Annotated in this window: 34 protein-coding genes (1 of these 34 running past the window's edge); 13 read left to right on the top strand and 21 right to left on the bottom strand. The window is 65.7% G+C overall.

The window, feature by feature from the left end; genetic code table 11:
* Positions 1-7,550, top strand: partial view of an Ig-like domain-containing protein gene (locus KF791_15360; GenBank protein ID MBX3733953.1) — the 3' portion only. It extends 5,815 nt beyond the left edge of the window; only the last 7,550 of its 13,365 coding nucleotides appear in the window; its start codon lies off the left edge, out of view; it ends in the stop codon at positions 7,548-7,550.
* Positions 7,551-7,627: 77 nt separating this feature from the next.
* Entirely contained in the window at positions 7,628-22,240 is a 14,613-nt protein-coding gene (locus tag KF791_15355; protein MBX3733952.1) for a carboxypeptidase regulatory-like domain-containing protein, read from the top strand.
* A gap of 25 nt (positions 22,241-22,265) precedes the next feature.
* Here the strand turns inward: KF791_15355 and KF791_15350 are convergent, their stop codons facing one another.
* Genes KF791_15350 through KF791_15335 form a run of 4 tightly spaced genes read right to left on the bottom strand, consistent with a single transcriptional unit; the run spans position 22,266 to position 28,899 of the window.
* Complete coding sequence (locus KF791_15350; protein ID MBX3733951.1) at positions 22,266-23,522, bottom strand: beta-ketoacyl-[acyl-carrier-protein] synthase family protein; 1,257 nt, start codon at positions 23,520-23,522, stop codon at positions 22,266-22,268.
* Positions 23,523-23,552: 30 nt separating this feature from the next.
* Entirely contained in the window at positions 23,553-24,470 is a 918-nt protein-coding gene (locus KF791_15345; protein ID MBX3733950.1) for a hypothetical protein, read from the bottom strand.
* Positions 24,467-25,837, bottom strand: coding sequence for a PQQ-binding-like beta-propeller repeat protein (locus KF791_15340; protein ID MBX3733949.1), 1,371 nt, complete (start codon positions 25,835-25,837; stop codon positions 24,467-24,469). Before KF791_15340 ends, KF791_15345 begins: the two co-directional genes overlap by 4 nt.
* On the bottom strand, positions 25,834-28,899 hold the full coding sequence (locus KF791_15335; protein ID MBX3733948.1) for a dehydrogenase: 3,066 nt from the start codon (positions 28,897-28,899) through the stop codon (positions 25,834-25,836). Before KF791_15335 ends, KF791_15340 begins: the two co-directional genes overlap by 4 nt.
* Before the next feature lie 314 nt (positions 28,900-29,213).
* Between KF791_15335 and KF791_15330 the strand changes: the two genes are divergently transcribed.
* Complete coding sequence (locus KF791_15330; protein MBX3733947.1) at positions 29,214-30,395, top strand: aldo/keto reductase; 1,182 nt, start codon at positions 29,214-29,216, stop codon at positions 30,393-30,395.
* 4 nt (positions 30,396-30,399) lie between these two features.
* Positions 30,400-31,146, top strand: coding sequence for a hypothetical protein (locus KF791_15325; protein ID MBX3733946.1), 747 nt, complete (start codon positions 30,400-30,402; stop codon positions 31,144-31,146).
* 15 nt (positions 31,147-31,161) lie between these two features.
* Here KF791_15325 and KF791_15320 read toward each other — a convergent pair whose 3' ends face one another.
* Positions 31,162-32,013: a DUF3472 domain-containing protein gene (locus KF791_15320; GenBank protein ID MBX3733945.1), complete on the bottom strand. Its 852-nt coding sequence runs from the start codon at positions 32,011-32,013 to the stop codon at positions 31,162-31,164.
* A 111-nt stretch (positions 32,014-32,124) separates the two neighbouring features.
* On the opposite strand from KF791_15320, the gene KF791_15315 reads away from it, so the two are divergent.
* The gene (locus KF791_15315) at positions 32,125-32,511 is read left to right on the top strand and encodes a hypothetical protein (protein MBX3733944.1); all 387 of its coding nucleotides are present in this window, start codon (positions 32,125-32,127) and stop codon (positions 32,509-32,511) included.
* 98 nt (positions 32,512-32,609) lie between these two features.
* Here KF791_15315 and KF791_15310 read toward each other — a convergent pair whose 3' ends face one another.
* The 6 genes from KF791_15310 to KF791_15285 form a co-directional block, all read right to left on the bottom strand.
* A complete protein-coding gene (locus tag KF791_15310; protein ID MBX3733943.1) occupies positions 32,610-33,992 on the bottom strand; it encodes an FAD-binding protein in 1,383 nt (460 codons plus the stop codon).
* A 208-nt stretch (positions 33,993-34,200) separates the two neighbouring features.
* Positions 34,201-35,073 carry an aminodeoxychorismate lyase gene (pabC, locus tag KF791_15305; protein ID MBX3733942.1) on the bottom strand — a complete coding sequence of 291 codons (873 nt, stop codon included), beginning with the start codon at positions 35,071-35,073 and terminating at the stop codon, positions 34,201-34,203.
* Complete coding sequence (locus KF791_15300; GenBank protein ID MBX3733941.1) at positions 35,070-36,527, bottom strand: anthranilate synthase component I family protein; 1,458 nt, start codon at positions 36,525-36,527, stop codon at positions 35,070-35,072. The genes pabC and KF791_15300 overlap by 4 nt, the downstream gene beginning before the upstream one ends.
* A gap of 66 nt (positions 36,528-36,593) precedes the next feature.
* A complete protein-coding gene (locus KF791_15295; GenBank protein ID MBX3733940.1) occupies positions 36,594-37,940 on the bottom strand; it encodes an aspartate aminotransferase family protein in 1,347 nt (448 codons plus the stop codon).
* Positions 37,941-38,048: 108 nt separating this feature from the next.
* Positions 38,049-38,783 carry an SIS domain-containing protein gene (locus KF791_15290; GenBank protein MBX3733939.1) on the bottom strand — a complete coding sequence of 245 codons (735 nt, stop codon included), beginning with the start codon at positions 38,781-38,783 and terminating at the stop codon, positions 38,049-38,051.
* A 24-nt stretch (positions 38,784-38,807) separates the two neighbouring features.
* Positions 38,808-39,737, bottom strand: a complete 930-nt coding sequence (locus KF791_15285; protein MBX3733938.1) for an FKBP-type peptidyl-prolyl cis-trans isomerase — start codon at positions 39,735-39,737, stop codon at positions 38,808-38,810.
* Between the two features lie 299 nt (positions 39,738-40,036).
* Here KF791_15285 and KF791_15280 point away from each other — a divergent pair, with 299 nt between their 5' ends.
* From KF791_15280 to rpmB, 6 genes are all read left to right on the top strand, one after another.
* Positions 40,037-40,624 (top strand): RNA polymerase sigma factor, encoded by a 588-nt coding sequence (locus KF791_15280; GenBank protein MBX3733937.1) that lies wholly within the window; start codon positions 40,037-40,039, stop codon positions 40,622-40,624.
* Complete coding sequence (locus KF791_15275; GenBank protein MBX3733936.1) at positions 40,621-40,923, top strand: hypothetical protein; 303 nt, start codon at positions 40,621-40,623, stop codon at positions 40,921-40,923. The genes KF791_15280 and KF791_15275 overlap by 4 nt, the downstream gene beginning before the upstream one ends.
* Positions 40,920-41,351, top strand: coding sequence for a hypothetical protein (locus KF791_15270; protein ID MBX3733935.1), 432 nt, complete (start codon positions 40,920-40,922; stop codon positions 41,349-41,351). The genes KF791_15275 and KF791_15270 overlap by 4 nt, the downstream gene beginning before the upstream one ends.
* Positions 41,352-41,636: 285 nt before the next feature.
* The gene (locus KF791_15265; protein MBX3733934.1) at positions 41,637-45,503 is read left to right on the top strand and encodes a lamin tail domain-containing protein; all 3,867 of its coding nucleotides are present in this window, start codon (positions 41,637-41,639) and stop codon (positions 45,501-45,503) included.
* 271 nt (positions 45,504-45,774) lie between these two features.
* Entirely contained in the window at positions 45,775-46,512 is a 738-nt protein-coding gene (locus KF791_15260) for a YggS family pyridoxal phosphate-dependent enzyme (GenBank protein ID MBX3733933.1), read from the top strand.
* 114 nt (positions 46,513-46,626) lie between these two features.
* Complete coding sequence (gene rpmB, locus KF791_15255; GenBank protein ID MBX3733932.1) at positions 46,627-46,887, top strand: 50S ribosomal protein L28; 261 nt, start codon at positions 46,627-46,629, stop codon at positions 46,885-46,887.
* A gap of 115 nt (positions 46,888-47,002) precedes the next feature.
* Here the strand turns inward: rpmB and smpB are convergent, their stop codons facing one another.
* Positions 47,003-47,446, bottom strand: coding sequence for an SsrA-binding protein SmpB (gene smpB / locus KF791_15250; GenBank protein MBX3733931.1), 444 nt, complete (start codon positions 47,444-47,446; stop codon positions 47,003-47,005).
* A 79-nt stretch (positions 47,447-47,525) separates the two neighbouring features.
* Entirely contained in the window at positions 47,526-47,795 is a 270-nt protein-coding gene (locus tag KF791_15245; GenBank protein ID MBX3733930.1) for a DNA-directed RNA polymerase subunit omega, read from the bottom strand.
* A gap of 115 nt (positions 47,796-47,910) precedes the next feature.
* On the opposite strand from KF791_15245, the gene KF791_15240 reads away from it, so the two are divergent.
* Positions 47,911-48,435 (top strand): DUF4149 domain-containing protein, encoded by a 525-nt coding sequence (locus KF791_15240; GenBank protein ID MBX3733929.1) that lies wholly within the window; start codon positions 47,911-47,913, stop codon positions 48,433-48,435.
* 42 nt (positions 48,436-48,477) lie between these two features.
* On the opposite strand, the gene rsfS is transcribed toward KF791_15240, so the two are convergent.
* The 7 genes from rsfS to raiA all read right to left on the bottom strand — a co-directional run bounded on the left by rsfS (position 48,478) and on the right by raiA (position 55,957).
* Positions 48,478-48,849, bottom strand: coding sequence for a ribosome silencing factor (gene rsfS, locus KF791_15235; protein MBX3733928.1), 372 nt, complete (start codon positions 48,847-48,849; stop codon positions 48,478-48,480).
* 92 nt (positions 48,850-48,941) lie between these two features.
* On the bottom strand, positions 48,942-50,450 hold the full coding sequence (locus KF791_15230; protein MBX3733927.1) for an arylsulfatase: 1,509 nt from the start codon (positions 50,448-50,450) through the stop codon (positions 48,942-48,944).
* 4 nt (positions 50,451-50,454) lie between these two features.
* Positions 50,455-51,072 (bottom strand): hypothetical protein, encoded by a 618-nt coding sequence (locus tag KF791_15225; protein MBX3733926.1) that lies wholly within the window; start codon positions 51,070-51,072, stop codon positions 50,455-50,457.
* Positions 51,073-51,601: 529 nt separating this feature from the next.
* The gene (locus KF791_15220) at positions 51,602-53,545 is read right to left on the bottom strand and encodes an Hsp70 family protein (GenBank protein MBX3733925.1); all 1,944 of its coding nucleotides are present in this window, start codon (positions 53,543-53,545) and stop codon (positions 51,602-51,604) included.
* Between the two features lie 76 nt (positions 53,546-53,621).
* Entirely contained in the window at positions 53,622-54,335 is a 714-nt protein-coding gene (locus KF791_15215; protein MBX3733924.1) for an SDR family NAD(P)-dependent oxidoreductase, read from the bottom strand.
* Positions 54,332-55,591, bottom strand: coding sequence for an amidohydrolase family protein (locus KF791_15210; GenBank protein MBX3733923.1), 1,260 nt, complete (start codon positions 55,589-55,591; stop codon positions 54,332-54,334). The genes KF791_15215 and KF791_15210 overlap by 4 nt, the downstream gene beginning before the upstream one ends.
* 9 nt (positions 55,592-55,600) lie before the next feature.
* On the bottom strand, positions 55,601-55,957 hold the full coding sequence (raiA, locus tag KF791_15205; protein ID MBX3733922.1) for a ribosome-associated translation inhibitor RaiA: 357 nt from the start codon (positions 55,955-55,957) through the stop codon (positions 55,601-55,603).
* 191 nt (positions 55,958-56,148) lie between these two features.
* Here raiA and KF791_15200 point away from each other — a divergent pair, with 191 nt between their 5' ends.
* Positions 56,149-57,153: a MoxR family ATPase gene (locus KF791_15200; protein MBX3733921.1), complete on the top strand. Its 1,005-nt coding sequence runs from the start codon at positions 56,149-56,151 to the stop codon at positions 57,151-57,153.
* 74 nt (positions 57,154-57,227) lie between these two features.
* Here the strand turns inward: KF791_15200 and KF791_15195 are convergent.
* Positions 57,228-57,671: hypothetical protein (locus tag KF791_15195; protein MBX3733920.1), on the bottom strand; the 444-nt coding region annotated here is incomplete at its 5' end.

Raw genomic sequence — 57,671 nt, 5'->3', positions numbered from 1 at the left:
GTGGTCAGATGCGAAACGACCTCGGCGCTCTCGGGGAACGCCTGCCGCCTTCCTACCGCACCCTGGCCATCAACCTGCCCATCGAGGATCCGCAGGACTCGGTGTTTCCATTTAACGATCTGGCCTATCCCCGCTGGGTCACGGTCTTCCCGTCGCTGGTGATCCTGTCCAACGACGTCCCGATCCAGCCGACGGTGGCCATCGTCTCGCTGCAACCGGATTCGGACGGCATCCAGAAGCTGGCCATTCTCGACATTTCGCTGCCCCAGTCCCCACGTCTGATCAGCAAGGTTCCGGTCCCCCCGGAGGCGTTGGGCGGCAGCGTTCAATCTGTCAGACTCCGCAGCGATGGCCTGCTTGAGGTCGCAGGAGACCAGCATCTGGTCCTGCTGGACCCGCTGAAGTTGGCGGTGACGAACATACCTCTGGGACAGGCACACCCTGCGGTAGCGGGCTTCATCCCGTCCGCGGGCGCCAGCACCCGAAGCCTTGGCTCGACACCGGTCGGCTACCGGTCCGTCGCCGATGGGGGCCGCGGGGTCCTGGTGCAGACCGGACCAGAACTGCGGTTCGTGAGCTTCCCTATTCAGCCTCAGGTCGTGTCGCCAGCCGGATTCATTGGGAAAACTGACGAGGAACTCGCCGCCCTGATGCAGGGGGCACGGATCACCCCGGTGCTCCCACCGGCCCGGGCCCGCGCGTTCAAGTCCGCCGGAATTGCCTCGGACCTCGATCCGCCCCGCCCGGCAGCCCATTTCCACGTTTGGATGGAGGCTCCGGGAGCCACCGGCGAGCGAATCGAGCTGGGGCTGGAGTCCATCAACCACGCCGGGAGGCCGCTGGGCAACTTAGGGGACGGGTTCGCGCCTGTCCGCGCCATTTCAGAATTCGCCCAGGAGGGCATCGGACAGAAACCGCGTCCCGACTGCGGCGCGCCGATTCGCTCGCTGACCGCTTGGCGGTTAAGCGATGATCCCCTGAGTCCCTTCTACAACCAGTATCTTTCCCGCCCGTTTGCAATGCTGGCCAACGAGACGTTGTCCGTGGAGGAGCAGGCGCGTCTTCAGCAGATCCTGGACCGGGAGATCTTGCACAGCGGTGCGGGCCTCCGTGCGTTCATTGACCCGAGTGAGGCCGAGAATCCGGTCGTCGGGCTGTTCGCCGCCCGGGTGGATTCGGGACGTCGCCGGCTGGCCCCGGTTGCCTCGCATCAGGCGCTGACACTGTTCCACCCCTATCTCATGGGAAACAACCCGCCGCCCGCGGGCGCCTACGTCACGATTCCAGGGACCTTCGGGTCAATTGGCGCCCACAGTGGTGAGTTTCGGACCGAGGCAACGGACCTCGAACTGCCAAGCCCCAGAATGCCGATCACCATCGAGCGCAGCATCGGAAACCAGGATTCGTACGAGGGGCCATTCGGAGTCGGCTGGGACTTCAATTACAACCAGAGAATCACGGAATTGAGCCCTCTGACCATTCCGGTCGGACTGCAGATTCCGCTGATTGTCCGCGCGTCGCGAGACTCAAGCGAGATTGCCGGTAGTCAGGATGTGCTCTTCCAAACAGGCCGAGGTCGTGTACTCCACTTCCGCTGGGTCAGCACCAACATGCCTCCGGAGTATTCCCAAGATCCATTGGTCTCCGACTACGGATACCTGGACACCGTTTCTGACTACTACCTGCCCGCAGAGGGGCAGGGGCTCTTCAACCTGCTGGTCAAGTTTCGTGACGGCCGTTTCGAACGGCTCTCTCATGACGGCGTCCGCCATCGCTATGGTCCCGACGGCCGATTGGAGATGGTGATCGATCGCTTCCCACTCAATCGTCACGTCCTGGAATATGACTCAAATGGGTGGCTGGTCCGGATTGATGACCGATCCGTTCGCGAGCCGCGCTATGTCGAGTTTGGCTACTACCGAAGCCTCGCGGATCCCGGCTTCCAGGAAGGGCTTGATGAGAGGACTGACAACGCGTACTTGCAGGGCAAGGTGCGGCGATTGCGGGATTACGCCGCCCGTGAGGTCCTCTATGGATACAGTGACGACGGCTTTCTCCTCCAGCGCGAGGGCATACGGGTCAACGGCGAGAACTCCGGCTTTTCTGGCCGGCCACTGATTCAATATAATTATGCCAACTGCAGAATCGTCGGCGTCTCAACGGGCAGGGAGGGGACGCCACTCTTTAATGCAGATGTCTCAATTGGACCGGCAGGGAAGGCGGTGGCACGAGCGGGGACCGGGACTAGTCCGATGGTCATTTCAATCCCTGACGACAATTCAGCCGCAACGATGGAAGGCCAGAAGTCCACCGGTACGGAGGCCGATGGCCGCAGCACGGAGGTCACATTCAACTCATTCGGACAACCCACATCGTATCGGGTCGTTGGAGGCCAAGGAGAGGAATCGGAGTCTAAGCCGGAATACAATCCAATGGGACTGCTGGTGAAGATTCAGTATCCTGAAGGAAGGGTGGAGACGCGAACCTATGACGAGGGGAATCCGATCTTCCGCTCGCGTGGAAATCTACTCAGGGTCACAGTCGATCCTGGCCCGCGTGGAGGAGAAGGATATACGGAAACGCAAGAGTTTGATCCCAGATATAATTTGCCATCCGGAGAACACCTGGATGCGAATGGATTTGCTCATGTGTTTTCTCTCAATGATGACGGCCGAGTCATTGCCTCAATCCGGCATGGCCCGTCCGAAACAGAGACCTTCACATACAATTCCAGGGGACAGCTGACGTCAAACACGGACGTCCGTGGAGTGAGAAGTGGAGCAGTCTATGACGAGGCGACCGGTTTTACGCGACGAACAACAGTCGGGGACCATGCCACGCGTTACGAATATGGAAATGATTCCGCGTCTCGCCTCGGACACCCAAGCGTTGTCACGCCTCCCGTGGGTTTCCCAACACACTTCCACTATAGTCCAGCGCTGCAGATTCTGGAGTCGGGGCGCGGGACATCGGTGATTCGTCACGGCTACGATGAGCGGGGCAATGAGATTCGAACCGAGGAGGAGCTTGGTGATGGGCAGGTCCTGGTGACGCGGCGAACATTTCACCCGCGTGGGTTCATGTTGGAGCAGACCAGCGACGGGGTGGATGTCAATGGTCAGTCCAGCTCGATCACGTGGCGGTATGCCCCCGACAAAAATTTCCGGGTGGCCACGGTTCATCATCCGGGGGGTGCTGTTCAGTCATTCGAGTACGACCAGCATGATCAGGTGACCAAAATGACATTGGGGACCTATGTCGAGGTGTATCGACGGGATCGCCATGGCAATGTCATTGAGACGTGGGAAGGGGGCGAAATCGTGACCACGTTCAGCTATGACGGAATGGATCGGGTCACGAGCGTTGTGAGCAGAACCGGAGCGGCTGAGGAGGCCTCATTGACGGAGTATTTTCCTGGGGGGCAGGTGAGGAAGATGACCACTGTTGATCCCAAGTTTGGGGTTGTTGCCGAGCAGGCAATTCCATCCATAGATGCCCTGGGGAGACCGAAGCAAGCATTGGTCCAAGGGGGCGTAATTTCACCGCGGAGCGAGTATAACTATGCTCCCCTTCGATCCACGGTGGTAGGTCCACGAATGACGGTTCAGGCTCAATGGAATGACTCCGGGGATATGGTCAAGACGGAGAGCCCGATCGCGTCGGCGGAGATGTACCCCGATTCGGGAGGTCGCTTGGAGCGTGTGGATCATCTGGAGGATGGTGTCACCTACCGAGTCTCAACGTCATTCAACGGCCTGGACCAGGTCGAAACGGAGAGCGATCTGGAGGGCTTGTTGGTCCGCTACATTCCAAGGGCCGATGGACGGAATGCCTCCGTGATCAATGCACGGAATCACGCAAACACCTTTAATTACACGGTTCTCGGGGAGCCCCTGCAACGCCGTCGGAGTGATGGTTTGGAGTTCCGGTACCGATATGACAGCCAGCGGGAGGTCATTTATACCGGGGATCCCTCGTCGGGATTTGCCTATGCGTATGACGATGAGTTTCGCCTGACGGAACAACGGCAGAGGAATGGAGATGTGGTTTCTCAAAGCGACTTTGACCCCCGTCAAATGCCAAGGAAAACAAGCCTCCCTGGTGGGGGCACTGTCGAGACCGACTATGATCTCAAGCGGCGTCCAATCCGGAGGGCGACCGCCTTCCAGGGGACCCGGTTCGACGAGGAGTACCAGTACGATGCTCTCGACCGGATTCGGTCCAGTTTCTACGGCCAGGATGGCGGTGCCCAAAACGTGCACACAAGCACCTATGATCGATCAGGAGTCCTCCTGATCTCACGATGGCAGGAGGCCGGTGGCGATTTTGCAATTCATTGCAACTACAATGAGGATGGCTCCCGCCGGTCAGTCATCTACCCCTCTGGCCACGAGGTGACTGAGGACCGTGACGTCTCCGGAAGGTTGATTGGCGTGTCTGATAATTCGGGCAACATTCTGTCCGTAAATTCATGGCGGGGTTTGAATCAACCAGCGGAGGTCTTCATCGGCTCCGGAATCCGCCAGGTCAATCAGTTCGATGCCCGTGGACGGATGACGGCCAGTCGGTTTACCCGGAGGGACGACGGCGTCGTGCTCGCACACCTGAGGTGGGAGTACAACGCAGTCAATAATCCGGTTGCCCAGCAGTTTCTCCACCGGGGCGGCAGGGCCGACCGTTTCAGCTATGACGAGGGAGAACGACTTCAAAGCGCGGCGATTGGCGTCATCCCCGGCGAAGGCGAGGATGCTCAGGGCGGACTTTATGAGCGGGAGTACCGATACGATCCTGCCGGATTGGATCTGCTCTTGTCTTCCGCTGCAACTGGGGCCGTGAGTGAGCCCCCCGGGTTTGCGACGAACTGGAGTGGCCATGGACAGTTTCTTGAGCCAATGCGTGTCGATGGATTTGATCGCGGTCCGGCCGACCCTCTGGGGCGCGTCGCCCGTGCGGAACTGCTGATTCGCGAATCGGGTGCGGGGAGCGGGTCGCGGGCTCCTGCGTCGTTGGTTCACAATGGACGGGGTGATTTGGTCCGGATCGACTTCGGCGACGGGCGGATGGTTGAGTATGAGTATCAGGCCGAGGGATTGCGGTATCTGCGCCGGGTGACACGTGACGGATTGCTGCTCGAACTCCGGCATTTCGTCTATGACGACCGGAATCGTCTGCTTGAAGAGTACGACCGCAGCGAAGGTGAGGCGGCGTTGGTGGGCCGCTATTATTACGGAAATGGCGATGCTCCCGTCGCCGCGGATATTCGCGAGGGTCAGAATGGTCCCTTGCTCCGTTACTACTACCTCAGGGACGTTGCCGACTCGGTGATCGCAGTTGCCGATGCCGAAGGCCGGGTTCTCGAGAGGGTTTGGTACGATCCATTCGGTCAACCGGTCCTCGAAGGGGCCGACGCGGTTGCTCCGTCCATTGTCAGCATCGCATCTGAGGATAGCGGCGCCCTGCGAGTTGTCCTGTCCGAGCCGGTCATGGCTCCCATTGCGGATCCCGGAGAAGGCACCGGAATCGTTCCGATTCCGCTCCTGGATGGGAACAACGTGCTGAGTGTGTCGATTGATTCGACCCCGATTCCCGGTACGACAGAAGTCTTATTGGAGGCTACGGGATCGTTCCCATATTCCGTGCTCCGATTTACGCCGTCCGAGCCACTTCCGGTGACTCCCACTGGCGTGCTCGGTTGGTGGCCAGGGGACGCGGAGGTTTCGGAGGTCATTTCGGGGCATCGCGGAATTTTGCGCGGAGGAGCGACGGCAGCCCCCGGCTTAAATCAGCAGTCCTTTGTGTTTCGCGGAGACGGCGCGCATGCGGAAATCACTAATGCCGCGGCCTTCAATCTGGGCGGCGGCGACTTCACCCTGTCGGTCTGGTCGCGGTTCCACAAACTGGCAGGAGACCAGGTCTTGGTGGAAAAATGGACACAGGCGACACGGGCGGGTTGGTCACTGTTTAAGACGGCTGACCATCGCCTTCGCTTGGTGCTCGGCAACGGCTCCGGCAATGAGATTTCGGTGGAATCGAGTCCAATGGATTTTGCCACCAATGTCTGGATACAGGTAGGAGCGCGCCGGCAGGGTGAGCAGTTCGCCCTGTTCACCAATGGTGTCGTCGTGGCGGCTCGCGACGCGGGCATTTCGCTGTCCTCGACGGCAACGTTGAAATTTGGAAGCCGGGAGGGGACGGGTGCCTACCTCGTCGCCGACCTTGACGAAGTGGTACTCCACGGGCGTGCCCTGTCGGATCAGGAGATCACCGCCATCGCCGGCGGTGTAACCCTTCCCGGACCGGTAACGGTGGCTATCACCGGCGGCGTGCTTGCAGACGAGTGGGGTAATCGAAATGACCCGGCTGTAGTCTCATTCTTGCCGGTGGGCACTCCGGGAATCCCATACTACAGGTCGATTCCGGAACCGCATACAGCACCCCCGCAGTTGGCGCAAAGTTCGGTGGAATCTCCGTTCCTGTTTCATGGACAGTATTTCGACTATGGGACGGGATTGATCTATCTCCGTGCGCGATACTATGATCCTTTAAGCGGAATGTTCCTGGAGCCTGACCCACTAGGCTATGAGGACAGCGTTAATTTGTATGCCGGTATGCGGAACAATCCGGTGGGGATTCGTGACCCGAGCGGGCTTAGTGGAGGTGTTCTCGGAGTGGTTAGAAATTTGCTTCGCGGTGGAAATCAGGTGGCAAAGGTCGCCCCTGAGGTTTCGACGTTTGTCCCGAAAAGCAACCCGGAGGGGTTGGGTAGTGTCATCCTGAGCAATCTAGGAAGATCCGATCCATTGGATACAATCTTTAAGTCGACATTGGCGAGCATCATCAGGCGGACGAAACTGGAAAGTGGATTCCTGGGGATCGTGAAGCCAATGGCCAAGAATCTGGACATGTCGCTCAAGGATGCCTACATCGCAATTGCTCAATCCGATGACTTTGCAAGAGCCATTGAGAAATATAATCGGTATGCTGAAAAATGGGGTCTGACGAAGTCAGTCGACCAGCAAACGGTCATTGAACAGCTTAAGCATAATACATTTTTTGCCAGGACCGATAATTCAGTGGGGGCACTCTGGGACCACTCGGAGCTTGGCAAAATTGGGAAGTATTGGATGCAGGGGAATCCTCACGCGGGATTTGGGATTCCCGCGTTCGCGACCGGACGACAGACCGCGATCCACGAGATGTTACACATGGGAGCGTCCATTGGTGGCCAGGTGACTCAGTTGCGGGCGGCGAAGGCAAGCAGCAGGTGGAGTTTGGTCGGGAATTGGCGGCATTCGCGTTTGATGAATGCTCATGAAAACGCGGTACAGTTGTCCTCCACACCGGGAACCTACCTTGCCATGACGGGACTCAAGCTTGGAGCTGGCGGCATCGGCGCTGTGCTCTTGTATAATGCTCCCGATCAATATGGGCGGTTAATGAGGTGGCGTGAAGCCTATGAGGACATTGATCGGGCAGATTCCGATGCGAGATACCTTTATGGGATGGATAAGGCTCGGAAGCGGAAGCGCGAAATGGAATTGAGGCGATGATGCGCAACGCGTTCAAGGCTTTAGGATCGGGAACCGCGGGGAGAGGCCCTGGTGGCCGGTCGTGTGGCTTTGCTCGTTTGACGACTCTGGCGAAGTCGGTTTTTGTATGGGGCGCGATTTTTGTTCTGGCGGGCGACTGGTTGTGCCTTCGAGCCGAGCCGCTGACCACCCTCACCTATCGCATCAACGGCACCGGCTTGCAGGTGACACCCGCGGCGGTGGCGGTGCCGAAGGGGATTGCGGGGTCGGTGTCGGTCACGTTGACGGGGGGTGAGGCGACGCAAGCTTTGGCGGATGGGGCTTATGTGGAGGCGTATCTTCGAGGGCCCGGGTTCCCCGAGCCGCGCCGGATTGTCAGCGCGGTGAACCAGCCGATGCTGTTTCCACCCCTGAATCTCGTGGGGGACTACCAGCTGGATTCGATCCGGCTGGTCGAAGCGACCACCGGCCGGACCCGCATGGAGGGATCGCCGGCCATCGTGCCGGTGCGCGTGTTTGACGAAATCCTGGTGTCGCGGGTGACGTCGCGTCCGTTGACCTATGAGGAGATCCAGGAGAAGGGGATCTTCATTGATGAATCCAATTTCCGGGTGGTGGAGTTCGAGGCCGCATTTGTGCTCGATGGAAGGACCATCCCCATCACGTTCCCGGTGGTGTCGCCGCGGTTCGTGGACTCGGTGGAGCTGATCCCGGCGGCGGAACTGGAGGAGAAGCTGGCGGAGGCGGCCGTGCTCAACAGCCAGATCGCCGCCACAACCCAGTTGCCGCCCGAGTTCGAGGTGTCCCAGCTGAACATCCAGGTCCAGGGCATCAATTTCCAGGTGGTGGATCCCGGCGAGGATGAACCCCTCGGACTCAACATCCCGCCCATCCCCGCATTGATGGTGATCCCCGGAAATATCGGCTACCTAAACCAGTTCTTCAGCGTCCAGATCTACACAGAGAACGCCGCGCCGCGGGGATCCGGCCTCAGCGTTCGGGAAATCCAGGCCACCCTGAAGCTGCCTCCCGGGCCGGACCGCGTCCCGGCCGCCAGCCACGCGGTGCCTGGGGATGATCCGCTCCGGTTCGCGCGGGTGGGTCCGGACAAGATCATCCAGCCGGTCCAGCAGATTGTTCAGCCGGGGCCTGATGGCGCGTTCGGCACCCCGGACGACGTCGCGCGCCTGGACCCGGGGCAGTCCGGGCAGGCCGAGTTCCTGGTCGAGGGCCTCCAGGAAGGATTGCATGTCATGGACCTGGACCTCGAGGCGACGATGGACGGGCTGGCGGCGGGTCCGGTGCGGGTGAAGGGAAAGGCGGCGGGATCCGTCCTGGTACGCAATCCGCGGTTCTCCATGGCGTTCTCGCATCCGCGCACCGTGCGGACCGGGGAACCGTACGACGCGAGCGTGACGCTGCTGAACACCGGCATCACACCGGCCAACCTGGTGCAGGTGACCCTGAACAAGAACTCGATCAGTGGGGCACGGCTGGAGGACGAAGCCCAGCAAACGGTCGAGCTGGGAACCATCCTCCCGGGTCAGTCGGTGACGGCGACCTTCCGCATGCGCTCCCTGCGGACGGGGGCGGTGAGCTTTTCCAACCTCACCACGAGCGATGACAGCGTCGTCGGGCGGTTTCGCCTGAGCCTGGGCGTGGATGAACGAGGGGTGGCCCTGTCGCCGGACACCATCGCGCTGCCGGAGGCGGTCAACGGATTGCCGCCGGAACTGCTGGCCGCGGCCAACCGCGTCCTCGGACAGGCCCTGAGTGTGGCGACCGCGGGACAGGTGCCGCCGGGCGTCCAGCGCGTGGGCCGCTCGGTGATCACCCGGCGGGTGCTGGATCTGGCGGAGGCGGGTCAGCGGTTGAGCTATGGCGACCCGGCCCGTCGGGTATTCGCCGACCTGCTCAGGGATTGGCAGGGTGGGCGGATCTTCAGTGACGGGTTTGATCAGATCCTGCGGGAGACTGGCGCCGGGCTGGAATGGCGGAATGCGCTGGTTGCCGCCATCGAGTCGGCAGACGCGCTGGACGCCAGCGCGAGACTGGTGGACCGCGCTGCGGACTACGCGGGGCTGGGGCAGGAGTTCGTGCTGGTCGCGGCCAGTGACGGACGCCTGCGGGTGCAGTTCGGTGATGGCAAGACCGGCGCCGAAGTGCCGGGGAGCACCCAGCCGGGCGCCCTGGTGTATTCCGGCGGCCGCGGCGCGTGGGGCAATCTCCGGCACGAAACCAATGGGACGGTGTTCTGGACCTTCACCAACGGCCCTCCGGTTGCGGAGATCTCGGTGCTGCTGGTCTCCACGAACGGGACAGCGAGGCAGCTACGCTGGACGATTCCCAATCCGCCGCGGGAGGCGACCTACAGCTACTCCATTGGTGGCGGGGTTGAGACGCTGGGTGTCGATCTGGTTTCCGATGGCACCGTGGATTCGACGATTCCCGCCGTCGCCACGGTGGTGCAGGAACTGCCGCCGGCCCTGATTGCCGTCGAGCAGGATCTCCGGGTGAATGCAGGGCGCCCCGGCAATCCCTGCATCGGACCGCCCTGGGCCAACTATGGCACCGTGGTGGCCGTGGTCTTTTCCAAGGCGATGACCCAGGAGACGGCGGGGGTGCCGGGCGCCTACACGGTGGATGGCGACAATGGAGCGAACTCGGTGCAGGTGCAGCCCGGCGGCCGCGTCGCTTACTTGAACCTGCGGAAGGGCATCAGCGGCATCCTGCCCCGCGCGTTGACCATCATCGGGGTTTCGGACGTGCGGACCAATCTGCTGGCCACCGTGACCACGCCCATACGGTCCGTGGTGCCGGGCACGGAGGTGCCGTTCACGGGCGGCGTGGCGATTCGGGGAAGGGCTCTCAAGGGTGATGGCGGTCCCGCGCCGGGCATCCCGGTGACCCTGACGATGTATGACCAGGCCAACGGGGCCAACGGATGTGAAACCTGGACCCGGCGCGTCAGCCAGGTGCTCTCGGATGAAGGTGGCAATTTCACCTTCGACTTCGTGATGGCCGGCATCCCGTATTCGATCTCCGCCACGGACACGAGCGGCCTCTCCGAAGAGGCGCTCACCCTCATCGCCGGCAACACGGCCGACGGGCAGGTGGAACGGGAGCGGATCCTGCAGTTGGCGACGAGTGCCGGGACGCGGAACACGTTGCTTGGGCTTTTCGCGGCGGGATCCCTGCCGGAAGCCATCGCCAAGGTTGAGGGACTGGACCGGGCGCTGGTCCGGGACACCGTGCAGATGGGCTCGTCGCGCGAGGGCCAGACGGTGCCGATCGCGCTGCGGTTCCGTGGCCGCGCCACCGTCCTGGGACAGATTGTGGCCGAGGATGGAACGACCCCGGTGCCGCGGGCGGCGGTCAACCTGTTTCCGGACGCCGGTTCCCGCGAACTGGGACGCGGGATCCTCGCGGACGGTGACGGACGCTTCGTGTTCTACGGGGTTCCGCTGGGCATTTACTCCGTCGAGGTGCAGACGTCCGATCGCCGTTCCCGCGTGGTGGCCGGGTTGCTAGAGATCCCGGGCGATGTGGCGGTGCTCACGATCGAACTTCCATCCTTTCAGACCCCGCTTGGAGCGCTGCGCGGCACGGTGTTCGAAGCCGACAATCTGACAGCGCATGGCGGAGCCCGAATTTTCGTCGGCCGTCTGGCCGGGCAGCAGGTCCAGGAGGTGGTCCGCATCGTCGAGGCTGATAGTGACGGCAACTGGCACGCGGACCAGATCCCGGCGCGTGCCTATGATGTGGTGGCCATCTCGCAGGATGGTCGTCGGAAGGGGGTGCGGGCGGGATACGTCGTGGCTGCGGATGCAGTCTCCGTGGCCAACATTTCGCTGGAGGCAACCACCCAGCTTTTTGGGCGGGTGCAGTTTGAGGATGGACGTCCGGCGCCCAATGCCCTCGTTGCCGGCGGACTGTCGCTGGTGCGGTCCGACATGTTTGGGAATTTTGCCTTGGAGGGCGTTCCGGTCGGCAACCGGCAGATCAGCGCGGGCGTGGAGCGCGATCCCGACGCCGGCATTGATTTCCCGAGGCTCGGTTCGGCCAACGTTCAGGTGGTGGCTGGCGCCAACAATTACGTGGTGGTCAAACTGCGCGCCGCCGGACGCATCTATGGCCGGGTGACGGACCTCAATGGGTCAGGTATCGGTGGCATCCGGGTGGCGATCCCGATGGAGGGAGGGTTTTATTGGACCGATGCCGACAGCCGGGGCAATTACGCATTCGAAAATCTGGGACTCGGTGGCTACACGCTTAGCGCACCGGCCAACGCCACCGCCCCGCAGTTGAACGTCAACCGGCTCAACGAGCAGATCCGTAGCGGGGATGAAGACGAGATCCTGGCGGCGTTTGAGGAGGCCATCCGGGTCTTCGTCGGTGCGGATGATCCGCTCATCACCGGGGAACAGCGGAACTTTCGTCCCATCACCTGGGGCTTCACCCGCACCGCGCTTCAGTTTGATGGGCAGTCCGTCGAGGCCAACATCCGGATGCTGCGCGAAGGCACGCTGGCCGGCCGTGTGCTGAACCACCAGGGCGTACCTATTGGCGCCCGCGTCCGGTTGAACGGCATCGGGCCGGCGCTGAACGGCGAACCCAAAATCACCATCCGTGGCGAACTCAATTCGGATCCGGCCACCGGACTGTTCATTTTCCCCGGCCAGTTACTCGCCGGTCCGTGGAGTGTTCAGGCCGCCTCGCCGTTTTATCCGGTTGTGCTCCAGGAAAATGGAATCACCACCGACCTGGACCTGAATGTGACCAACGTGATCCTCCAGTTTCCGCCAATCCGGGATACCAACGGACGGCTTGTCGGACGAGTGCTGAATCCGGACGGCACCCCCGTGGGGGATGGGGTGAGGGTCCGGATCAGCTTCGCCGCCGATTTCGAGATTCGGACCGACGACGACGGCACCTTCGACACCCAGATCGCGGTGCCGGCGGGCGGCTACCGGGCCGAGGCCATTGATGACGTCTCGGGGTTGCGAGGTGAGGCGTTCGTGCGGGTGGTTGCAGGGATCACCAACCAGTTGGATGTCCGTCTGTTGACCCGGGAGTCGGCCATCGAGGTCACGGTGGTGCGAGGCAACGGGCTTCCGGCGGCCGGCGCGCAGGTGGACATCGAGCATGGCACCTATCCGAGGGAGGCGCGGGTGACGCTCTTCGCCGATTCCGACGGTCGGGCCACTTTTCAAGGCCTCTGGGAGGGGCGGTATGCGGTCAGCGCTCACTATGCCGAGGCCTCGACACGGGTCGCCGCGCGTGGAGGGATCACCGTCGGTCCCGGGGAAACGGGACCTGTCATTCTCCGCCTCGGAGGGACGGGCATTCTCACCGGGCAGTTTGTGAAGCTCGATGCGGTGACGCCGGTGGAGGGTGCTCAGGTGTCGGTGGGCAGTCTCGGGTTTGCCACCACCGATGTTGACGGGCGGTTCCGCTTCGAAGGGGTTCCCCTGGGCACGCACACACTTCTGACGTCGGACCCTGTGTCCGGTGCCGCCGCCCGGGCCACGGCCACGCTGAGCTTCGCCGACCAGACGGTGGATGTTCGGATCATCGAGGGGGCGCGGGGCGAAGTGAACGGGTTCGTCCTCGACAGCTACGGTCAACGCTATGTGGCGGGGGCGACCGTGCGAATTTCCTACTCGGATGGCCTGACGCCGGCGCGCACCGTGACCACCGGTCCGGACGGTCGCTTCAGCATCCCGGGCTCCCCGATCGGAGCGTTTGCGCTTTCCGCACAGGATCTCCCGGTGGCGGCGGGCGGGCGGGGAACTTCGGGAAGCGCCTCGGGAGTCCTTTTGGCCACCACCCTGGTTGCCACGGTGGACGTCCAACTCCAGCGCCTGGGAGCGATTTCCATTCGTGTGGTGCGTGCCGACGGAGCGACACCCGCGGACAACGTGACGGTTTCGCTCGCGGGCCGGCAACGGGACACCGATGCCCTTGGGTTGGCCACCTTCGACAACCTGACCCTCGTCAGTCATCCGGTTACGGCCGTGTCCCGTCGGGGCGGAGAGGTGCGCAACGCGGTGCAGGGCCGCGTGACGATCTCGGAGCCGGGGACCAATGCACTGGTCACCCTCGTTCTTCCGGGCGTCGGAAGCGTTCGCGGGATCGTGGTGGGCAGCGATGGCAACACGCCGGTTCCGGGGGCCGAGGTCGTGATCACGTTCCGGTCGCCCTTGTTTGCCGGCCAGTCGGTGACGGCGGTGAGCGGTGCCGACGGGCGGTTCGAGTTTACGGATGTGCCGGTGGGCGACTACCGGGTGAGCGCCTCCAGCGTCTCATTGGCCGCCGCGATCAACGCGGCGATCGGAGTGGGTGGAGAGACCGACGACGTCACCCTCCGGTTGGGTGACAGCGGCGGCGTCATCGGGCGACTGATGCGGGCCGACGGGGTGACCCCGGTGCCGGGCGTGGATGTCTTGCTGCTCTACGCCTCCCAGAGTGCGAACCCAGGACGCGCTTTTGTTCGAAGCGACGTCGAGGGTCGGTTCCAGTTTTCAAACATTCCGGTCGGGAGTTTTGAGCTCGAATCCGTGGCGCCGTCCTTTGGGGGGGTGATCCGCACCGTGGACACACTGGAGGGTAATGGCCAGACGCTCGATTTGGGTGACCTGCGGTTTGACGAAGCGTTTCCCATGGTGATTGCGGTTGCGCCGGCGGATTCTGCCGAAGAGGTGGCGACCACCGCTTCGGTGGACCTCGAGTTCAGCGAGGCGCTGGCTGCGAGCACAATCAGCACCAACGGCGTGCTGTTGCGATGGGTCGCGACCGGACGCCGCGCGGACGTCCAGTTGGAACTTCTCGAAACCAATGGGGTTCCCCGGTTGCTCCGAATGACGCCGCTGGTGCCGCTGGTCAGCGAGCAGATTTATGAAATCGTCGTGCTGGCCGGCGACCTGCTCAACGCTGGTGGCGGAGTGACCGGGTCCGGTCCACGGGACCTCGTAGGCCGGGCGTTGACGGTCCCGTTTGTGTCCCGATTCCGGACCGCGGACAATGATCCGCCCGTGCTGCTGTCACTGTTCCCGACGAACGGGATGATCCAGATTGATCCGCGGGCCGTGCCCCGGCTGAGTTTCAATGAGACGCTCCGGCCGGCAGGCTTCAGCGTTCGACTTACCGGTCCGGACGGCGAGGTCGCGGGTCAGGCTGGGGTGGGGGTGGATGGTCGGGTGTTGAGCTTTGTCCCGGCCGACCTGCTCCGGGCGAACGCGAATTACACCCTGACGGTCGGCAACGTCTTTGACCTGGCCGGCAACCGGGCGGCGGGAGAGCCGTTTGTCGCCACGTTCGCGACTCTGGATACCGTGGGGCCGACGCTCTCCACGCTGCAGATTGCGGACAGCCGTGCGCCGGTGGCCGGCGCGGTGGTACCCGTCGAGGCCCTGTTCCAAGACCCCGAACCGGGAGCCCAGGTCCGGTTCACCCAGGATTTCCGGCCCATGGGAACTCGAGATGCCTTCCCCTTCCGGGTGGACGTGACCCTGCCCGCGACCGGTTCGACGACGATACGTGCCATCGCCACCGACGAGTTCGGCAACGACGGACCGCTGATCGAGCGGATCATCACCGTACAGGGGAACCAGCCGCCGACCCTGGTGTTCGAACGGATCACGCCGCTGGAGGGCCCGGTGCCGAGCGGGTCCTTCGTGGCGGTGGACGTTGTCGCGGCGGATGACTCCGGCATCGGGGAAGTCCGGGCGATCGTTGCCGGTTTGGGCACCGGAGAGTTGGCTTCGACGAATGCCCCGCGCCTCCGCGTGCAGGGGACGGTTGCCCCGGAGGCCGGGCCTGGATCGCAGGTGCAGGTTTTTGCGGAGGCCCTGGACGACCTCGGGGTGTCGAGTGGCCAGCAAGTGCTGACGCTGGAGGTCAGCGACGGCACCGCACCGACGGTGGTCGTGACGGCTCCCGAAACGGGGAGCGTGGTCAGGCCTGGGGAGACCATTCCGTTGACGCTCCGCCTCGATGACAATTTTGGGGTTACCCACGCGGAGGTGGCGGTGAGCGGCGCCTTTGTTTCGGCGGTGGAGACGACGTTGTCCGCGCCGCGAATGGAGGGCACTGAGGTGGTGCAAATCCCGGTGCCCACGCAGGCACCGACCAATGGGGCGGTGATCACCCTGGCGATCACCGTTCGCGATGCGGCGGGGAACCGTTCGAATCCGCTGCCGTTCGCGATGCGGATGGTGGACACCACGCCGCCGTCGGTGGTTTCCGTGACTCCTGCGGACGGTGCCACCGGTGTGGATCGTGAGCCCACGGTGCGCGTGGTGTTCTCCGAGCAGCTCGATGCCGCCACGATTATTCCGGAGCACTTTGTCCTTACTGAGATGGACAGTGGGCTACTGGTGACGCTGACGCTGGACCTGGATCCAGACCAAAGAACCGTGCGGGCCACACCCGAGGCGCCGCTCGACTTGAGCCGTGTCTACCGGTTCACGGTAAATCCCGGGGTCGCGGATCTCGCCGGAAACACACTCGCAGCGCCGGTGGTCACCGAATTCAGCACGGATGACTTCCGACTGCTCAGTCCCCGGGACGGGCAGCCAATGGTGGAGGGTCAGTTACTGACCCTCGCGGCGGACAGCGAGTCTCTGGTGTTCGCCGCGGTGCGATTCCGGCGGGATGGAGGGGAACTCGCGGTGGTCCGATCGGCGCCGTTCCAGTGGGCAACCGATGTGCCGCTGCTGGACGGGGCCGCCTCCGACGACGTGGAGTATGCCGCCGAGGCCCTCGACGCCGACGGCATCGTTCTGGCACGGACGCAATCGGTGGTTCGGGTGTTCCCGCTGGATGTCGACACCGATGGCGATGGGTTTACCAACCGTGAGGAATTGGAGCAGGGAACCGATCCCTTCTCCCCAAATTTCCCACCGGAAATCCAGTTCCCAGCCACTCTCGAGATCGTTCAAGGCGTCCTAACCCGCTTCGAAGTGACCGCGACCGATGCCGACGGGAATCTTCGCCGGGTCAGGCTCCGGGAATCGGCGGACGACACCAACATCCGCCTGTTCGACCGGTTGGAGTTTGCTGACAACGGCCTTCAGGTGCGCGAAAGCGCGGCCAATACCAACACCCTCAGCACGACCCTCCTGGTCCGTCACAACTTCACCCACGAGACGCAGCTCCTTTTGGAGGCCGCGGACAGTCAAGGGCTGACCACGAGGCACACGGTTCGGGTAACGACGCTGTCCGATCTCGATGGCGACGGAATCCCTGATCGTGACGATCCCGACATGGATGGCGACGGGTTCGAGGGGAACCTGGCACGGGGTGCGACGACTCGGGCTTCCTCGTCGGGTTTTGGCAGCGAGCCGTCCCTGGCCGTGGACGGGAACCGGAACCAGGATTGGTCCGGTGGAAGCATCTTCCACTCGGGTGTTGAACTGCACGCCTATTGGGAGGCGGATTTGGGAAGGGTTGTCCCGCTGGGTGCCATTGACATCTACCTTCGAGCGGACTGCTGCGAGAGTCGCAATCGCGTGGCGGTGCTGGTGGCCGGCGAACCTTTTGTGGATTTGGATTTCACGGAGGCGGAGCTTCCGGCGACCTACCGCAATGGGGCCGTCGAGGTTTACCGCACAACGGGCGAGTATGACTCCGGGGTGATTCGCGTCCCGACGTCGGCCTCCGGACGATATGTCCGGGTCGCACACCTCGCGTCCGACTTCCTGCATCTGGCGGAGGTCGAGGTATTTAGTCAGGAGTCGAACAACGCCGTCGAGTTGGCGAGGGGTACGGATCCATTCAATCCCGACACGGACGGGGATGGTATTCCGGACGGCGTGGAGGTTTCCGGTGCCAACGGCTTCATCACGGATCCGCTCAAGGCGGACACCAGCGGGGACGGCATTCCCGACGGGTTCGCCGTCGCCCTGGAATTGGATCCTACGGTCAACAGCGGCGCGGCCGGCGTGGTGGTGATTGACAACCGCACGGTGACCTTCAGCGGCCTGGCCCGGTTGCACACGTTGATCCTGACCAACGGTGCCGTATTGACCCACCGGAACGCGGATGTCGCCGCCGACTTGCTGGGTGAACCGAGGCTGGAGCTCGTGGTCACCCGCTTGGTGGTGGACGCGACCAGCCGGATTGATGTGTCCGGGAAGGGCTATCTGGGCGGCCGTTCCGGAGGGAATACGGGCAACGAGGGGCGCACCCAGGGGAACACGATCGCGGGCGGGAGTTCGCGACGGAACGGGGGCAGTTACGGAGGCCTCGGTGGGGTGGGCAGCGCCGAACCTGGGCTGGCCTTTGCGTTCGGCTCGTTCCGCGATCCGAATGAACTGGGGAGCGGAGGCGGATCCGACAGTGGTGCGGCGGGGAACGGAGGCGGGTTGGTGCGGATCACGGCCGAGAGTGTCGTGCTCGACGGGTTGATCGTTGCTGACGGTGGCGACGGCGCATCCCTGGGAGGCGGTGGCAGCGGAGGTGGCATCAAACTAGCGGCGGGCTCCCTGACGGGTCAGGGGCGGATTCAAGCCAACGGAGGTGCGGGAAATCCTCAACAATCGGGCGGCGGCGGTGGCGGCCGGATTGCCCTCACTTACGTGACGGCGTCGGCAACAATTCTTGCCGGTCTTCAGGCGGAGGGCAGTGCCGTCGGCCTGCGACCGGGAACGCCCGGGACCCTCCATGTGGCGCGCCCGGGCGAGCCCGGGGAATTGATTGTGGATGCAGGACGCGAGGAAAACCTCGCCGTCGCCACCCCGTTGCATTCGTTGGCGACGGGGAACAGTACGGGCCTCCATGACCACACGCTGGTGGACCGGAGGGCCCTGTTCGTTCCCGGTGCCCTGGCGGGCCTCGAACTTCAGTTGGGAACGGGTTCGGGCCTTCGTCATCGAATTCTCGGCAATGACCACGCCCGCATCTTCACTGATCCTGCGGACGGACCGCTGACCGCGTCGGCCACCGCCGGTGATCCGTATCGTGCGGAACTTTCCGTGGGCCGCCTGGTGATCCGCCGGGGTGCCACGGTGGAGATTGTTGATGCGGCCCGGGATCGGGCGGATCGGCGCGGAGTTCTTGCCGCTCGGGATCTCGAGCTCTCCGCACAGGCCCGATTGGTGCATCCCGTCGCAACGCCAACCTCCCGGCACGGTCTGGAACTCGCGATCGCGAATGCGTTGAGCGTGGACGCGACCAGCCGGATTGATGTCAGCGAACGCGGGTATCTTGGCGGACGCTCGGGGGGGAATTCCGGCAATACGGGACGGACCCTTGGCAACACGACCGAGGGAGGCAGCCTGCGTCGCAATGGAGGCAGCTACGGCGGGTTGGGCGGCGTCGGAAGCGCTGAGCCGTTTGCCAATGCGACTTATGGGCTGTTCCGGGATCCCAATGAGCCGGGCAGTGGAGGCGGATCGGATTCCGGGGCTGCAGGAAACGGCGGAGGCCTGGTGCGCATCACAGCGCGGAGCGTCGTCCTCGATGGGCAGATTCTTGCGCTGGGTGGCGATGGCAGCTCGCTGGGAGGCGGTGGCAGCGGCGGCGGCATCAAAATTACAACCGCAGTTCTGTCCGGAACCGGTCGGATCCGTGCCGACGGTGGTGAAGGCATCCCGGCCTATTCCGGCGGCGGCGGTGGTGGCCGGATCGCCCTCTCTTACGACGACGCCCCAGACTTCGATTTTGGTCGGTTGCAGGTCAATGGCGGCGGGGGACTGAATTCGGGCGCCCCGGGAACGATCCAGGTCCGCCGGGGCCAGGAGCCCGTCCAGTTGGTGGTGCGTGGGAATGGAAGGGAGACCCCGCTTCCCGAATTGGCAGGCGATGAACTGTTGGTGCTCGATGGCGCATGGGTGTCGGCCACGAACGTAACCGTCGCCAGTCTCACACTGACCAACGGTGCCGTCCTGACCCATCCCGGCGCGACCCTTGGCGGGGCGCCCCGGTTGGAGATCGTTGCCGATACGATGACTGTTTCCGTGAACAGCCGGATTGATGTCAGCGCGCGGGGATATCTTGGCGGACGTTCCGGAGAGAACTCCGGCAACACGGGACGGACCCTTGGCAACACGACCGACGGGGGAAGCCTGCGTCGCAGTGGAGGCAGCTACGGCGGGTTGGGCGGCGTCGGAAGCGCTGAGCCGTTTGTGAATGCGATTTATGGGCTGTACCGGGATCCCAATGAGCTGGGTAGCGGCGGCGGTTCGGACTCCGGAGCTGCGGGCAACGGCGGTGGACTGGTGCGCATTACCGCACGGAGCGTCGTTCTCGACGGGCATATTCTCGCGATGGGTGGTGCGGGCAGCTCGCTGGGAGCCGGTGGCAGCGGCGGCGGCATCAAACTCACGACCGGAGTTCTGTCTGGAAGTGGTCGGATTCGGGCCAACGGCGGCGAGGGGATCCCGGCCTATTCCGGCGGTGGCGGCGGCGGCCGGATTGCGGTGGTTTACGACAGTGCTCCGGATTTCGATTTTGGCGGACTTCAGGCCATCGGTGGCGGCGGGCTGAGCGAGGGGGGGGCGGGTACGATTCACGCAAGGCGTGCCAGTGAGCCGGCGCTCCTGGTCGTGCGCGGCGGTGGCCGGGAGACGCCCCTGCCGGAACTGGCAGGCAACGAGCATGTCGTCCTGGATGGCGCGCGCGTGTCGGCCACAAACATCAACGCAGGCCGTCTGGTGCTGACCAATGGCGCGGTGCTGACCCATCCGGGCGCCGGTCTTTTGGACGAGCCGCGCCTGGAGATTCGCACAAGGGATCTGACCATCTCGACGAACAGTCGGATTGATGCCAGCGCGCGCGGGTACCTTGGCGGTCGGTCCGGGGAGAACGCTGGCAACTTTGGCCGGACATTGGGCAACACGAACGAGGGAGGAAGTCAGCGCCGGAATGGGGGAAGCCATGGGGGCGTGGGCGGCTTTGGATCCGCGGAATCATGGGCCAATACTGCGTACGGGTCCTTCCGAAACCCCAACGAACTGGGCAGTGGCGGGGGTTCCGACAGTGGAGCTGCGGGAAATGGAGGGGGCCTGGTGCGAATCACCGCGGAGCATGTTGTGCTTGATGGCGAACTCGCCGCTGATGGTGGCAATGGCAGTTCCCTCGGAGGCGGAGGTGCCGGAGGTGGCGTCTATCTGGCGACGGGCATCCTGACCGGCCAGGGGCGGATCCGGGCCAACGGAGGCGAAGGCGCCGGGACCTTGGCGGGCGGGGGCGGGGGCGGGCGTATCGCCATCATTTCCACGCTTGCGCCGGAGTTTGCGACGGCAGGCCTCCAGGCTCTGGGCGGCCTGGTGGGATCCCAGCAGGGTACCCCGGGGACGGTCTATCTCCAGAACCCGGAGGATCCCCGGGGACGTTTGATCGTGGATGGCTTCGGACGGAATACTCCTGTGAGCTTCACGCCGCTCAGCTCCCTCGCGGGAGGGATCAGCACGGCCGTGGCCCCCGACCGTCTGACCGACGACCTTGCCCGACTTGTGCCGGGTTCTCTTGTCGGCCTTTCGCTCAAACCCAATGCCGCCCATGCCGCCGTCTTCAGAATTCTCGCCAACACGTCCTCGGAGATCGTGACCGATCCCCTTGATGGGGACCTGACCGCTGTGGCGACCAGCGGAAACTCCTATTCCGCGGAGCTGGCGGTGGGCCATCTCGCATTGAAGGGGGGAGCCCGGGTGGAATTGTTCGACGCGGACCAGGCGCGAGCGGACCGCCGCGGACGTCTGCACGTAATCACGGCTGAAATCGTCGGGGGCAGTGTGTTGAGTCATCCGCCGGCGACGGTTGAAAGCCAGTTTGGCCTCGAAGTGGTGGTGGACGACCGGTTGACCGTGGATGCGCAGAGCCGGATGGATGTCCATGCCCGCGGGTATCTCGGCGGGCGTTCCGGGGGCAATTCCGACAACAATGGTCGGACGTTGGGCAATGGGAGCGAGACCGGCAGCACCCGACGCAATGGTGGCAGCTACGGGGGCATTGGTGCGCTCGGCAACACGGAGGGCACTGTCAACGTGCTTTACGGTGAGGCCGATGATCCCAACGAGCCGGGAAGCGGCGGGGGCTCGGACAGCGGCGCGGCCGGTAATGGTGGAGGATTGGTCCGACTCCATGTCAGCAGCCTCGACCTTGACGGAGCGATTGAGGCGGGGGGAGGTGACGGGGCTTCCTTGGGCGGTGGGGGCAGCGGCGGAGGCGTCTGGATTGCCACCCGGACCTTGCGGGGAACGGGGACGGTTCGGGCCCGGGGCGGCAATGCCGGGGGATCTTCCGGGGGCGGCGGCGGCGGTCGGATCGCGGTCCGGTATGAGGAGGCCACTGATTTCAACCTGGCCAATCTTCAGGTCACCGGCGGCAATGGCTTTGGCTTTGGAGCCGACGGATCCCTCTTCCTCGTCCCGGTGTCCTTTGTGCCCCCGTCGCCGCTGTCCACCGGATTCGCGGATGACTTTGTGGGGGTCACGGCCATCCACCTGCGCGCCATCGGCGAACTCACGGGCACGACCCCGTTCTCGGTCGGAACGGATCGCGGAGAGGTGCTGGAGATCCTCTGGAGAGCACCAAACCCGCAACAGTACTTCCTGGAGTGGTGCCAGGACTTGGAGCAATGGATGCCGGTTCCGTCCACTGCCGAGTATTCACCCGGATCAACGGAGGTCCGGCAGTTTTTGAGGCTGGATGGCGGCCGTGGATTCTTCCGACTGCGCCGGGTGGGCGGCCAGGGCGTGGAAAAGTAGTCACCACCCGCTTGGGCTCGTCGGTTCAGGACGACGTCTGCTCGTCCGCGGCAGTGAAGACCAGGGTCGCGTTGGTGCCCCAAAACCCGGCGGCGTTGGTGAGCACGGCGGCCGGACGCGCCTCGCGTGGTAGGGGACCGATCAGGTCGAGATTCGCGGCCGGATCCCGGGGCTGTGAGTTCACGCTGGGGGGCAGGTGCCCCTCGCGCATGGCGAGGATCCCCACGGCGGCGCCCAACGCGGCTGCCGCCCCCATGCAATGGCCGGTCATCGGCTTGGTGGAGGAGCACGGTACCCCTTGGGGGAACACCCTCTGAATGGCACGCGCCTCTTCCCGATCATTCATCCGCGTTCCCGTGCCGTGGAGATGGACGTACCCGACGTGCTCAGGCCGGAGCCCGGCCATTTGCAGCGACGCCCGCATGTTGGATTCCGTACAGCCCGCCACGTCGTTGATGCCGGTGCGCTGAATCCGGTCCGCACCCAAAGCCCAACCCGCGAGGCGCGCCAGGGGCGGAACACCCCTCCCTCGAGCACTGGCCAGAGTCTCCAAAACCAGGAACCCTGCCCCTTCGCCCAGCACGGTTCCGTTTCGATCCGCGGCAAACGGCCGGCAGGCCCGGAGGGGATCGGGATCCGAGCCGAGAACACCGGCGGCTTCCATTTGAAACAGGACCGAAGGATCCAGCGGGGCCTCGCCACCCCCGACCACAACCGCATCCACAAGTCCCAAGAGCAGTTGCTGGGCGCCAAGCGCAATGGCGTGGGCCGAGGAGGCGCACGTGGCGGAGACGGTCCAGGAGGGTCCCCGGGCATCCAGGGCCTGGGCGATCGCCCCGCTGAGCCCGGCAATGGTTGTGTTTGGGGCGAGGCTGGGAGGAATTCGGCGCCGGTCCGGGAGATGCGTCGCGGCGGCACATTTTCCGACCGGCCCTCGTGAGGTGCCCGCGATGACCGCAAGGCGATCGGGGCGCAGACCGGATCCCGCCATCGCCGCCATGGCCCAGGCGTCATCGGCGGCCGCGAGCGACATCTGCACAGACCGGTCCATCGTGCGGACCCGGCGAAATCCAGCGCCGGAGAGCGCCACCGGTGGCGCCGGGCAGATTGCGATGGTCGCCGATCCCAGAACCTGTGAGACCGCCCGGGACACCCCCCGGAGGAGCGTCTCAAAAAAATCGCCGGGATGCCGTCCGGCCGCGCTGAAGACGCCCAAGCCGGTCACGACGATGGGTCGCTCGGCCAGCAGGTGTTGAATCGGACTTGGTGGGTGCTCCAACACGGGCAAGCGGGGATCCTGATCCGAATGACTTCAGGGTGTCCAGACCCCCTTGTTCAACGGATCGTATTGGCTTGGAAATCGTTCCAAGTGGGGCAGGAGTTCCCGGATCCATTGTTCGGCGGCCGGCCGGAACGCCTCGTCAGTTTCCGGATTTCCAGGAAGGGCCACGGGTGGTGCGATGTGAGTGACGAAGCGCCACGGGTCTTCTTGCAGGGTGAGGGCCGGAATCAACAAAGCCCCGGTGGCCTGAGCCAGCCGGAAGGCCCCCAGGGCCACGGTCAGCGTCCCCTGGCGCGTCGCCAGTCTCAGGGATCTGGGACTTCCGAGGTCGCAGGCCACCATCAAGCACTTCCCGGACTTGAGGAAGGCGACCGCCTGTCGCAGGTCGTCGGTGTGAAACGTGTGCGGGATTCCCCCGAGGTGGGTCACGCGGTCCTGGTCCTCGTCCCGCAACCGGATCAGCCCATTGCGGCTGGGATTGGTGATCAGGGTGGCCGCCGGAATTCCGTGGGCCCTCAGCAGGTACCGCATCAGGGACAGCGTGTTGAGATGCAGGGTCGCGAAGACCACCGGGGTGCCACCGTCGCGCGCCTTCAGGATCGGTTCCAGGCCTTCAATTCGCATGCGATCCCGCCATCGGTGGGATCGCAGCCGGTCCGGCCAGAACGTGGCCATTCGGAAGTAAAGATTTCCCACCAGACGCCGCCACTGCCACGGCCGTTCGGGGCATCCGGGTCGCAGCAGAGGGGCGATCCTGGCGGCATTGGTCCGGGGAATCCGCAGCGCCAGGATGAACGCTGCGGCGGCCACGAACGGCCAGAGGAGTCCCCGAAGGGGCGCCGGGGGCAGCAAGCGCTCCAGCCCCCGAAGCCCCCGGTACGCAATCAAGGTGGGCAGGGAGCACTTCGAAGCCGGGTTCGATGGGGTCACCGATGGGACGCGACTCATGAGCCCCCGCGTTTGCCAATGGCCATCAGATGATTCCGGGTACGGAAGTAGAGAACCCCATCCAGCAGCGCGGGGGTCGCCAGGCAGGTCTCTCCCAGCAGGTTTCTCGAAAGGACTGAAAACTCCGGGCGGACTGCCACAACAATCACGTCCCCGGTCTCCGAGGTGAAGTACAGGTTCCGGCCGTCGGAGACCGGAGACGCGGTGTAGCCCGGACCGGACAACAGGCGTTCGCTGTACTGAATCTCCCCGGTGCGGAGGTTGAAGCAGGTCAGCACTCCGGTGTCCGCACAGCCCCAAAGCCAATCGCCGACTGCGATTGGCGTCTGCATGTAGTTCCCCTGGCGTGGATGCACCCACGCAATCGCAGCATTGGTCTGGCCGGGCTCGGCCGGGGTGATGTCTCCGGAGGCCTCCGGACGGATGGCACGCATGGGGCGGAGAGCGCCGTGGGCGCTCGTGAAGATCATGAGGTCCCCCGCGAGAATGGGGGTGGGAACCGGAATGTCTCCGCCGCCATTCAGGTGCCACAGACGTCTTCCGGTCTGGAGGTCGTATCCCGCGGTCTCCCGCCAGCCGTTGACGGCCACCTGGGTTCGTCCGCCCGCCTCGATCACCGTGGGGGTGCTCCAGGTGGGCACATCCTGCCGGGGTGTCCGCCACAGCTCGCGTCCGGTGGCGATCTCATAGGCAGCCAGGAAGGCGTTGGTCTGCACATCGCACTGCACCAGCACCCGGTCTCCGTGGATGATCGGGGAACTGGCGAATCCCCACTGGGCACCCGGGTCGCGGAAGTAGCCGGCATCCATTGGCCCCAGATCCCTCTGCCAGATCCGTGAACCGTCCCGTCCCAGACAATTCAGGCCTTCCGAGCCCGCCAGGACCACGATGTGGGTGCCGTCCGTCGCCGGCGTGGAGTTGGCCGGACTTGCCTTCGGATGGCGACGCGACCGGGGCACTCCCTCGTGCAGTTGCGTGTCCCAGACGATGCGCCCGTCGTCGCGGTCAAGGGCGACGACGCGCCATTGATGCGGATCCCGCTCGTTGAGGGAGCCGATGTCACCGTAAAGGCCGACCTTCAGTGCCGCGGCAGATTCCGTCACCGCGGTCAGCACATAGATGCGGTTGTCCCAGATGACGGGTGAGGCGTGGGACAGCCCCGGAATCGGAGTTTTCCACAAGACGCCTTCGCCCTCGGGAACGTTCCAATGGACCAGTGCCGGGCGGGTGGAATCCACTCCCGAGGCTCCTGGACCCCGGAACTGGGGCCACTGCTCAGCGGTCAGTGCCGGTCCCAGCAGCGCGGACAACAGCCAGGCGGCAAGCTGGTGGAACGGTGGGGAACTCTGATGGACGAACCGATTCATGGCTCGAGGGGCAGGGCTACCTGTTGGGGGTGCATCAAGTAGGCGAGGAGGTTCCGCGCTTCTTCAGGTGGCAGGGATTCCAGCATGCCCTCCGGCATCATGGACTGGTCGGAGACCTCCATGGACAGGATCTCGGCGCGCTCCAGCACAACGGGTTCCGACGGTCCATGGAGGGTGATGGTCCGTTCCGTGGGCTGACGAAGGAGGCCGTTCAGGACGCGACCGTCGCGGAGGGTGACCACGGTCATTCGGTAATCCGCGGGAACCACGGCACTGGGGTCCACGAGATTCTCCAACAGGTAATCGAGCTGCGCCCTTCCGGAGCCGGTCAGGTCGGGCCCCACCTCCGAGCCTTCTCCGTACAGTCGGTGGCATGGGGCGCAGAGCTGGCGGAAGGTGCTCCGTCCGCGGGAAAGGTCGGCCGTGGCAAGATGCTCCGATCCGAAGGTGGTTCGCATCCGCTCGATGACCGTTCGACGGTCGGCATCTGAAACCCGCACGGTGCCCCAGATCTCCCCAAGCCGTTGCGTGATCGCGGGGTCCAGCAGGCTCTGGATTTGTCGGGCGAGAAATGGCGTGAGGTCCGCAGGTGGGACCTGTTCGGCGGCCACGGCATCCAGCAACGTCACCGCACCCGAGGGACGCGAGGCCAGGGCGGCGAGAAACGCCGATCGTTCCGCGGCGGAAGACCACCGGTAGCGCTCGATGGCGAGCCGGGCCGCGCCCGCATCGCCCTGTCCGATGAGCGCCACCACGGCAGGCGTGCGCAGGACCGCGTCGTTGGTGGCCCGCCGCAGCAGGGCATCCAGTCCTGGCGGGCGGTTCTCGATCAACGATTGCAGTGCGGCGATCCGCGCGGGGGACGCCTCGCCGTCCTGAAAGGCCAGTTCCCGCAAATCGTCCAGCGCGCGTCCGTCTCCGAACAACAGGCTGAGGTCACGCAACCGGTCATGATGGGCGGAATCGTCCAGCGCCGCGGCCTGCGCCGCGAATGCCGTCCACGACGCCGGAGGCGTCGCCCGGCGCCATCCGCGCAGTGACTGGGCCAGTCCCGAGGTGATGTCGGCGGCAGACCCCGCCGGTGCCCGTGCGCCCCGGTCCAGCAGCGCGGCGAGCGCTTCCGGCCGGCGCTCGATCTCTTCGCCTAGCCAGCGGGCCACGTTCCTGCGGATTCGTGGATACCGGCTGCCCATGGCCAGGTCCACCGCCAGGTCCGGGCGTGCCGCCACCAGGTCCTCGATCCCGTACCAGATCAGGAAGTCGAGGTTGTGATCGCCAAGGTTGCGTGGGTCCCGCACCAGGGCGTCGGCCAGCCGGGACCGGTCGTCCAACGGGAGATTGCGAAGCGACGAAGCCAGATAGATCCGGACGATGGATGAGGCGTCCTCCTCGGAAACCAGCCGGACGAAGGCCTCCGTCGACTGCCGCTGAATCGCCGCCGGGGCGGGGGAGGCACCGCGTGGCCACACCTCATCGGCGAGCAGCCGCACCGCCCAGCTCCGGACGTATTCGTCCGGGTCCCGAGTGCTTCCACCGAGCCGCTCCAGCAGCCATTCCGGACTCGTGCCGCCCACGGTGTGCAGTGCCCAAAGCACGCGCAGCCGCGCCGGCGCTGTCTTCTGGACGCCGAAGCGCTCGCGGAGCTCCGCGGAGAGACGTGGCGACGTTGTGGTCCAATTCCTGTCGGCCAGCACCCGGCGCGCCTGGCGGGCCAGCCATTCGTTGGAATCGGTGAGCAGCGCGACCAGTGTACCTTCGTCGAGCCGCGTGAGGTCCGCATGCACCGGCCGTTCCGGCTTCCCATGGGTCACCTTGTAGATCCGGCCGGAGTTGCGATGGATGCCGTCCTGATCGTGACATTCCCCCGTGTCGGACCAGTCCGAGATGAAGACGCCACCGTCGGGGCCGTACAGCAGATCAATGCCCCGAAACCACGGATCGCCCACGCGCAGGACGTCCGGCTCATGGCGTCCCACATATCCCGGACCCAGCCGCTCGAGCCGCTCCTCGTTCACCCGCCGCCCGTGGAGGTTGATCGTGAAGAGGCGGTCTCGATATCGGGTGGGCCAGTTTGCACCCAGGTAAATCATCAGGCCCGAGTGGGCGTGGCCGCCCCCAAGGGCGTCGCTGCCGGTGGCAAAGGCGCTCCCGTCCCGGGCCGCACGCGACTCCGTCCAGCCGGCCCCGGTGTCGAAATGAAAGTGGTCGGCATGCTGGGGAATCAGGTCGTAGCTGTGGGGATCCGGATCGTCGCCGTACATCCGTTCGAAGTGGGCTCCAGGGATCGCATGCCAGAGGTGCCCGATGACGGTATTGATGAAAAAGGGTTCCCCGACGTCGTTCCAGTCCAGACCCCAGGGGTTCGTCGTGCCCTGGGCGACCGCCTCGATCACCCGGCGTCCGGGATGGTACCGCCAGATACCGCCGGCCATGAGGACACGGTCCGCTTCGGGGGTCCCGGGCACCCCGGCTCGCGCCGTGCTGGAGATGCCCACCCGGCCCCAGAGCCAGCCGTCGGGGCCCCACTTGAGGCCGTTGGCAAACGTGTGCCGGCTGCCGTTCGTGGTGTGGAACCCGTCGAGCACCACTTCCGGTTCCCCGTCGGGCACGTCGTCACCATTCCGGTCCGGGATGAACAGGAGGTGTGGTGGTGCCATGACGAACACCCCACCCAGGCCGGGTTCTGCGCTGGTGACGATTTTCCCGGAGTCCCAGAAAACCGTCCGATGATCGAACCGGCCGTCGTGATTGGTATCGGAAAGAATCAGGATCCGGTCGCTGAGGTTGGTGGCGAATCCCACCCGCGCGTCGGCGTAGGTGTAGTTCTCGACCACCCAGAGCCGCCCCCGCGGATCCGTCGTCATCGCGATGGGCTGGCGGACGTCAGGTTCGGAGGCGAACACGGTCACCTCGAAACCCTCGGGCATCCGAAACGTCGCAGCCGCGGCCTCAGCCGCGATCGGAACATGGCCTGGCGGGTCCGTGTCGTAAGGCGCTGGAAACGACGCCGCCATGCCCGGGGCGACCAGCAGCCACGCAACCCATGCTCGCAGGTGGGACATGCCTGGCTTCTTAACGGCACCATCCCAAAAATGCGAGCAACCCTTGCTCTCGGATGGGGACTTCTCCCTTCTGAGCGATGGCACCGGCGGCGGGCCTGTTGTGTGACGGTTCTGGCGCACCCTTTGCGTGACCGGGGATCGGAGTGGCGGAGAGCCCACCTGCTGACGGCTCGTGAGCCGCCCGCGCTTCCCAATGGAAAGCAAATCCTCCACCTGGCGGCAGTTGGGGGCCCGCGGCCGCGCGCGGCTCCGCGATGATGGGTCGGCGAATTGCGGGCTGGATTGAGCCCCCCGTCCTGCCCTCACCCTTGCCCATGCGCTACCGCCGTTTCGGTCGGACCCGCCTGCAGATGCCCGTGTTCTCCTGCGGGGGGATGCGGTATCAGCAGTCCTGGTCGGATGTCTCCTGGGACCAGGTGGATCCGGTGGGACAGGCCAACCTGGAGGCGACGATCCATCGCGCGGTTGAGCTGGGCATCCATCACATCGAGACCGCGCGCGGCTACGGGTCGTCGGAGATGCAGCTCGGTCCGGTGCTCCGTCAGTTCCCACGCGACCGGTTGCTTGTGCAGACGAAGGTCATGCCCAAGCCGACCGCGGCCGAATTCCTGGCCACCTTCAACGAGTCCATGGGTCACCTCGGGCTGGACCACGTGGACCTCCTGTCCATCCACGGGATCAATCACCGGGGACACCTGGATGAGACGCTGCGCCGGGGCGGCTGCCTTGAGGTGTGCCGGCAGTTGCAGCGGGACGGACGTGTGAGGTTCGTGGGCTTCAGCACGCACGCCACACCGGACGTCATCTCTGCGGCGATTCGCAGCGACGAGTTCGACTACGTGAACCTCCACTGGTACTTCGTGAACGACCTGAACCGTCCCTGCGTGGCCGAGGCGGCGCAGCGCGACATGGGACTGTTCATCATCAGTCCCAACGACAAGGGGGGAAAGCTGTACCTCGAGCTTCCGAAGTTGCGGGCGCTGACCGCACCGCTCACGCCGATGCAGTTCAACGACCTCTACTGCCTCGCACGGCCGGAGGTGCACACCCTGTCGCTTGGCGCGGCGAAGCCGTCGGATTTCGACGAGCATCTCGCAATTTTGCCGCATTACGAGCGGGCCGCGGAGGTGGCGGTCCCGATTGAGCAGCGGCTGCGGGAGGAGTTGGAACGGGTGCATGGGGCCGACTGGTGCCGCCGGTGGTGGTCGGGCATCCCCGAGTTCTCGGAGGTTCCCGGCGGGGTCAACCTGGTGGAGATCCTGAGGATCTACACCTTCGCCACGGCCTTGGAGCTGACGGAATGGGCAAAGTTCCGCTACAACATGCTGGGCAATGCCGACCACTGGTTTCCCGGGGAGCATGTGGCACGGATGGACTGGGACCGTCTGCCCGAGGCCATCGCCCGCAGCCCGTTTGCAGATCGCATTCCGGAGATCCTTCGGGACGCGCATGCGCGGTTCCACGATGCGCCGGTGAAGCGGCTGAGCCAGTCATGAAGGAATGGCAGGTTTGAACCCCGATGCCCCTTCCATGGAGGACTTCCATCTGCCGGTGTGCGGTGAAGTGGAGCCGTGGTGGTTTCTCGCGTCGGGTGCCTGGGGACCGGCATGGAACATGGCCTGGGACGAAGCCCTGCTGGAAGCGGTCGGCCGGCTGGGGCATCCGGTGCTCCGGACGTACGGCTGGGCGGAGCCGTGCGCGACCTTTGGGTACTTCCAGCCTCACGCCGAGGTGGCGGCGCGGGTTCCATTGCGGCCCCTGATCCGGCGACCCACCGGCGGGGGAATTGTGCCGCACGACGGGGACTGGACGTACAGCGTCGCGGTGCCGCCGGGTCATCCCTGGCACGAACTCCCTGCCGTGGACAGTTACCGCCGGGTCCACCAATGGATCCAGGCGGCCTTTGCTTCCCTGGGTGTTCAGACCGTCCTGTCACCGTGCTGCGATCGGCGTGGACCGGGAGAGTGCTTCGTGGGTTCGGAGCGGCACGACCTCATGCTCGGCGGGCGGAAGATCGCGGGTGCTGCCCAGCGTCGAAACCGCCTGGGACTGCTCCTGCAGGGCAGCGTCCAACCGCCGCCGCCCGGGCTGGAGCGCGAGGCCTGGGAAATCTCAATGAAGACCGTGGCGACGGAGACTTCGGGGATCCGCTGGAACCTGCTGGTTCCGGACACCGTGTTGACCGGGCGGGTTCGGCAGTTGGCGCAAGGGAAATATGCCTCCGACGCCCACAACCTCAGGCGTTGAGGGGCAGTTCCCGATTCACGGTTCCCGAACGGAGGGCGGTGTGGCGAGATCGGGCAGCGAAAGTTCAGCGGGGGTGCGCTCGAGAACCGCGCGCAACGGCAGGGATTGGACGGTGTCGCCGCCTGTGGCGAGAAAGAACCATCCATCCTTCATTCCGGCATTGATGGTCTCCTTTGCCTCCCATTCGGCCCCGGACGCGGTGAACCGGGCGCGTGTCAGGGCCACCCAGTCTCCTTGGACGGACTGCACCCAGCCGTTGCCATAGCGTGCCCGACGCACTTCGTTGGCGCTGGAGCCGTCGCGACGGAAGTCCTCCACGAACGAGTAGTATCCCGAGAGCGGTTTGCCTCCCGTGCGGGTGCGGAAGGTCGCCAGCTTTTGCCAGCTGAGGGCTGGCGCGCGGGCGATCCACGCGGTGTAAACCGTCTTGTCGCCCTGAACCTCGGCGTGGAGCAGGAACCGGTTGGTGTCCCCGGGCGACCATGAGTATGGCGCCATGCACTGCCCGCCGGTGCCCTCACCGCCGAACCGCCGAATCCGGACTCCGTCGCCTTCGTACAGAACCTCAACGCGATCTTCCGATGCGACCGCCCGGGGATCGTCCCCGGCGGTGGGGTCCCAGACGGAGAAGATCACCACGGTGTCGCCGGGTCCGCTCAATTGCTGCAGGCCGAAGTATCCGGTGTTCCAGCCGCAAGCCATGAAGAAACTCCCGTTGACCGACTCCTCGATGACCATTTCGGTATGGAACAGCCGGCCCTCGGGCGCCGGATACCCCAGATGGACCGAACGCGCCGCACGGACTTCAGCAGCAGCGATGGCAACGGGAATGGTGGCAAGGGCGGCGAGGACAATGAACGCGTTCACCACCCGGAATCTGAGTGCCAACGATGGGCAAGGAAAGCCGGCGGTGGCCGGATCCGCCGGGGGCCAGCCGGCGCTTGACGGTTGCAGCAGTTGTGGTTGCATGGCCGGCAAATGAAGCAATTGCTCGTGGCTGCCCTGCTGGCAGCGGTGGTGGGAGCCTCCAGCGGGTGTTATTCCACTGAGACAGGCCGCACCAAGTTTGGCATGCCGTTCGCAAAGGACAGCATCATCAGCCGGTACAGCCGGCCCGTGCCCGTCGTCTTTGCCGCCGCCAAGGAGGTGCTGGCGTTTAATGGCACGCTCACGAGCGAGAACCTCATAGACAACACCCTCACGGCGAGGGCCGACAGCAAGACCATCTACGTCAAGGTGACGGAACCCGAGGCGGGTATTGCCGAGATTGCGACCCAGGTCCGCGGATCCGCCGGTGGGCCCGACCTCGATCTGGCCGCGGAGATTGACAAGCAGATCGCCCTGAAACTGTCGCAGATGCGCTAAGCATTCGGGCCGGGGACCCTTCTCGGCCCGGTTTGGCGCTCCCGGGAACCGGCCCTCCTCCGTTGTCGGCGTGGGGGTCGGCCTGCCGTCAGCGGGGCTCAGTCGAAAAGCTTCCCCGGATTGAGAATCCCTGCGGGATCCAGAGCGCGGCGTAGTTCGCGGGTCACCCGCATCGCCGCGCCCCCCAGGAATCCCGGCAGGAACTCCTTCTTGGCCACACCGACCCCGTGCTCGCCGGTGATGGTGCCGCCGAGGCGGATGGCCTCGTCGAAGATTTCCCGGAACGCGACATGGACGCGCTCCATCTCCTCATGGTTGCGCTCGTCCGTGAGGAAGGTGGGATGGAGGTTGCCGTCACCCATGTGACCGAAAGTGCCCACCCGCAGCCGGTGCCTTGCAGCGACTTCACCGACAAAACGCACCATGTGTGCGAGGGCACTGCGCGGAACGGTGGCATCCTCAAGAATGGTGGTGGGCGCCACCCGCGCGAGGGCACTGAAGGCGCTGCGGCGGGCGCTGGCCAACTGGGTGGCCTCCGCCTCGTCGCGGGCGACGCGGACCTGCAGGGATCCGTTGCGCCGGGCGATTTCCGCCATCTGGGCGGCCTCATCCTCGACCTGCGCCGGATGCCCGTCGGTCTCCATAAGCAGCAGGGCCTCGCAGTCCAGCGGCAGGCCGATATGGGCGAAGTCCTCGACACACCGGATGGTCATTCGGTCGAGGAATTCCAGAGTGCAGGGGATGATGTGCGCCGCGATGATGTCGCTGACCGTTTGTGCGGCGGCGTCCATGGCCCCGAACGTCGCCACCAGGGTCTTCTTGGCGGCCGGACTGGGGATCAGGCGCAGCATCACCTCCGTGATCACCCCGAGGGTGCCCTCGCTGCCGATGAAGAGGTCCTTGATCGAGTAGCCGGCGACGTCCTTGACGCACTTGTTGCCGGTCTTGAGCACCTCGCCGTCCGGCAGCACGACCTCCAGACCCATGACATAGTTCCGGGTGATTCCGTATTTCAGTCCGCGCAGGCCCCCGGAGTTCTCGGACACATTGCCGCCGATGGTGGAGATCTTCATGGAGCCCGGGTCGGGCGGATAGAACAGGCCCACCCGCGCCGCGGCCTCGGCAACCGCCAGCGTGGTCACCCCGGGCTGGGTGGTCAGGGTGAGATTCGCGCGGTCCACCTCGAGGATTCGGTCCATCCGGACGGTGCAAAGCACGATGCAGCCGGGGACAGGCAGGCTGCCACCGCTCAACCCGGTGCCCGAACCGCGGGTCACCACGGGGGTGCGCGTGCGCTGGGCCAGGCGCAACACCGCCGAAACCTCGTCCGTCGTGTTGGTGAACACCACGCAGCCGGCCCGTTGATGCAGCACGGCGGTGCCGTCAAAGGCGTAGGGGATGAGATCCTCGGGAGCGGTGAGCACCCGGTCGTCACCCACAAGGGAACGCAACTCCGCAATCACCGTGTCGGCCAGTGGCATCGCACCGAGCGTGGCGACTCCGGTCCCCCGGGGTCAAGGTGGAGCGCGGTTGGGCGCAGGGTCCGCGCACGGTTCCCCAAACAGCGGGACAGGATCTGGGTGGTCCACCCACCCCGAAGGCCCACCGGCGCCCGATCCTGGTGGGCGGGCCTCCAGGCGAGCGGTCCGCGCGTGGAGGCCCCACACGCCTGTCTCTCGGTTGCGCGCCTCAGGACGGCGTCGCCGCATTCACGGCGGCGATGTAGGCGTGGCGGAGACGCTGCAGGAGTGGCGATGCAGGAAGTGGTTGGTTGTCCAACCGCCCCACGCCCACGATACCCAATGCACTCAGCGTGAGAAACACGCCGTCGGCGCGGGTCAGGCGACCCGGTTTGACCGCCTCTTCACGCGCGGAAATGCCGAGGGAGCCGGCCAGTTCGAGCACCCAGCGGCGCGTGAGTCCCGGCAACGCCCCGGACGACAGCGGTGGTGTCCCGAGGGTGTCCCCCTCGATCCAAAAGAGGTTGCCCGATGTCGCCTCGACCACATCACCGCGCGTGTTCAACAGCAGGGCTTCGTCGAAGCCCGCCCGCTCGGCCCCGGCGCGCGCCAGCACCTGGAGGAGTTTGTTGGCGGTCTTGAAGGGTGCCAGCGGATCCTGTTCCGGAATCCGGTACGGAGACGTGCTCAAGCGCCAGGTTCGTGGCGGGTCCACATCCAGCGGTTCCGCGGGATGATGCGTAAGCACCACTGTGGGCCGGGAGGCACCCCGGGGGGAATAGCCGCGAAGACCGACGCCCCGGGAGAGGGCGAGGCGGACGATGCCGTCCGGCACGCCCCTGCGCCGCACCAGTTCCACCGCCACGGCCGTCAGTTGCTCGTCGGGGTGGGGAATCTCAATGTCGAGGAACCGCGCACCGGCCTTGAGTCGTTGCAAGTGCCCGGACCAGCGGACCAGGCAGCCGCGATGAACCCGAACGGTTTCAAACAGTCCGTCCCCATAAAGAAACCCGCGATCCAGCACGGAAATGGTCGCCTCGGACGGGCGTCGCCAGGTCCCGTTGATCCAGACCTCGGCGTCAGAATCGGGTGGCGGATTCATGGGCGGCTCCCGGGGAGCGCAGCCGGACGGCCAGACGGCGCCCCGGCTGCCTCGAGCGCGGCCAGGAAGCCTCCGGCCTTGGCCAGGGTCTCTTCGTATTCGGCGACCGGATTCGAGTCCGCCACGATCCCGGCGCCGACGTGGAACCACGCCTGACGCTGGAAGACGAGGGCGGTCCGGATGGTGATGCTGAACTGGCTTTCGTGATTGAATCCCAGGTAGCCGTGGCAGCCGCAGTAGGGACCCCGCGCGACCGGTTCCAGCGCGTCAATGATCTCCATCGCCCGGACTTTTGGCGCTCCGGTGATGCTGCCCCCCGGGAAGCATGCGGCGAGGGCGTCGAGATGGGTCACGCCGGGCGCGAGTCGTCCCTCGACGGTGGAGACGAGGTGTTGCACCTGGGCGAACCGTTCCAGCCGGGCGAGATCCGGGACCCGGATGCTGCCGAACTCGCAAACGCGGCCGAGATCATTCCTCAGCAGGTCGGTGATCATCACGAGTTCGGCATTCTCTTTCTCGCTGCGCTGCAGCTCCCAAGAGAGCTGGGCATCGCGCACGGGGTCGGAATGCCGGGGGCGGGTGCCCTTGATCGGACGCGTGATGATGTGTCGTCCACTGATTCGCAGGAACAGCTCGGGGGAGGAGGAGGCGACTTGGAACCGGCCGCAGTCGAGAAATGCCGCAAATGGGGCGGGGGACCGTGCGGCGAGCCTCAGGAAGAACGCCCAGCCCGTGATCGGGCAGGAAACGCCAAGGCGATGGGCGAGGTTGACCTGGTAGATGTCGCCGGCACGGATGTACTGGAGTGCACGCTCCACAGCCTGAAGAAAGGCGGTTCGGGGCAGGGAGCTTGCGAGGGACATCGCGGCGGGGTGGATGCACGATGAACGGACAGGATCCGGATCGGTTGGTGGCGTTCGCAGCCGTTGACGCCAGAAGTCCAGCTGACGGCGGGCGGACCGTTCGCTGCGGTTGCCGGCGGCATCGAGTCCGGTGGCGACCACCCAGGTCCGACCCAGTTGATGGTCGAAGACCACCAGGCTGGGATGGAATCCGAGGTCGCAGTCGGGCAGTTCGAGATCGTTGACAGCCCGCCGGGTCACCCGTGGCTCCACAAACTGCTTCAGGTCGTAGCCCCAGTATCCGAAGCATCCCCCCAAGGGAAACGGCGCGTCGGGTACATCGGGCAGTTCGTAACGTTCCAGCAGCAGGGCCACGTGCTGCCATGGATTTCCGAATTGCGCCTCGCGGCGTCCCTGATCATCGCGGGTTTCGCAGGCGGTGCCCCACGAGCGGAATCGCAACATGGGGCGCGCCACCACGAAGGAGTAACGGGCTTCGGGAACGTCAAACGTCCCCGTCCGCAGCAGCATCAGGCCCCGTCCCGGGCGCTCCAGCGCGGCGAGCGACTCCGGGGTGTGTCCGGTCGGCACTTCCTCCATCAGGACGTGCATGGCGCGGGTCACGCTGGGCGGGAGACCGGTGGAGTCAACGGTTTTGCTGCGGTGGAGCCATCCCAATCATGCGGACCCTTCGGCCAGGCAGGCATCCAGGATGTCGAGCGCCTGATCCAGTTCCGCTTCGGTCAGCGTCAGGGCCGGGGTGAGGGTCAGGATGTTGCCCATGGTCACCTTGAAGTTCAGCCCGCGGCGCAGGGCGGCATACATCACCCGTTCGGCCTCATCGGTGGCGGGCCGCGGGGTGCGGGCATCTTGCCGGACCAGCTCGATGCCCATCAACAGGCCCTTGCCCCGGATGCCTCCGATCAGCGGATGCCGGGACTGGAGCTCCTGCATTCGCGTCAGGGCTCGTTCCCCAAGGCGTCGGGCGTTCTCGACCAGACCCTCGTCCTGCAGAACGTCCAGGGTCGCGAGGCCTGCGGCGCAGGCGACGGGGTTCTTCTCGTGGGTGTAATGCCCGAGGGCGGTGTGGGCGGCGACGTTGAGGGGCTCTCGTGCCAGCAACGCGGCCAGGGGGAGAATCCCGCCGCCCAGACCCTTGCCGAGCACGAGCATGTCGGGCACGACCCCGTAGTGTTCGCAGGCGAACATCCGGCCCGTGCGGCCCAGTCCGATGGGGATCTCGTCGAGGATCAACAGCGTCCCGTGGCGGTCGCAGGCGGCCCGGACGCGGCTCCAATAGTCGGGTGGCGGGATGAACGGCGTGCACCGCATGGTCTCACCGATGACCGCAGCGACGTCGCCCTCCTTTTCGAGCACGTACTCGATGTAGTCGGCGCAGGCCAGCGAGCAGGTGTTTCCGCACCGGAAGGGGCATCGCGCGGGCTCCGGTGGCGGCACATGCTCGCAGCCCGGCAGCAGCGGGCCGATGCCCTGGCGGAACACCGCCTCGCCGCCCACCGAAATGGCGTCGAGCGAAGCCCCATGGAACGAGTCCCACATGGAAACGAACTTGAACCGTCCCGTGGCCACCCGGGCGAGCTTGAGGGCCATGCCGATGGCGCTGGTGCCTCCGGGAGCGAACAGGACCCGGTTGAGATCGCCGGGGGCCAGTTCGGCCAGCCGGCGCGCCAATTCGATGGCAGGTTCGCAGGTGTAGCGACGGGTGCAGAAGCTGAGCCGGTCCAGTTGTTCCTTGATGGCCGCCACCACGCGCGGATGCCCAAACCCGACCTGATGGACGTTGTTGCCGTGGAAATCGAGGTACCGGCGTCCCTCGAGATCCTCAATCCAGGCGCCCGCGGCCCGCGCGAGGACGTTGAGGCAAGGCGTCGAGAGCGACTGATGAAGGAAATGCGACGCGTCGGCATCAAGGACCTTGCGCGTCTCAGGGCTGATCTGGGCACCGGCCCAGGCGGTCCGGTGGGGGGAGAGATTGACGTCGCCTTCGGAACGGAGGCGCGCCATCGGGTCGGGGTGGGTGGGGAGGTCCATGCAGTCCGCTTCGGCACGACTCAAACGCGAAACGCGTCCAAAGGCGAGCCAAGCCGACGTTCGATCCCCCGCGGTGCGGGGTCACAAGTGCGGGTTGAAGGGGCGCATGGCCTCGATTTGCGAGGCGTTGTGGAGGTCGCCCCCGGCGTTGCTGCTCACGAACACCGCGGGCGGCCGGCCCCGTCCCAGCGCCGTCTCGGCGGTCTGGACTGCAATGAGGTTGAGGATGAAGGCCCCGGTGATGGTGGAGGTCGGCCCCACGCGGGTTGGCAATCCGGGGATCTCCACCACGGCGTCGCCGTCCGCCCCCTCGTTGTGGATCACCAGGTCGGCGACCTCAGCGAGGTGGCTTCCTGAGGGGTGGCGCGACGGCCAGGCGCGCGATTGGACGAGATTGGTCAGGGCGATGACCCGGACCCCCAGGGCGCGGGCCTCCAGTGCCAGGTCCACCGGCACGGCGTTCCGGCCGCTGTTGGAGGCGACGATCAGGATGTCGCCGGCGGTGACTCCGTATCGCTGCAGCAGCGGGCCGGCGCGCCCGGACTCCCGCTCCAACGCGGTGGAACGGGTGGCGCTGCGGTGCAGCATGAGGTCCTCGTCGAGGATCGGGATCACCCGCACCAGCCCGCCCGCGCGGTAAAACAGCTCCTCCGCAAGGAGATGCGAATGGCCCGTGCCGAAAACCCGGAGGAACCGGCCCTGCTCAAACGCGTCGGCAATCCACAGGGCGGCCTGCGCGATGGCGGTGCGTTGGAGCGTGGCGATGCGCTCGAGCTGGATCCGGACCCCCTCGCAGTAGGCATCGAAGGCCGGCATGAGGGGTTGCGCCGTGGACCGGCGTTATTTGGGCGCCGCGTTGTTGCCGGCGGCTTGGGCCTCCTTCTGCAGCCGCTCCACGTCCTCCTTCTTGATCACCTCGATCTTGGCGCCCTTCTCCAGCTCGGCCTTGCTGGGCACCTTGATGATGTCGCTGGTGACGGCGGCGGGGGCGGCCACGGCCGTGGCGGTCGGGGCTGCCGGCGGTTTGATCTCCAGCAGCTCGATGTCGAAGGTGAGTGTCGCATTGGGCCCGATTTTCTGTCCGGACCCGGTGGTGCCGTAGGCGAGATCCGACGGGATGAACAGCTGCCACTTGGAACCGACGGGCATGAGTTGCAGGGCCTCGGTCCATCCCTTGATGACCTTGGTCACGCCGAAGGTGGCGGGCTGGCCGCGCGCGATGGAGCTGTCGAACTCCGTACCGTCGAGCAGGGTGCCCCGGTAGTGAGTCACCACCGTGTCGTTGGTGGTTGGCCTGGGGCCGTCCCCGGCGGTGAGCACCTTGTATTGCAGGCCGCTCGGCAGGGTGATCACCCCGTCGGCATCCCGATTCCTCTGCAGGAACGCCTCTCCGTCCGCCTTGTTTTTCTCACCCTCGAGTTTGCGCTTCTCCTCGGCTTTGGAGCGGAGTTCGCTGCTGTAGGCGCGGACGACGGATTCCGCCTCGGCGCCCGTGAGCAGGGGAGCGCCTCCGGTAAAGGTCTCGGAGAAGGCGCGCGCAACGATGGCCGGGTCGAACTCGTAGTTGCCCCGGGTGAGATTGCGTTGCATGTCATTGGCGATCATCACGCCAATCGCATAGCTGTTCTTTTCCTCGGCATTCTTGAACTTGGCGTCAATCGCCGCGGCATCCACCGGGGGCTGGGATGTGGTGACGATTTGCGGGGCCTGCGCCAGCACCGGACCGGCAAGGGCCGCGCCGAGCAGGACTGCGGTCAAATTGAATTTCATGGCAATGATCTGTGGGTTCGGGCGGTGGGCACACCGCCGACATGGAGACGGGTGGTTAGCAGTCGCACGGACAAAAGTCCAGAATTGGAATCGGGAGCCAGCGGCGGGCGGGGCCTCCCCGGGTTCGATTCACCGTGCCCGGCGCGTATTGAATGAATGCCCTCGCCGGGTTGGGGGCTGCGTCGCCTGCCGGGTTTCGGGGGCCCGAAGGGCCACCCATTCCGCCCATGCCGGGGCTGGTTTTCGTAACCAATCGGATTGCCTGCGGTCTTTGGGTTCAGGAAGGTCGTGCATCACGCATGGATGAACCGGGAATGCAGGTGGCGGAACTCGTCACACGCACCCGTGCCGGAGACGAGGAGGCGGTGCGCGCGCTGGTCGCCCACCTCACGCCGCTGGTCACCCGGATCGTTCGGGCGCACCTTCCGCGTCGCACCAGCGAAGAGGATCTCGTGCAGAGCGTTTTGATCAAGGTGTTCACCCGGTTGGACCAGTTTCGCGGACTGGTCCCGCTCGAACACTGGGTCGCGCGCATCAGTGTCAACACCTGCCGTCACGAGATCGCCCGCGAGTCCCACCGGCCGGAGCTCCGGTATGCGGACCTTTCCGAGGAGCAGTGCGCGGTGTTGGACAACCTGGCCGAGCAGGATGCCGAATTGCCGGCGGACCAGGGGCTTGCGTCCAGGGAACTCGTCTCGCAAATGCTCGAACTGCTCCGTCCGGAGGACCGCCTTGTGATTACACTGCTGCATCTGGAAGGTCGAACGGTCGAAGAGATTCAGGCCGTCACCGGGTGGAGCGGTCCGCTGGTCAAGGTTCGGGCCTTTCGCGCGCGTCGCAAAATGAAGCAGCATCTGGCACAGTTGATGAAGGAACACATTCCATGAACATCCGGTATTCCCCCCCCGATCCGCTCGACCGTTTGCTGCGTGCCGCCTCCCGGGTGCCGGCACCGGCGGTGGAGCCCGTGTCGTTTGTCGTGGAATCCAGGGTCCTGGCCGCCTGGCGCCGGTCGCGCGAGGAGCGTTGGGCTGTGCCGCTGGCGCTCTGGCTCCGCGGCGGCCTCGCGGGGGCGATCGCCGTGGCCCTGGTGGCGGTCGCCGTGAGCTGGTCGTCGGTTCGCCCTCCCGCCGGCGACGAGTATGCCGTGGCCAATGCCACCCTGTACGTGGCCGTCGCCCCATGAACCTGCCGACCCGGAAAACCGTCCTGATCTACCTGATCGCGACCTTCGTCGCGGGCGGCGTTGCCGGCGGCGCCATTGGGTATGGCATGGGTCGCCGCCCCGTCTTCCGCCCGTTTGACCGGGAGGAAATGCGCGTCAAGATCTGCCAGAGGTTCACCACCGAGCTGGGACTTTCGCCGGACCAGCAGCAGCAGATGGAGCCGCTTGTCCGGGAGGGGATGGATGCCTTCGAGCAGGCGCACCGGGAGCATCGGGAGCGTCTGCGGGAATTGACCGCACGCGGCCGCGAGCGGATGGAGACGATTCTCACCCCGGACCAGCGCGAGAAGTACCGGGCGATGGAGGAGGAGCGCGAGCGTCGGATGCCGGAGCGTTTTCGCGGCCCCAAGGAATCGGGATCCTCCCGTGGATCCGGCGCAAAGCCCTGAGCCCAGGGTCTTCGGTCGCGCATACGCACAACGGCAAGCCGGGCCGTTGGAAACTCCCCACACGGCTCAGGAGGACTTTCGTGTTGCCCCACCACCGGCAGGGGGGTGGGCTTTACCGCCGGGCAACGTCGTTGCGCCGGGCTCCCGTCGTGCGGGCAACGTTAAATCATCCATACGTGGACGTTTCTTGGGAGGCGCCGCCAAACGAGGACTTCGAGGGCCCACAAGGGTTCTCGTGGCCTGTGACTTGCTTCGCCGTCCTCATTGAGCAGCTTCCCGTCACGAATGCTTGCCATCCTCCGACGTGGTCTGTTCCTGCTGGCGGTGGCCTTGGGAGTTCCGTTCGCCGTTTTGGCGGACGTGGTGATCCACGAAATCCATCACACACCCGATGTGAAGCAGGAGCCGGTGGAGTTCGTTGAGCTGTACAATACCGGACCGGGTTCCGTGGATCTTGGCGGCTGGCGCTTTGACGATGGAGTGGCGTATGAGTTCCCGGCAGGCACCCGGATGGAGCCGGGGGCGTTTTTGGTGGTGGCTGGGAACCCGGAAGCGGTAACCGAAAAATTTGGTGTGACCGGGGTGTTGGGACCGTGGACCGGGCGCCTCGCGGGTTCCGGCGAGCGGCTTCGATTGCGGCAGGCATCCGGCGAGGTCGCCAATGTGGTGGTCTATGGCATGGGATTCCCCTGGCCCACCGTCGGGGAGCCTCCCGGCTACTCCATCGAGCTGATCCATCCAGGGCTCGACAACACCGTCGGAGGCCACTGGCGGGCCTCGGTCGTGGGGGCATCCGATGCCAACGCAATCCCGCTGCGGGCTGCCCGCGAACGGTGGCGAATCTGGAAGGGAACGCGGGAGCCCTCCAATCCCCCGACCGCATGGCGGGATCCGGAATTTGATGACGCGGCGTGGGAGGAAGGACCGGGCCCGGTCGGATACGACCCCGAGGTGGCCATGGGGACGCGGCTTGCGGACATGCGGGGGGGCTACGTGCAGTTCTTCCTTCGCGGTGAATTTGACCTGAGCGAGGCCGAGGGCCTGGGGGGCCTTCGCCTTGACGCCCTGTTTGATGACGGCTTCAAGCTGTGGATCAACGGGCACCTGACGTTTTATCAGGGCCTGCCGCCCGGGGAGGTTTCGCGCCAGTCGCCGGCGACCGGTGAGGCGCGCGAGGACAACGCGTACCAGCGTTTCGAAGGCTTCCTGCCCCCCGGGGTGCTCCGGGATGGCCGGAATGTCATCGCAGTGCAGGTCGCCAACGTGAACCTTGGATCGAGTTCCGATGCCTTTTTCGACGCCCGCCTCTCGGGCCTGAGGGGTCCGGTGTCCCGGGGGCCCACCCCGGGCCGCACCAACAGCGTCCATGCGCCCAACGCCCCGCCCGCGGTCCGGGAGGTGACGCATCAACCGCGGTTCCCACGCTCCGGCGATCCGGTGAACGTCGAAGCGTGGGTGACGGATCCGGACGGCGTGGACGCCGTGCTCCTCGAATACCAGGTCGTGCGGCCCGGGGACTACATTGAACGGGAGGACCCTCGGTTTGAATCGGAGTGGATCCGGGTCGCCATGGAGCCCGTTGACGGCGCAAGGGATCGGTATGTGGCAAGGCTCCCGGACGAAGCGGTGCAGCACCGAACGTTGGTGAGGTATCGCCTGATCACCGCCGACGCCACCGGACTGGTCGGGGCGGCACCCCTTGAGGACGATCCGCAGCCGAATTTCGCGTTGTATTGCGACGATGGGGTTCCGGCGTGGTCCGGTGCGGTGCGACCGGGCGCCCCGGGGGACCCGGGGGCGGAATTTGTCGTGGATGCGGCGGAGATGAACCGGATGCCCGTGTACCGGCTGGTGGCGAGACGGCAGGCGGTCGAGGATTCCACGTGGCATGACCGGTCCCATGGCGATGAATACTTCTGGACCGGCACGCTCGTGGCCGATGGCCGGGTATACGACCACATCCGGTTTCGTCCTCGGGGCGGCGTCTGGCGGTACGCCATGGGCAAGAACATGTGGAAGTTCGACTTCAACCGCGGGCACGACTTCGAGGCCCGGGACAATTGGGGGCGTCCATTCCGCACCCGGTGGCGGAAGCTCAACCTGGGCGCCTCGATTCAACAGGGGAACTTCAATCACCGCGGGGAACACGGACTCTTCGAGAGCGTCGGATTCCGGCTGTTCCAGCTCTCCGGGGTTCCCGCGTCGCAGACGACCTTTGTGCAGTTTCGGATCGTGGACGACCTGCATGAAGTCGCGCCCGGCGACCCCTATTCCGGCGATTTCTGGGGGGTGTACCTGGCTGTGGAGCAGTTGGGCGGACGTTTCCTGGACGAGAACGGACTTCCAGACGGCAACTTTTACAAGATGGAGGGCGGCTTTGGGGATCCCAACAACCTCGGACCGGACGGGCCGGTGGATTCGTCGGACCTTACCGCGTTTTTGAATGCCTACTCTCCGGGATCCAATGCCGGTCTGTCGGACGACTGGTGGCGGGCGAACCTCAATCTGGAAGCCTACTACAGCTATCAGGTGATCGTGCAGGCGATCCACCATTACGATATTGCCGACGGGAAGAACTACTTCTACTACCGCAATCCGGTGGACCGGCGATGGACGGTCATCCCGTGGGATCTTGATCTGACCTGGGCGGACTCAATGTACCGGGCCGGCCGCACCGGCGGCGATGAACCGTTCAAGAGCCGCGTGCTTTCCAATTTCTCGCCCAATCCGGCCCGTCCGGCGCTTGCCCGGGAGTTTCGCAACCGTGTTCGCGAAGTTCGCGACTTGCTGTGGAACGTTGATGAGGCCTACCGGTTGATTGACGAATATGCCCGGCTCCTTCGGGGGTCGGCTCCCCACAGCCTGATTGATGCCGACCGCGCGCAGTGGGACTTCAATCCGATCATGGTCAATCCATCCATCGTGAATCTCGACAAGGCGGGCCACGGACGGTTTTACCGGTTCCCCGCCGGCCCTGGCGTGACCCGGGACTTTGGCGGTGCGGTCCAGCTCATGAAAAATTACGTGGGGAGCCGTGCCACCAACGCGACGTTCTCGCTCGACACCCTGGCTGCCGAACCGGGAATTCCCGACCGCCCAAGGCTCGCGTACCTCGGACCGGAAGGGTTCCCGGTGGACCGGTTACGGTTCAGCGTGGGGTCCTACGAGGGCTCCGCCCCGCTGCAGTCGGTGAAGTGGCGCGTCGGCGAGATCAGCCGGACGGGCCATCCGGGCTGGGACCCGGCGGGCCCGATGGCATACGAGATCCAGGCGGTCTGGGAGACGCCGGAATCGTTGCCGCCTTCCACGGCCATCGAGGTGCCCGCGCGGGCCCTGCGGGTGGGCGGGCTGTACCGCATTCGTGCGCGGTTCACCGACTCCGAGGGACGAACAAGTCATTGGTCGGCGCCGGTGGAGTTCACCGCGGGCGAGGCTGCGGAAGTTGGACTGCTCTCGCGGGACCTGCGGCTGACCGAGATCATGTATCATCCGCCCCCCGACGGGTTTGAATTCCTCGAACTGCACAACCCCCTTTCGAGCGCCTCCCTGATTCTGGATGGCGCCACCTTTTCCCGTGGCGTCGCGTACACCTTTCCTCCCGGCAGCCTCCTGCCGCCGGGCGGCTACGCGCTGCTGGTCGGCACCCCGGATTTCGGGGCCTTCCGGCAGTGGGCCGGTTTGTCTCCGGAGCATCTGGTCTTTGGACCCTACACTGGGGCACTGGACAACTCCGGGGAAACCGTGGAGCTGTTGGCCGCACCTGGCGGGGAGCGCGTTTTCCGTGTGACCTACGGGGATCGGGACCCGTGGCCGACCGAGGCGGATGGTGACGGGTATTCGCTGGTGCCCCGTCTGGGCGGCAGCGCGGCCCTCGACGACCCGGCCTACTGGCGCATCAGCACGGCCGTCGGAGGTTCCCCCGGGCGGTCCGATCTGGAACGACTGCTGCGCGTCGAGGACTACGCCCGGACGCCGGAAGGTTTGGCGGTCCGGTTCCTCGCGGGCGACGGCGTCCGATGGATTGCGGAGACGGGGACGCTGGATTCCGCATGGATCCCGGTGGCGACCAACACCGGTCCGGCGACCGTCCTGCTTCCGCTGACGGGCGAGGGTGGACTGCGCTTCGTCCGCGGCCGACGGGCGCAGGAGTGAACGGGATGCGGGCTTGGGAACACGTTCATGCCACTTGGGATATCGGGCAACGCCCTTCTGGCCCGCGGTCAACGGCCCGGGATCCAGGGGGGTATGCGGGGGTGACTTGGACGAGCCGGCGTTCGCCTCGTGGGAAAAGGGCGGCCATGCAGGTCTTGAATGCGCGCGTTTCGACTTCGGACCGAACTCCGGTGAAATGAAGAGATTCTCCGGCGATTCGCGACGCGTTTTGCATTGAAGTGGCCGGGTTTCGAATCCCCCATTGCCGCTCATGCCGCCGTGTCCCCCGTCGTCCCTTGCGGAGAATCTGGCCCACGTTCAGCAGCGCATCGCCCGGGCGTGCGCGCTCGCGGGACGCGACCCAGCCGAGGTAACGCTGCTGGCGGTTTCCAAGAATCATCCGCCGGCAACCGTCGCCTGCGCGTTCTCCCTTGGGGTCACCTGGTTCGGGGAGAACCGCATCCAGGAGGCGCGTGCCAAGATTCCGGCCTGCCCCGGTCGCGCCCGGTGGCACTTCATCGGACACCTCCAGTCCAACAAGGCGCGCGACGCGGTCGCCCTGTTCGAGATGATTGAAAGCCTCGACAGCCTCGAACTGGCCGCCGCGCTTCAAAAGCAGGCGGAGAGGCAGGCCCGGACCGTTCGGGTTCTCGCCGAGATCAACGTGGCGGGGGAATCCTCGAAATTCGGGTGGCATCCGGACCGGTTTCTCGACGAATTGATCGCATTGAACGCCTTTCCACGGCTGGAGCTTCACGGCCTGATGACCGTGGCTCCTTGGTCGCCGGATCCGGAGCGGGCGCGGCCGGTCTTTCGTCGGCTCCGCGAACTTCGCGACAAGGCCGCCGACCGGTTGGGGGTGCCCCTGCCGGTCCTGAGCATGGGCATGAGCGGTGATCTTGAACCTGCCATCGCCGAGGGAGCCACCTGGGTCCGGGTGGGCACCGCGCTGTTTGGTGCCCGCCCCCGGCCGGCCAGGCCGTCCGGCGAAGGAGACGAGGCGGCCTGAACGGCCGCCGATTGTGCGGGGGCTTCACCCATTGCACAAAACCAAACTCTTTGCTTGAACCGGGAGGAAATCGGCGATAGAGACCGCGTTCCTTTTGGAGGAAAGAATTTCACCATGGCACGCATCTGTCCGATTTCCGGCAAACGCCCCGTCAAGGGCAATCACATCTGGCGTTCCGGCAAGGCGAAAAAGAAGGGCGGCATCGGCACGCACGTGACCGCCATCACCAAGCGCCGTTTTATTCCCAATCTGCAGACCGTCCGCGCCCTGCTGCCCAACGGGCAGGTGAAGCGCATCCGCGTCGCCACGAGCGTGCTCAAGAAGGGTCTGGTGACCAAGGCGCCAAAGCGGACGTGGAAAAAGCCGGCCGAGTAGCCCGGGCCGGCCCAGCGGCCGGAGCCCGTGGGACATCCGCACGACGCCTGCCGCTTCGAGCACTGGCGTCCGCAGGCGCCGGAGCGTTCGCCGTCCCGCTGGTTCCGTCACGGACCTAGCGCCGGCTCATCGCCCGCTGGATCTCCCGATCCGCCTCCCGTTTCTTGATGTCCTCGCGCTTGTCGTAGGAGGCTTTGCCCGTGCCGACGGCGAGCCGGACCTTGACTTTCCCGTTCTTCCAGTAAAGGGCGAGCGGTACGAGTGCGTGTCCCTTGACCGCCGCCTGGGCCTCGAGTTTGCGGATTTCGGTGCGGTGGAGCAGGAGGCGGCGTTTTCCCTTCGGCGGGTGGTTGTGGAGGTTTCCGTGCGAGTATTCGTCAATGTGGGCGTTGTGCAGCCACACCTGACTCTCCTCCACCCTCGCAAAGGCATCGGCGATCTGGGCGCGCCCCTGGCGCAGGGATTTCACCTCGGTGCCGCGCAGGACGATCCCCGCCTCGTAGGTGTCGAGAACATGGTAGTCCCGCCGGGCCTTGGAGTTGGTGACGATATCTCCCATGGGACGACGGTTCCTCTGAACTGGACGGGCGGTCGCCCGTCCATGCGTCATGCAGACCGAAGGGCTGCGGTGACGCGATTCAGGCGGCCGCTTTGCGGACCCGCTTGCGCTTTGGGGGCTCGATGACGGAGCCCGGAACTTCGGACTCCAGGTCGTAACCGATCTTGTCCTCGAGCAGCTCAAGGAGCGCGATGTCGGCGACGCCCATCTCAGGCGTCACGGTCACGAGGGGTTTGTTGAAGCCGCCGCCGCCTGAGTTGAGCTGCCGCACACGGCGGGAGATCACGTTGACGAGCACGTGGGGATTGCCGATTTTTTCGAGCGCTCTGCGGGTCAGTTCGGAATTCATGCGTTGACGGTTCTCGGAAACGAGTCGCCCACGATAGGCGGGAGGGCCGGGGCGGCAATCGAAAATTCAACGTCCCGGCTTGGCGGGCCGGGAGGCTGGCGATAGCGTCGCCCCCATGCTCCAGGCGATGCGCTTCGCAGGACTGGTGATTGTGGCGGTATGGCTGGGCACAACCGTCTTCCTCACCTTTGGCGCAGGGCCCGCGTTTTTCTCCCCGGCGATGCTGGAAGTGCTCCCCAGGTACCATGCCGGGCGGGCCGCACAGATCGTCCTGGAGTCCTTCTTCGAATTTCAACTGGTCTGCAGCTGGCTGGCGGCTGTGATCGTCCTGGTGGACTGGGCGACCACCGGACGGCTGCCCAGGAAATGGATCCTCGGGCTGCTTGGACTGCTGCTGGGGCTTGTGCTGCTCGGCGGCACCATGGTTCAGCCCCGACTTCGGAAGCTGCACGCCATCATGTATGCCCCCAATACGACCCTGGTGCAGAAGGAGGAGGCGTCGGCGTTGTTCCGGCGCTGGCATGGCTTGTCCCAGGCAGGAAACCTGGTCGTCCTCGCCGGCGTGCTGCTGTACTTCTGGTCGCTGACCACCCCGCCGCCGGCACGTCCGGGCATCTCCTATCCGACCCGCATCGGCTGAATGACACGTCGGGTCGGACGCCCGGACGCCCGGGCCTTGGCTTCAGGCGGCCGCAGCGGCCTTGCGCCGCCGGGCCTTGGGGACCCGTGGTGCATCACTCCAGAGCCCCTCAAGGTCGTAGTGCTTCCGCACATCGGGTTTCATGAGGTGAACGATGACATCGAAGAAATCCACGACGATCCAGCGCGCCTCGGTGTGCCCGTCCGTGGCCGCCGGCCGGAGTTGGTGACCGGACCGCAGGCCGTCGAGGAGTTCGGACTCGATCGCGCGCAGGTGCGGTTCGCTGGTCCCCGTGGCGATCACGAAGAAATCGGTGACGTCGGAGACCTGGCGCACATCCAGGATCAGGACGTCCTCCGCCTTTTTGTTCTCGACCAGTTCGCGACACAACAGCGCGAGCTTCTTGGAATCCATTCAGGCGGAGGGTGACGGCATGGCGCCCGGCGGACAAGATCCCAGTGGTCCGCCTCGAGTGCGGCTTCGGAGGTTGGGCGTCGCGGCAGCTGTCATCGGGCTCCGGGAATTGCGGAGGCGGGCGCTTTCCCGGTCCCCGAAGTCCCGGGCGCGTTGGTGGCCTGGCGGCGCAGTTCCTCAATGCGGTCCGCCGGGTTGGGTGGGAGGCGGCGGCCGGGAGCCCCGGCGGCGTTGGTGGAGCGATCCGGCGGCGGTTGCCACGGGCGGGAAGCCTTCCGGAGGAGGGTTTCCAATTCCCCGACCACTTCGGGATGTGCCGCGGCGACGTTGCTGGTTTCTCCGGGATCCATCCGGAGGTTGTACAGCTCCAGCGGCCGGTCCGTACCGGGCAGGACGGCTTTCCAGTCGTCAAGCCGTGCCGCGCGCTGCTCCCCGCGGTCGTGCAGTTCCCAGTAGAAGGGGCCCGGACGCCGCCGTTGGGGGCGTCCGAACAGCGCCGGGGCAATGGAAACGCCGTCCAGGTCCTTCGGGGCCTGCGTTCCGGCAATCTCGGCCAGTGTGGGGAGCAGATCCCAGGCGGCGACCGGCAGCTCGTTGGTGGTACCGGGGGCGATCGTTCCGGGCCACCAGGCGATCAGCGGTACACGAAGTCCCCCCTCGTACAGGTCGCCTTTGATGCCGCGGAACGTCCCCGCACTTTGAAAGAAGGCGGGGTCCACTCCCGCCGGGTTGTGCGGGCCGTTGCCGCTCGTGAACACCACCAGGGTGGTGTCGTCCAGCCGCCGCCGCCGAAGATCCTCAAGGACGTGGCCGACCATGGCGTCGAGCCGCGTGATCATGGCTGCCTTGCGCTTTTCGGGGAGGGGCCAGTCTTTACCGGCGTAGTCGCCGAGATTGGGAACCTCCATGCCGTTGGTGCCCAGAGCGGGATTGGCCTGGGGCAGGGTGGGGGCCAGGCAGAGGAAGAACGGCCGGTCCTCGTAGATGCGAATCACATTGGTGGCGGCGCGGAGGAGCCAGTCGGGGCTGTACTCGGTGCGGCGTCCCTCCTGGTTGCCCGGCAGGAAGAACGGCACGGAGTTTCGCCACAGGAACACCGGATAATGGTCGTGGGAGTGCGTCTGGTCGAGATGGCCGAGAAACTCGTCGAAACCCTGCGCGTTGGGGTGGCCGGTGGTGCCTTCCCAGCCGAGGCCCCACTTCCCGACGAAGGCGTTCCGGTAGCCCGCGTTCCGGAGGACCTCGGCGATGGTGATGTCCGCGGGTTCGAGGGGCACCTGGGTGTTGCTGCGCACCCGGCCGTGGCCGGAGTGGAGTCCGGTCATCAGCGCGCACCGGCTCGGGGCGGACACCGCATTTCCCGCGTACGCCTGGGTAAAGCGCATCCCCTCGGCCGCCATGCGGTCCAGGTGCGGCGTCCGGATCCGTGACTGTCCGTAAGCCCCCAGGTCGCCATAGCCCAGGTCGTCGGCGACCACGATGATCAAGTTGGGCAGCGGACTCGGCCGCGAGGGGCGGGCCGCCTGTGCAAGGCCGAGGGCGGCAAAGGCCAGCAGACCTCCCAGGGCCCGTCGGAGGCCGAACCGATGAAGACGCGACATGGCGTCAACGTGCTTGGTTCCCGTGATCAACGCCAGAGCGGGACGCGCCGCCGTTGATTTCCGAGGCCGCAGCGGGACGCTTCGGCGCGGGCTTCACGACCGCCGCCAGCACCGCGCCGGCGATCACGAAGGCGGCCGCGTCGTAGGCGGCATTCAGGAGCAGCCAGGGCCATGGATGGAACCAGTAGATCCCGGGCCCGAGCACCATGAAGCTGGCGCCGGCAACGCCCGCGAGCGACACCAGCAGCAGGCGTTGACCAAATCGTGGACGGGCGGCGAGATGCAGCAGTCCGGCGAGCAGGAAGGTCGTCCCCCATCCGTGCAGAAATCCGGCTGCAAGCACCGACGGAGCCATGACATCGAAACCGTCCCGCCGGTAGTGGATGCTGACCACGGGTCCCTCACGGTGCGATGGGGCCGCCCGCGTCCGGTCGCCGGGGGCGGAGGGGATCCGATAAAATCCGTCGTTGGGGAGGGCCTGCCGAAGGGTCTGGGCCAGCTCCGCTTCATCCACCGAGGGCCGCTCCACGTAGACGAAGGGAATGGGGCAGGTCCAGAATCCCGCACCGAAAACGAACATGGCGACAGCGGCGAGGAAACTGCCAAGGAACAAGCGTGTCATGGGGGCGGCAGGCCCTTGGCGGGAGCTTGAGTTTGCGGTGCTGCAGGAGGCCGGGTTCAGCCCCCCTTGCGCGGTTGCCCACGGCGGCCCGCCGGACCCTGTCGGGGCGCCGTGCGTCGGGGTGTCTCCCGCCGGATCTCTTCACGGGACGCCGTGCCACGAGGGTCCCGTGCCTTCGGGAACTCCCGCGGATCGAGTGGACGCTTCCGAGCGCGCGGCTGTTCCGCAAGGGGGGTGGCACCCGGCAATTCCGCCTTGGGCGGCGGTGGCACCACGACCAGCGGTGCTTTGTCCTTCGCAGGCATGAGGCAGCCTGACACGGCGGCAGCTTCGCGCAATCCTGATAACGGCGCCGAGGCCCGGCGAATTTGGACGAGGAGAATTTCGCGAGAGCGGACGAACTTTCGCTGGGGCGCATCTTCGACGGAATCTCTGCGAGGTGGGACAAGTTTTCGCCGAATCGGAAACGGGGTCGGCATTGGGTTGCGTGTCAGGGCCTGAGGGACGGGTGGTGTGTGCGAGGGAGGGGTCAGGGTTCGCCCGGGGCGGGTGGTGACGGTGCGGTGGTCATCCCGCGGCGCCGGAGCATTTCCTGCATCGCCTGATCCATCGCATGGTCTGCCAGAGGACGGCTTACTTCATCCAGGCGGGCCGTCGCGGCCTTGAGTCGCTCCGGGTCGCCCGTCTTGGTCCTCGGATTCTCCTGCGACAACACCGCCTCCACGCCCTCGATCGCCTCAAGCAACTGCCCCCGGTATTCATCGTCGAGGTCCCGGTCGTAGGTGGCCATCGTCTTGCGGGTCGCGGTGAGCGTTTCGCCGGCGCGCAGTTTCGCCTCGATCCATCGCCGGGCGCGCAAGTCGTCAAACGCATGCTCGACGGCCTCTTCGACCATCTTCTGGACGTCCGCGTCCGCCACATCCACGGCGGACTTCAACGCCACCGTCTTTTCGCGTCCGGTTTTCACGTCCCGGGCAAGCACATGAAGGACGCCGTTGGCATCAATTTCGAACTGTACGCCGACCCTCGGCACCCCCTTGGGGGCGGCCTCGAATTCCAGGTCGAACCGGCCAAGGGACCAGTTGTCCGCCGCGCGTTCCCGCTCCCCCTGGAGAACGTGGATCAGCATCGAGCGCTGACGGTCCACCGCAGTGGTGAACAACTCGCCGGCCTTCACCGGAATCGTGGAGTTCCTGGGGATGATCACATTCATCAGCCCGCCAAAGGTTTCGATGCCCAGCGAGAGCGGTGTGACGTCGAGCAGCAGCAGGTTTCGGAAGCCTCCGGAAAGGATCTCTGCCTGGATGGCGGCCCCAAGGGCGACGGCCTCGTCGGGATGCACAGCGGTGTTCAGATGAGGGCCCGATTTTTCGTGGAAGGCATCCCCCAGTCTCAGATCGCCCCGAGCCTCGTCGAACTCCACACAGCCAAACCAGGAGGCCACCAGCCGCCGGACCAGCGGCATGCGGGTCTGTCCGCCGACCAGCAGCACTTGCGAAAGATCCCGGGGCTCCAGCCTGGCGTCCGAAAGCGCTCGAAGGCAGTGCGCACGGGTCCTCTCAACCAGGTCCCGGGTCAATGTCTCAAGGGTCTCCCGCGTCAACTGATGGCTGAAGCTGAACGTGGGGGTGAGAAACGGCAGGGTGATGTCGGCCGTGGTTTCCGTGCTCAGCCGGATCTTGGCGGTTTCGGCCGCCTCCCGCAGCCGACCGAAAAGAACCGGATCCGAGACGGCCTCGGGACCACCCGCCTGCACGACCAGAGTGGCGAGGTGATCCGTGATCCTCCGGTCGAGGTCATCCCCGCCCAGGCGGGTGTTGCCGTTGGTGGCGAGCACCTGGAACACACCGTCATTGAGCTCAAGAAGGGAAAGGTCAAACGTGCCGCCGCCGAGGTCGTAGACGGCGATTTTCGCACGGTCCTTGAGGCGGTTGAGTCCGTAGGCCAGCGCGGCCGCGGTGGGCTCGTTGACGATGCGCTCCACCTGGAGCCCCGCCAGCTCCCCGGCGCGGATCGTGGCGTTGCGCTGGGCGTCGTTGAAGTAGGCGGGGACGGTGATGACGGCGCGGGTGACCGGCTCCCCAAGTGCGGCCTCGGCAATGCGGCGAAGCTCCTTGAGGATCTCGGCGGAGATTTCCTCCGGGGACCAGTCCCGCCCCGGGAGCTGGATGGTCACCGGGCCCGATCCCCCGGCGGATACCGGATAGCCCACCCCAAGCTCCTCCTGCGGGATTTCATTGCCACGACGGCCCATGAAGCGCTTCACGGAGGACACCGTCTCCCGGGGCCTCAGGGCACGGACCCGCTGCGCAGCGCGTCCCACCACGGGCGTGGCGTCGGGCGAAGCCACGTGGACCACGGATGGCACCAGGCGCTCCCCGTGGGCGTCCGCAAGGACGTATGGGATCCCGCTGTCCACCACTGCGACCAGGGAGTTGGTGGTCCCGAGGTCAATGCCGACGATCTTGCTCATGAAACGGGGCGACAGTGGGGGCATCCTGCGCTCGCGGCAAGCGGACCTCAGGCGCCGGCGAATCGCGGGAACCCGCCTACGGCGCGATGCGGCTGTCCAGTTGGAAGAGCTGTCCGGATGTGTCCCGGAATCCCGCGATCTGGCAGATGCATCGTGCGGCTTCGTCGGGATCCCCCAGGCGGCCAAGGACATTCTCCGCGGCATGGGCCCGGAGTTGTTCCGGCGGGAGGTGCCCGACCATCGGGGTCCGGAGGAATCCCGGGGATACGGCGTTGACGCGGATGCCCGAAGGGCCGACTTCGCGCGCAAGCGACCGGGTCAGGCCTGCAAGTGCGGCCTTCGACGCGGCGTAGGCGGTCTGGCCGGCACGGCCCACGCGTCCGCCGAAGCTCACGATGTTGAGGATGTGTCCCTCCTTCTGCTGCACCATGGCGGGCAGAACAGCCCGACAACAGTGGAACGCCCCCTTCAGATTGACTGCGAGAACGCTGTCCCAGTCATTTGAAGACGTCCGGACCAGCAGTTCGTCCCGGGAAATGCCGGCGTTGTTCACCAGCACGTCGAGGCGGCCCCACCGCCGGAGCACTGCATCCACCGCGGCGGTGGCGGCGTCGGCTCGGGTGACATCCAAAGGCGTCGCGAACGCCGCCTTCGGAAGCGTGTCCGGTGCGGTGTGGTGCCATCCTGCGGCCACGGACCATCCCTCCGCTGCAAATGCGCGTACGAGGGCGGATCCAAGGCCGCCCATGGCGCCGGTGATCAGTGCGACCCGGCGGGCGGGCGTGGTCATGGGGCTGCCGCCACCTCCGGCGGCCGGCGGATCCACCGGCCCCCGATCAGTGTCGCGGTCACCGGCCCCTCATGGGCGATCACGGCGGCGGCGGACTCCCGGACGCCGCCCGCAAATGGGAGGGCCACGCAATCGGCGTGGGCGCCGGCCGAGAGTTCACCGGCCCTCCCCCCGAGTCCGAGCGCGCGGGCGGCGCGGACGCTGGCATATTCCAGGGCGGCCTCCGGGGACAGCGTGGCATCACGACCGATGAACTCCCGCAATTCCGCCAGCATGGACAGTTGGGGCGGGCCGGTGCGGGGGGGGCGGGTGGATGCGAGACTGTCGGTCCCGAGGCAGACGTTGACCCCGGCTTCCTCCAGTTCGGTGCGCGGGAACCGGCGATGACCGAAGTACGCGTGACTCTGTGGACAGTGCACCACGTGGGCGCCGGCCCGCGCGAGGCGGGAGGCATCCCCATGCCAGAGGTAGTTCACATGCACGGCGAGATGGCGGGGGCCGAGCAGTCCGCAGCGCTCGAGGTGTTGGATGGGGGAGCCCAGGCCGCAATCCTCCATGGGTCGCTGGGACTCGAGCCAGTCGAACATGGGGCCGCGGCGGAACATGAACATCTCGAACTCGGCCTCGGATTCCGAGACGTGGGTCGTCGTGCGCCAGTTTTCCCTGGTGGCGACCTCGGCGGTCAGGGCCAGCAGGGGAGGCGTGGTGGAGTAGGGCGCATGCGGCGAAAGCCCGAATCCGCCACCCTCGACCGCCAGCCCGGCAATGGCTCGCAGGGTTTCGTGCACGATGGCCCCCGGATTGCGACCGCTGCGGACCCCTGTCATCTCGAGGAACGAATGGACCCGGAGCGGTGTGGCACTGCGGCAGTCGGTCAGGAGTTCGGGGACACTTTCGATGTTGGCCACCGTGGTTGTCCCCGATTCCAGCAACTGCCGGGTGCCTGCCAGCCACGAGGCTGCGAAGTCGGAGTAGGCCCACTCCCCCTTGAGGGCCAGCAGGGACTTGATCCAGTCGGAAAACGTGCGGGGCGGGCGGAGGCGTCCGGCAAAGTGGGTGTAGTCCAGATGGCAGTGCGCGTTGACGAGGCCTGGCAGGAGGAGGACTTCGCCGAGGTCAGTCGCGGGCCCGCGGACCGCGGCTCGCAGGTCGCTCCAGCGGCCGACCGCTTCAATGCGGCCCCGTGAAATCAGAACCGCGCCGTCCTCGAGGGGCGGCGCGGTGACTGGCAGAACGATTCGGGCCCGCAGGAGCACGGGGAGGGATTACAGGGCGGTCGTCCGGCGCTTCTCCTTCAGCCGCGCGGCGACCTTGTGTTTCTTGGCCTTCGCGCGGCTGTGCCTGGCGCGGATCTGCTGTTCGAGCTTTTTGACCGCGAGATCCACGGCCGCATAGAGATCGGCCTCGCGGTCCTCGGCGTAGAGGTCGTTGCCCCGGATGCCGATGCGGATCGAGCACTTGTAGGTCTTGTCCGGGGACCGTCCGGTGTGGTCCTTCTCGAGGCAGACCCGGGCGTCAATCAGCCACCGGTCAATATGCTCCAGTTTTTCGATGCGTGCGAGCACGTGGTGCTCGAGGGCATCCGTCAGGGTCACGTTATGCGTGGTCAGTATGAACTTCATGACAACCCCCGCACTCTGACCGGGGCGGGGGAAGATTCAATCGCGCGTTGCACGGCGCGGCTGGCGGGCTCCTTGAGGGGGACTGCCCGTGCCCCGGACCCCGTGGACCATCTCCTTGTGTGCCGGGGCGGCAGGCTTGCCTGGCGCAGGCCGCCGCCTAGGCTCGGCGGCGTTCACCGGAACACGGAACCATGAGCACCGAGGAGCAGATTGCGGATTTTCGGGCGTCTTACGCAGCGGTCGTCGAGGAGATCGGCCGCGTCGTGGTGGGGCAGGGGGCCATTGTGGACGGCACCCTGCAGGCGATTTTTGCCGGCGGCCATGTGCTGCTGGAGGGCGTGCCCGGGCTCGGCAAGACCCTGCTCGTGCGCACGCTGGGGGACGTGCTTGACCTGAGCTTCAACCGCATCCAGTTCACGCCGGATCTCATGCCGGCCGACATTGTCGGCACGAACCTGGTGGTCGAACTCCCGGACGGCCGCCGCCAGTTCCAGTTCCAGCGTGGTCCGGTCTTCGCCCACCTGCTGCTGGCCGACGAGATCAACCGGGCGACGCCCAAGACCCAGTCGGCGATGCTCGAGGCCATGCAGGAACGACAGGTGACCGCCGGTGGGGAGATTCGCCGGCTGGAGGAACCGTTCTTCGTGCTGGCGACGCAGAATCCCATTGACCAGGAGGGCACCTACCCGCTGCCCGAGGCGCAACTCGACCGGTTCTTCTTCAAGCTGGTCGTGGGCTATCCGTCGGCGTCGGAAATGACCGAGGTGCTCAACCGTACGACCGAGGGGGAGCCGGTGAAGCCCTCCAAGGTGCTTGATGGTCCGCGGCTGCGGGAGCTTCAGCGTCTGGTCCGTCAGGTGCCGGTGGCCACGCACGTCAAGGACTACGCGGTGCGGCTCGTGCTGGCGACGCACCCCAAAACGGAAACCGCGGCACCGATCACCAACCAGTACCTTCGGTTTGGCAGCAGTCCGCGCGGGGCGCAGGTGCTGTTGCTGGCAGCGAAGGTCCGCGCCCTGACCGAGGGACGATTCAATGTCAGCTTTGACGACATCCAGGTTGTCACCCCCCCGGCGCTCCGCCATCGGCTGATTCTCAATTTCGAGGCGGAGGCCGAGGGCATGACCACCGACCACGTCATCGCCCAGATCCTGCAGGATGTCCCGCGCGACGCGACCGTCGGTGCGGTCGGCTGAAGACGAGCCTCGCCTCGGCCGCCGGCACCTCGTGGAGCAGGGCTTCGCCCGAGGATCCAAAGGATCGCGGTCCCTCAGTCCTCCACCCAGGTCCAGTCCCAAGGCCAGCCCGAGGCCCAGAGGGCACGCGGGTGGCGGTCGCCCGGCCGGGCGCGGACGAAGCGCTTCTCCCCAATCCATTCGGCATGGCCATCGCTGAAGGACTGGTTGTGCCCCGCCGGCGTGTTCGCGTAGTTGACCGGACCGGAAACCGGCAGCGCTCCGCGGATGCCGTGATTGGAAATCCAGGAGTTCTTGGAGGAGAACACCTGCGTGTGATCCGCGGTCAGGGGCCCCATCGGGTCCCCGCTTCGCGCCGGGGACCATGCGCCACGGAACCGGGGTCCGGACAGCCCGGTCAGGATCATGAAATGGTCCACGTGGAGCAGGCCCTTCTGGTCGAAAAGGCGCGGAGCGGCATCGAGGCGCGAGGGACACAACCAGACCGTCCCGGGCCGGGCTTTCTTGATGTCCGTGCT

This window comes from Verrucomicrobiia bacterium (genome assembly GCA_019634635.1).
Lineage (GTDB): Bacteria > Verrucomicrobiota > Verrucomicrobiia > Limisphaerales > UBA9464 > UBA9464.
The sequence above is the reverse complement of the archived record's forward strand: the minus strand, read 5'-3'. Positions and strand labels throughout refer to the sequence as shown.

Coding starts and splice junctions, on each gene's coding strand:
- KF791_15345 (MBX3733950.1), bottom strand. CDS start 24,470: ATGAGTCGCGTCCCATCGGTGACCCCATCGAACCCGGCTTCGAAGTGC.
- KF791_15340 (MBX3733949.1), bottom strand. CDS start 25,837: ATGAATCGGTTCGTCCATCAGAGTTCCCCACCGTTCCACCAGCTTGCC.
- KF791_15335 (MBX3733948.1), bottom strand. CDS start 28,899: ATGTCCCACCTGCGAGCATGGGTTGCGTGGCTGCTGGTCGCCCCGGGC.
- KF791_15330 (MBX3733947.1), top strand. CDS start 29,214: ATGCGCTACCGCCGTTTCGGTCGGACCCGCCTGCAGATGCCCGTGTTC.
- KF791_15325 (MBX3733946.1), top strand. CDS start 30,400: ATGGCAGGTTTGAACCCCGATGCCCCTTCCATGGAGGACTTCCATCTG.
- KF791_15315 (MBX3733944.1), top strand. CDS start 32,125: ATGAAGCAATTGCTCGTGGCTGCCCTGCTGGCAGCGGTGGTGGGAGCC.
- KF791_15310 (MBX3733943.1), bottom strand. CDS start 33,992: ATGCCACTGGCCGACACGGTGATTGCGGAGTTGCGTTCCCTTGTGGGT.
- pabC (MBX3733942.1), bottom strand. CDS start 35,073: ATGAATCCGCCACCCGATTCTGACGCCGAGGTCTGGATCAACGGGACC.
- KF791_15300 (MBX3733941.1), bottom strand. CDS start 36,527: ATGCACGTCCTGATGGAGGAAGTGCCGACCGGACACACCCCGGAGTCG.
- KF791_15295 (MBX3733940.1), bottom strand. CDS start 37,940: ATGGCGCGCCTCCGTTCCGAAGGCGACGTCAATCTCTCCCCCCACCGG.
- KF791_15290 (MBX3733939.1), bottom strand. CDS start 38,783: ATGCCGGCCTTCGATGCCTACTGCGAGGGGGTCCGGATCCAGCTCGAG.
- KF791_15285 (MBX3733938.1), bottom strand. CDS start 39,737: ATGAAATTCAATTTGACCGCAGTCCTGCTCGGCGCGGCCCTTGCCGGT.
- KF791_15280 (MBX3733937.1), top strand. CDS start 40,037: ATGGATGAACCGGGAATGCAGGTGGCGGAACTCGTCACACGCACCCGT.
- KF791_15275 (MBX3733936.1), top strand. CDS start 40,621: ATGAACATCCGGTATTCCCCCCCCGATCCGCTCGACCGTTTGCTGCGT.
- KF791_15270 (MBX3733935.1), top strand. CDS start 40,920: ATGAACCTGCCGACCCGGAAAACCGTCCTGATCTACCTGATCGCGACC.
- KF791_15265 (MBX3733934.1), top strand. CDS start 41,637: ATGCTTGCCATCCTCCGACGTGGTCTGTTCCTGCTGGCGGTGGCCTTG.
- KF791_15260 (MBX3733933.1), top strand. CDS start 45,775: ATGCCGCCGTGTCCCCCGTCGTCCCTTGCGGAGAATCTGGCCCACGTT.
- rpmB (MBX3733932.1), top strand. CDS start 46,627: ATGGCACGCATCTGTCCGATTTCCGGCAAACGCCCCGTCAAGGGCAAT.
- smpB (MBX3733931.1), bottom strand. CDS start 47,446: ATGGGAGATATCGTCACCAACTCCAAGGCCCGGCGGGACTACCATGTT.
- KF791_15245 (MBX3733930.1), bottom strand. CDS start 47,795: ATGAATTCCGAACTGACCCGCAGAGCGCTCGAAAAAATCGGCAATCCC.
- KF791_15240 (MBX3733929.1), top strand. CDS start 47,911: ATGCTCCAGGCGATGCGCTTCGCAGGACTGGTGATTGTGGCGGTATGG.
- rsfS (MBX3733928.1), bottom strand. CDS start 48,849: ATGGATTCCAAGAAGCTCGCGCTGTTGTGTCGCGAACTGGTCGAGAAC.
- KF791_15230 (MBX3733927.1), bottom strand. CDS start 50,450: ATGTCGCGTCTTCATCGGTTCGGCCTCCGACGGGCCCTGGGAGGTCTG.
- KF791_15225 (MBX3733926.1), bottom strand. CDS start 51,072: ATGACACGCTTGTTCCTTGGCAGTTTCCTCGCCGCTGTCGCCATGTTC.
- KF791_15220 (MBX3733925.1), bottom strand. CDS start 53,545: ATGAGCAAGATCGTCGGCATTGACCTCGGGACCACCAACTCCCTGGTC.
- KF791_15215 (MBX3733924.1), bottom strand. CDS start 54,335: ATGACCACGCCCGCCCGCCGGGTCGCACTGATCACCGGCGCCATGGGC.
- raiA (MBX3733922.1), bottom strand. CDS start 55,957: ATGAAGTTCATACTGACCACGCATAACGTGACCCTGACGGATGCCCTC.
- KF791_15200 (MBX3733921.1), top strand. CDS start 56,149: ATGAGCACCGAGGAGCAGATTGCGGATTTTCGGGCGTCTTACGCAGCG.